A 55,564-nucleotide genomic window follows, 5' to 3' on the forward strand; every position below is an offset into this window, starting at 1 on the left:
TATTACCGCATGTTCGTATCCTATCTGCGGACTTTCTCGCGTGTCGGCCTTCAGGCTATTCCGATGCGCGCCGATACCGGCCCGATCGGCGGCGATCTCAGTCACGAATTCATCATTCTGGCGGAAACGGGCGAAAGCCAGGTCTATTGTGACCGCGCCTATCTCGATCTGGCTGTTCCTGGAGCGGATACGGATTTCCGCAATGATGCGCAGCTTACCGATATCGTCAATAAGTGGACAACGCCTTACGCCGCAACCGACGAGATGCACGACGAAACCGCATGGGCGGATGTGAAACTCGACAGCCAGCTTTCAGCGCGTGGTATCGAGGTTGGCCATATTTTCCATTTTGGCACCAAATATTCCGAGCCCATGGGCGCTAAAGTGCAGGGGCCGGACGGCAAGGAACATTTCGTTTCGATGGGTTCTTACGGGATTGGCCCGTCGCGCCTTGTGGCTGCAGCGATTGAAGCTTTCCATGACGATGCGGGCATTATCTGGCCGAAGGCGATTGCGCCATTCGGCGCGGGCATCGTCAATATGAAGACCGGCGACCAAGCCTGCGATGGCGTGAGCGAAAAACTTTATGGGGCGCTGACGAATGCGGGCGTCGATCCCTTGCTCGATGATAAGGATGACCGTCCGGGCGCGAAATTCGCGACCATGGACCTGATTGGCCTGCCATATCAGGTGATCGTCGGTCCGCGTGGCGTGGCTGCTGGCGAAGTGGAAGTTAAGGATCGTAAAACGGGCGAGCGTCAGAACCTCACGGTCGAAGCGGCCATCAATATGCTGACGGCCTGAGCATGAGCAACGCGGCGGCAGCAAAACCTAACGGAAAGGACATGGCGTCTGGCAAGGCGCCTTCATCCGGTCCGTTCTCGGCTTTTGAGCGTATGATCGCCTGGCGGTACTTACGCGCGCGCCGTCGTGAGACATTTATCTCCGTCATTGCCGGTTTTTCCTTCACCGGCATCATGCTGGGCGTAGCCACCCTCATCATCGTCATGGCGGTGATGAATGGCTTCCGAGCTGAATTGCTGACCCGCATTCTGGGCATTAACGGGCATCTGATCATGCAGCCGATGGACCGGCCTCTGGATGATTACGCTGATCTTATCAAGCGGATCGATGGTATTCAGGGCGTTCAGTTCGCTATTCCGGTCGTTGAGGGGCAGGCTCTGGTGCAGGGCAATATCGGGGCGGGAACCGGTGCATTGGTGCGTGGGCTTCGCGAAGAAGACCTCGATAAACTCAAGCTCGTTTCCGGCAATATCAGACAGGGCACCTTGCAAGGCTTTGATGAAAGCGGCGGCGTAGCCATCGGCACCCGTATGGCGGAAAATCTCGGTCTTTCCATCGGGGATTCGCTGCGAGTCATTTCGCCCGACGGCGATGTGACGCCCTTTGGCGTCAACCCGCGCGTGAAAGCCTATCCGATCGTCGCGATCTTCGAGATTGGCATGTCGGAGTATGATGCCTCCATCGTTATGATGCCGCTCTCCGAGGCGCAGCTTTTCTTCAATCAGGAAGGAAAGGTACAGTCGCTGGAAATCTTCGTCGATAATCCCGATAAGGTCGATGCGATGCGCGCACCGGTCGAAGAGGTAGCCGCGCGCCAGATTTCCATGGTGGACTGGCGTCAGCGCAACCAGACATTCTTTTCGGCCTTGGAAGTCGAGCGGAACGTCATGTTCATGATCCTGACATTGATCGTGCTGGTGGCAGCCCTGAACATTATTTCCGGCCTGATCATGCTTGTGAAGGACAAAGGGCACGACATTGCGATCCTGCGTACCATGGGGGCAACGCGCGGCGCGGTCATGCGTATATTCCTGATGACGGGGGCTGCAATCGGCGTAACCGGCACATTTGCGGGCGTTATTCTGGGTGTCGTTGTGTGCCTCAATGTTGAGCGGCTGCGCGAGTTTTTCTCGTGGCTCTCGGGCACAACGCTGTTTAACCCGGAACTCTATTTCCTGAGCCAGCTTCCCGCGCGGATGGATCCCGGAGAAACCATTTCGGTCATTCTTATGGCGTTGGTTCTCTCCTTTATTGCGACAATTTTTCCAGCCTGGCGCGCTGCCAAACTCGACCCGGTCGAAGCATTGAGGTACGAATAATGGCGGCAGAAATTATCCTGCGGCTACAGCAGGTCAGTCGCGCCTATAATGAGGTCGACCGCGAACTGGTTATTCTCAAAGATGCCGATTTCACGCTGCGTCGCGGCGAGATGGTCGCACTGGTCGCGCCCTCCGGCGCGGGTAAATCGACGCTGCTGCATACTGCGGGCCTGCTGGAACGGCCCGACCACGGGGACGTCATTCTGGATGACCGCTCCTGTAGCGCACTTTCGGACGATGAGCGCACCGCAGTTCGCCGCAATGATATTGGTTTCGTTTATCAGTTCCATCATCTTCTGCCGGAATTCTCCGCTCTAGAAAATGTCATGATGCCGCAGATGATCCGCGGCCTGACCCGGAAGGAAGCTGCCGAGCGGGCGCAGCAACTGCTCGAGTATATGAAGATCGGTAAGCGCGCTTCCCATCGTCCGGCAGAACTGTCGGGCGGCGAACAGCAACGCGTAGCGATTGCCCGTGCTGTCGCCAATGCCCCTCTGGTGCTTCTCGCCGATGAGCCAACTGGCAATCTCGATCCGACTACGTCCTCTTATGTCTTCGGCGCGCTTGAAGCGCTTGTGCGCCAGTCCGGCCTGGCTGCCCTTATTGCCACACACAATCACGAACTTGCCCGCCGCATGGATAGGCGTGTAACGTTACATGAAGGCAAAGTCGTAGATTTCTGACGGCACGCAACTGTTCTTTCTTTGTTCATTATCAAATACTTCGCCGCGGCTAATCGCACTCTCGGTGGAAGCGTCTTCATATTTCATAAACCTTAAATATAAGGATGAGAACAAAAGGGGGTTGACGAAAGAACATACTTAGAACAAATTACAAACACAAGTGAACAAAGAGGAGTTTTCCACATGGCCGATCTCGTCCACGATGTGTTGTCTTTCATTTCCGTCAGCCTGTTTATCGCGACTTTCGCTATCTGGGTGAGTGTAATCTGAATAGGCGCCGGGTTCTCTTGTGAACCCAATCTCCAGTAACGGCTGTGCCTATGGACATTGTTGCTATCTTCCCCGAAACTGACGAAACGGGTGACAAGAGTCGCCTTGGCGGGACAGGTTACGCAATCGCGGATTGTGTTGCCCGAATGCCGCTGGAAGACCGTTGATGACAGGTCTGCGGCTCGTCAAGATCGGGGTATGGTATGAGCAGTATAACAAGTAGCGTGACGGGCGAGGGTTCTTTGTCGCCGCGTTTTGTTCATCTGCGGGTGCATTCCGCCTATTCCTTGTTGGAGGGTGCGCTTCCTGTCAGCAAGATCATCAAGCAGGCGGTTGCCGATGAATCTCCGGCCATCGCGATTACCGACAGCAATAATCTCTTTGGCGCTCTGGAATTTGCGCAAAAGGCCTCGAAAGACGGTGTGCAGCCGATTATCGGTTGCCAACTGGACGTGGCGTTTGGCGATCATGATGATAATAGCCGCAGCGCCAATCGTAAGGCAGTTCTTGATCTTGCCCCCCTCGTTCTGCTTGCAGCGACGGAGGAGGGCTATGCCAATATCGTGCGGCTGGTCAGCCGCGCCTTTCTCGATACGCCTGCCGGAGACCCGGTGCATATCGAAGCGGACTGGCTTTCTGAGTGCTCTGCGGATGTGATCGCCCTTTCGGGGGGGGCACTTGGGCCAATAGGCCGTGCTTTTGCTGCCGACCGGCCAGACCGTGCTGAAGCGCGTCTTGGCTTTTTGCGACAGGCTTTCGGAGATCGACTTTATGTCGAATTACAGCGCCATGCCGATTATGATCGCGCTCTGGAAGCGCGCACGGTCGAACTAGCCTATGCGATGGACCTGCCGCTGGTTGCGACTAATGAGGTATTTTTCCTCAATGCTGAGGATTTCGAGGCCCATGATGCGCTTCTGGCAATTGCTGAGGGGCAGATTCTATCAAATGACGATCGTCGTCGCTTGACGCCAGATCATTACCTCAAGAGCCGCTCCGAAATGGCCGCGCTTTTTGAAGACTTGCCGGAAGCGCTCGAAAATACGATAGAAATTGCCGAGCGTTGCAGCTGGTTCACGCAAACGCGCAAACCCATTCTGCCGCGTTTCACTGGCGATTCCAATGACCCTGAAGCTGCTGTTCAGGCCGAGGCCGGTGAACTGGCGCGCCAGGCTCGTGAAGGCCTCAGAATGCGGCTGGAAACAGCGGGACTGGCCGAGGGCTATACCGAAGAACAATATGCCGAGCGGCTCGAATATGAGATCGGGATCATCACGCGTATGAAGTTTCCCGGCTATTTTCTTATCGTCGCCGACTTCATCCAGTGGGCCAAGGCGCATGGCATTCCTGTGGGGCCGGGACGTGGTTCCGGTGCTGGTTCGCTGGTCGCTTATGCGCTGACCATCACTGATGTCGACCCGCTGCGCTTTTCGCTGCTGTTTGAACGTTTCCTCAACCCCGACCGCGTGTCGATGCCTGATTTTGATATCGACTTCTGCCAGGACCGCCGTGAAGAGGTGATCCGCTACGTGCAGGAAAAATACGGGCGCGATCAGGTCGCGCAGATTATAACCTTCGGTACGCTTCAGGCGCGCGCCGTGCTGCGCGATGTGGGGCGTGTACTGGAAATGCCCTATGGGCAGGTTGATCGCCTTTGCAAGCTTGTGCCGCAAAACCCGGCCAACCCGGTTTCACTGGCGCAGGCCATCGAAACGGAACCCAAAATCAATGAGGAGCGCGAGAAGGAGCCGGTCGTCGGTCGTCTTCTCGATGTTGCGATGAAGCTTGAAGGGCTTTATCGCCATGCATCCACCCACGCTGCTGGCATCGTAATCGGCGACAGGCCGCTTTCGGAACTGGTGCCGATGTATCGCGACCCGCGATCCGATATGCCCGTCACCCAATTCAATATGAAATGGGTGGAGCAGGCGGGACTCGTCAAGTTTGACTTCCTTGGCCTCAAGACGCTGACCGTGCTTGAAACCGCGGTGAAGCTCGTGGCGCGTAAAGGGATCGAGGTCGATCTTTCGCATCTGCCATTCGATGACGAACCGACCTATGAAATGCTCTCGCGCGGTGAGACGGTTGGCGTGTTTCAGGTGGAAAGCGCGGGCATGCGCAAGGCGCTTCTTGGTATGCGCCCCGATCGTATCGAGGACATTATCGCGCTGGTCGCGCTTTATCGCCCTGGCCCGATGGAGAATATCCCGACCTATAATGCACGCAAGAACGGTGAGGAGGAAATTGCCTCTATTCACCCCAAGATCGATCACCTGATCAAGGAAACGCAGGGCGTTATCGTCTATCAGGAACAGGTGATGCAGATCGCGCAGGTGCTTTCGGGCTATTCGCTCGGTGAGGCCGATCTTCTACGCCGCGCCATGGGCAAGAAAATTCGCGAAGAAATGGACAAGCAGCGGGTCCGCTTCGTTGAGGGGGCCATTGAAGGCGGGGTCGACAAGGCGCAGGCGAACATGATTTTCGACCTGCTGGCAAAGTTTGCCGACTACGGCTTCAACAAGTCGCATGCGGCGGCCTATGCTATCGTTTCCTATCAGACCGCCTATATGAAGGCGCATCATCCAGTCGAGTTTCTTGCCGCCTCGATGACTTACGACATGTCGAACACCGATAAGCTCAACGATTTCCGTCGTGAAGCAAATCGCCTCGGTATCGACGTGGTTCAACCGTCCGTCATGACCTCATTCCGGCCATTCGAGGTCGGAGATAGAAAAATTTTCTATTCTCTGGCGGCCATCAAGGGTGTCGGAGAAGCTGCCGTCGATCACATTGTCGAGGTACGGGCGCAAAAGCCCTTCGAAAGTCTTGAGAATTTCTGTGAGCGGGTTGATCCCAGAATCGTCAATCGCCGTGTGCTGGAAGGCCTCATTAATGCGGGTGCGATGGACTGCTTCGGTCGCGACCGCGCGGCGATGAGCGTCGGCATGGATCGGATTATGGGGTTTGCGCAGCGCACGCAGGAGAATGCCGCCAGCGGACAGGCGGATATTTTCGGCCTGTCCGGTGCACCGAAGGAAACCTTGATCCTGCCGCAGGCGGCACCCTGGCTTCCTTCGGAAAAACTGCACCGCGAGTTTCAGGCTGTTGGCTTTTATCTTTCTGCACATCCTCTCGATGAATATCGCACGGTGCTGGATCGTATGCGGGTTCAGAGCTGGGCGGATTTTTCCGCGGCGGTTAAGCGCGGTGCTAATGCCGGGCGCCTAGCGGGGACGGTGACGGCGCGTCAGGAGCGCAAGACCCGTACAGGAAACAAGATGGGCATCGTGCAACTGTCCGATGCCAGCGGCCAGTATGAAGCGGTACTTTTTTCGGAAGGGCTGGCGCAGTATCGCGATCTTCTGGAAAGTGGCAAATCCGTTGTCATTACAGTGTCCGCCGAAAGCCGCCCGGAGGGAATCGGCTTGCGTATCCAGACGGTTCAATCGCTGGAAGATGAAGCCTGCCGCATGCAAAAGGCACTGCGCCTTTATTTGCGTTCGGCGGAAGCGGTCAAATATATTGTGCCGCATTTCAGCACGCGCGGCGATGGGCAGGTTAGCTTGATCGTCATCAAGGAGGAAGGACAAAGGGAGGTCGAGATCGAGCTTCCGCATCGCTATCGCGTTAGCCCGCAGATCGCTAGCGCCATCAAGGCTATTCCCGGCGTGGTCGACGTCGAACTGATCTGATTTATCAGGAACCTGGGGCTGGCCGGTTCGTTATGCTCTAGTAACAGGGAGTATGAACCATGCCAGCAAAATCACAGGCTCAGCAAAAGGCGGCGGGTGCCGCCCTTGCCGCAAAACGCGGTGAAATCAAGAAAAGCGAATTATTCGGTGCGTCGAAAGAAATGTATGAATCGATGACCGAAAAGGAACTAAAAGAATTCGCGGAAACCAGCCATAAAGACCTGCCGGGACATGTTTCGGAAAAGAAGAACTCCTGATTTGAGATCAGGGGCCAGTAGTGTGTCCGCGTGAATGCAGGCCTAGCTCGCACTCTTGCCCGATGCCAGTTCAATGGCTTTCAGCTTGCCGCCAGCAATACCGCAGCGCAGCGTGATGCTATCCCATTGTGTGCTGTTGGCTCTGGGCCGTGCCTCGCCGGAAATCGCGATTATCATCGTTACCTTACGCGGGTCGCGAGCGCTGAATTTTACAGTCTTGTTGCTTGTGGTGGCGGCGTCAATATTATCCTGCGTGAAGCCGAGCCGATCATATTTTTTGCTTTTTTTGACGTAGTCGTAAGCGCTCGCGACGCATTCAGCGATCTGCGGCGCAGCTTTCTGATCCTGTGTGAGTGTCTGATAATTTCCTTTGAAATCCTTGCCGCGCTTTGGAACCGCATCTGCATGCGCTGCTACGCTAAAACCCAGTGTGAAAATGGTGGACAATATGATTTTGGTCAATTTCATGAAGTTGTTCCTTCTGAAAAGCGGCCGCTTCTGGCGGCCAAGCAATCGATAATAACGATCAGATCGTAAAAGCATTCATCATGTCTATTTCCAAATCAGAATATCCTATTGGCAGATTCGGGCAAGGCAGGATTTTCCATGACAGCCCTGATCGAGGTGCATATTGGTGCGATGGGCCTCATCGCCATCGGGACCGATGACAGTCATAAAAAGTTCGCAGCTTGACTTATGCACCGCGTGCCAGAACTTTTTCTCCCTCTCCGAACCATTCCAGCCGCTTTCCAGATGTGTTCCAGAGCCATCCGAGAATTTAAAGGACATGATGTCGAGCGCATTGGCGAAGGCATGTTCGGATACGCGCCCTTCTGTTGCGCCATTCACCTTGCGGCACTGATAGCCCGGACCAGTGCCGATCTCGGTGATTCTTATATTCTCGCCATAAGTCTCTTTCGCAGCCTGTTTGACGTTGTCACTCCATTGCGCAAGCGTGACTGCCATTGCGCAATTTGTTGTGACGGCGTTGGCGAATTTCAATGGCTCCGTTTTGCCGATGGCGGTCAACGAAAGAGGGGAGTGTGCACCGCATTGCGGCCCATCCCCTAGGGGAGGCTGGAGTTTTCCTTCCACATCACCGTTCATCAGGGCGGGACACGCGACTTGATAGACGCGCTCGTCCTTTTGCGGTGCGGGCTTTTGAATGGGTGCATTATTGCCAAGCGGTTCTCTCGTTCCATTTCGCGATGGGGCAGGGGCGGGAATGGGAACCGCCTTAGGCAGTTCTCGCGCTTTTGCGAAGGAAGGGCTAACCAGGTACGGATCGGATACGGGTAGCAGAAAGAACATGATGGGCAAGGCAAGTGCGGCTCTTTGAAGAGAAGTGATAGAAACGGCCATATTGGCTCCTTTTGATACTGTTTCCCTTGTTTAATGTGAAGATGCGCCTTACCGTTCCTTCACGCTTGATGGCAATTGGTTGCAAACGCGCCGTATAAGGTCCGGAAACAGCGGAAAACGGTGCCCAAGCCTTGACAACTTGCCTCCTTCATGACTAAAAGCCGCCACCGCTGGAACTGTGTCTCCGGCGTTTCATTTGACGTGTCCCGTGGATGAAGATCGCTCTTGCGCGCTTCATCCTGTCAGTCCTTGAAAAACCAAGGGCAGAGGAGGGCGCGTTTCCTGTCTGCGCCTTCGGGCGTCCAACTTATTAAAGGAAATGCGATGAGCAAGCGCGAATCCGCTAAGTATAAAATTGATCGCCGTCTTGGTGAAAATATCTGGGGCCGTCCGAAGTCCCCCGTAAATCGCCGCGAATACGGCCCCGGCCAGCACGGTCAGCGCCGCAAGGGCAAGCTGTCGGATTTTGGTGTCCAGCTTCGTGCCAAGCAGAAGCTCAAGGGCTTCTATGGCGACATCTCCGAAAAGCAGTTCCGCAAGACCTATGACGAAGCTGCTCGCCGCAAGGGCGATACGGGTGAAAACCTGATCGGCCTGCTCGAGTCGCGTCTGGATGCGGTTGTATACCGCGCCAAGTTTGTTCCGACGATTTTCGCCGCCCGCCAGTTCATCAATCATGGCCATGTGAATGTGAATGGGCGCCGCGTCAACATCCAGTCCTACCGCCTCAAGGCTGGTGACGTTGTGGAAGTTCGCGAAAAGTCGAAGCAGCTCGCAATCGTTCTCGAAGCTGCCCAGCTTGCCGAGCGCGATGTGCCTGACTACGTAGAAGTTGACCACAACAAGATGGTTGCGACCTATGCTCGCGTTCCGGTTCTCTCCGACGTGCCTTACGCCGTCCAGATGGAGCCGAGCCTCGTCGTCGAATTCTACTCGCGTTAATTTCGGCCCCGGCTCAATTAGCACAAGAAATGGCCGCCCCTGGTTTCCCCAAGGGCGGCTTTTCTGTATGTAGGCATCAGTTGCACTTATTCGCAGGAAGCACCATGAACGCTTTCGATCCAACTGTTGCGGAGAACGATGGCGGCGATGGCTGTCATCTGCTTTTTCGCGATGTGCCGACTTCGGTCGAATTCAACAAATTGCGCAAGCGGCTCCTGCGCCTGACGCGACAGGCCGTCGATGATTTCGCGATGGTGAAACCCGGCGAGCGCTGGTTGGTCTGCCTCTCGGGAGGTAAGGATTCCTATGGCCTTCTGGCCTTGCTGCTTGACTTAAAATGGCGCGGATTGCTGCCTGTCGAGCTTCTCGCCTGCAATCTGGACCAGGGGCAGCCGAATTTCCCCAAGCATATTCTGCCCGATTTTCTCAACCATTACGGGATTGAGCATCGTATTGAATATCAGGACACCTATTCGATCGTGACGGATAAGGTGCCTGAAACACAGACCTACTGCTCGCTCTGCTCGCGCCTGCGTCGTGGAAATCTCTACCGTATCGCACGCGAGGAAGGCTGTTCTGCTATTGTGCTGGGCCATCATCGCGAGGATATTCTCGAAACCTTCTTCATGAACCTGTTTCATGGCGGGCGACTTGCGGCCATGCCGCCAAAGCTTCTCAATGACGAGGGCGATCTCATGGTGTTTCGTCCGCTTTCCTATGTGGCCGAGGGCGATCTTGAAAAATTCTCGACCGCGATGCGATTCCCGATTATTCCCTGTGACCTGTGCGGCAGTCAGGAAGGGCTTCAGCGCAACGCGATGAAAGCCATGCTGGCTGATATCGAAAAGCGTATGCCGGGCCGCAAGGACACAATGATTCGAGCTATGACCAATGTGCGGCCAAGCCATCTGCTTGACCGCAAGCTGTTTGACTTCACTGGTCTGATGACCGGCAACAGGATGGAGAATGACTGTGCGCTTTGATGAAAAGCAGATCGATTGGCTGGCGGGTCTTCTGGCCGAAGCGGCGGAGCAGGAAATCATGCCGCGCTTCCGTAAGCTTGGGCATGGTGACATCCGCCAGAAGACCTCAGCCGCCGATCTGGTAACAGAAGCCGATGTGAATGCCGAGCATTTCATTACCGCACAGCTCAGCAAGCAGTTTCCCGATGCCCTGATTGTCGGCGAAGAAGCCTGTTCAGATAATCCAGCGCTGATTGAAGGGCTGGGCGAGGCGGAACTTGCCTTCACTATCGATCCTGTTGACGGCACTTTCAATTTCGCTTCCGGCGTTCCCCTCTTCGGCGTCATGTTGGCTGTTGTCGCCAAGGGAGAAACGGTGGCTGGTCTTATTTACGATCCGGTGGGCAAAGATTGGCTTGTGGCTTCCAAAGGAAGCGGTAGCCATATCCGTCGGGCCAATGGCGATATGAGCAAGGTCAATGTCGCGCCGCCTGCGGATATTTCGCAAATGACCGGCTCGGTCTCCTGGCAATATACGGACGAGCCGCTGCGCTCGCAGCTGGCGCGCAATCACACGAAATTTCTCTCGCAGATAGGCTATCGCTGTGCTGCGCATGAATATCGGATTATCGCGACGGGCGGCGCGCATTTTGCTGTCTATAACAAGCTGATGCCCTGGGACCACCTGCCAGGTGCGCTGATTCATCAGGAAGCAGGCGGTTATCTCGCGCGCTGGGACGGTAGCGACTATCTGCCATCACACGCTGCCGGCGGGCTTGTTGTGGCTCCGAATAGGGAAAGCTGGCAGGCTATTCACGCGGCCCTGTGGGCAGAATGAGAACAGTTTGGCCCGCCGTTTCGGCGGGCCTTTTATAAAGAATATTTTATAGTGGCTTGTTTTGTGTTTGAAAGAATCTGCCGCGTTCGGCGATCAATACGCAGATGAGAGCAACAAAGCCAAGCACGCAATAACCTATGGCGACGGGGGTGGTCGTCCCGTCAAAGGCCTGACCGATGATGGCACCGAGCGACGCTCCTATCACGGTCTGCGCAAAGCCCAGAACCGAGGATGCAGTTCCGGCGACGTTGCCAAGCGGCTCCATGGCCAGGGCATTGAAGTTGGCTGTCACCAGGCTGAACGAAAACATGATGGTCATATAGATGACCATCAACAACCAGAATGGTAAATGCCCCTCGGTCGATATTGAAAGCACCATCCAGATCAGGCTGAAACCTGTGAACACCAGCAGCATGGTCTGCGAAATGCGGCGCATTCCGAAACGCCCGACGAGACGGGAATTGAGGAAGGATGCCAGCGCCAGCGTCAATGCCACGGCGGCGAAGGCGAGCGGAAACATCGCGCCCAGTTTATAAATACCGACGAAAATCTGCTGAGCCGAATTGATATAGCCGAACAGCGCGCCGAGAATGAATGACGTGCCGAGCATATAGAACAAGGCCACGCGGTTGGAGAGAACAATACGGAACCCGCCGATTACGCTCTTCATAGTCAGCGGGCGGCGTTGTTCATTCGGCAGTGTTTCCGGCAGGCGGATATAGGCCCAGATGGCGACAGCAGCAGCCAATACGGCCATGGAGAGGAAAATCAGATGCCATTCGCCAAACAGCATGATGATCTGCCCTGTGGCAGGTGCCACGACGGGCAGGATCATGAACACCATCATGACCAGTGACATGACTTCCGCCATTTGGCGTCCGGCAAAACGGTCGCGCACCACGGAAACCGCGATGACCCGCGTCGCTGCCGCTCCGAGGCCCTGTAATACGCGCAGCACGATGAGGGCTGCGAAATTGGTAACGAAGGCCGCGCCGAGAGCAGCGAGAATGAAGATCGCCAGCCCGCCGAAAAGCGGGACTCTTCTGCCAAAACGATCACTCAAGGGGCCATAGAAAAGCTGAGAGACGCCAAATCCCAGCAGATAGGCAGTGATGACGAATTGTGCATGGTTTTCTGACTGAACGCCAAGGCTCGCACCAATCTGTGGCAGGCCTGGCAGCATGATATCGACGGCAAGCGCGTTGATAGCCATGATCGCAGCGATGAGCGCAATAAACTCAGTGCGTGCGCGCATGGATGTTTTCTGGTCCGGCGCACCGTCCTTGATGTCGAGTGGCATGACTGGCGTTCCTTGGTATGAATGTGCGTCTGAATGAGCGGCACGGATCTGGATATTTAAAACAAGCGTGGCGAGTGGCAGTCTGAAACCTGAAAATCAGGCAAATATAAAAGGCGCCGTTAACCGGCGCCTTTGGGAAAACGAGGAGGCAAAAGCCGTATAATGGGCAATTAACCCTCAAGCAGCCTTGGTGGCAATACCTTTATCGCTAAAAAGGGATTGCAACTCGTTGGACTGGAACATTTCGCGGATAATGTCGCAGCCGCCGACGAATTCGCCCTTCACATAAAGTTGCGGAATGGTCGGCCAGTTGGAATAATCCTTGATACCCTGACGGATCTCATCGGAAGCCAGTACGTTGACTCCCTTATAGTCAACTCCGAGATAGTCGAGAATTTGAGCGACCTGACCTGAAAAACCGCATTGAGGGAAACCCGGCGTACCTTTCATGAATAGCACGACATCATTGGTCTTCACTTCGTTGTCGATAAAATCTTTGATCCCGGTCATTTGATTTCCTTTCAGGATGCCAGTTCAAGTTCCGGCTCGCGTAGGGGAGGCTCTGCCTCAATATAGTGCGTTGAATTCTGGTAATCACCCTCTAAAGGCGAAAGCAAGTCAAATTCACGAAAAAGTCCCTACGGTCGAGGGTAGCATGTTGCCGCAGGAGAAAAATCACCGCCCTTGCGGGCGGTGCGTTTTCATTTATTCGGGGACGCTGGTCTGCAAGGCGAGGGCGTGCAGGATGCCCCCCATATTGCCTTTGAGTGCGTCGTAAACCATCTGGTGCTGCTGCACGCGCGACTTGCCGCGGAAACTCTCCGCAATCACTTCGGCGGCATAGTGATCTCCGTCTCCGGCAAGGTCGCGGATCGTCACCTTTGCGTCAGGTATCCCTTCGCGTATCAGCTTTTCGATCTCGTGAGCGTCCATAGCCATGCAAAATCTCCCGCCGTTTCCGGCTACTTCTTATTGTCCGACGAATCGTAACGTATCGTCGTGATACGTCAACATTGATCTGTCTAACGCTTATATCGCAGACAGGCAAACCAGCCGGCGCGGGGACTTTCCGACCGGATGGCAATTGGTAACAGGAAAGTCGAAAGTTCAATTATCGGCTGATGGTTCGCCCTGCATGAATGAAGGGAACCAGCCTTCATAGGCTCTAGTCAGTTCCGCAACCGATACGTCGCAGACACCGCCAAAGCTGAGTCGGTCTCCACCCGCCAAACCAAGCATACGGAACGGGATGCCCGCACCTTCGGCATTCAGTGCGATGAGCTTTGCCATTTCGGGCGTCGCCGCCACGATATAACGCGCCTGATCTTCGCCGAAAAGCAACGCATGCGGCAAGCCCTCGCCAATATCGAGTGTTGCGCCCTTGCCGGATTTGATAGCCATTTCGGCAACAGTGATGGCAAGGCCACCATCAGACAGATCGTGGCAAGCCGTCACCTGACTGTTGCGGATTGCCGAGCGTACAAAATCACCGTGACGCTTTTCCAGAAGGAGATCGACGGTCGGAGCCGGGCCGTCGGCACGGTCGAACAAGTCACGCAAATAGATGGATTGCCCAAGATGTGTGCCGTCGCCACCAAGCAGAAGCAGCGTGTCGCCATCCTGCATGCCGCCGATCCGCGCCATTTGCGTCCAGTCGGGAATGAGGCCAACACCGGCAATGGTCGGTGTCGGCAGGATGGCCTGGCCGTTGGTTTCGTTATAAAGTGAGACGTTGCCGGAAACGATCGGGAAATCCAGCGCGCGGCAAGCCTCGCCGATTCCTTCGATAGCCTTGACAAGCTGCCCCATGATTTCGGGGCGTTCAGGATTACCGAAATTGAGGTTATCGGTGGAGGCGAGCGGCTCCGCACCCGTTGCGGTGATGTTGCGCCAGCATTCGGCCACAGCCTGCTTGCCGCCTTCGAAAGGATCGGCTTCGCAATAGCGTGGCGTCACATCGGACGAAAAGGCGAGCGCCTTGGATTCATGGCCCTCGACGCGGATCACGCCTGCATCGCCGCCCGGAAGCTGCAATGAATTGCCCTGAATGAGGGTATCATACTGCTCGTAAACCCAGCGGCGTGACGAAAGATCGGGCGAGCCGATCAGCTTGAGAAGGGCTGCGGAATAGTCTTCCACTTCCGGCACATTACTGGCTGGCAACGGGCCGTGCTTGCCCGGTTCCATCCATGGACGGTCATATTCCGGCGCTTCGTCGCCCAGTTCCTTGATCGGAAGGTCGGCGACTTCCACACCCTGATGGATGACGCGGAAGCGCAGATCGTCGGTGGTCTTGCCGACAATGGCGAAGTCGAGGCCCCATTTGCGGAAGATCGCCTGCGCCTGTGCTTCCATTTCCGGCTTGAGAACCATGAGCATCCGCTCCTGGCTTTCCGAAAGCATCATTTCGTAAGCCGTCATGTTCTCTTCGCGCACCGGCACATGGTCGAGGACCAGTTCGATGCCGAGGTCGCCCTTGGCGCCCATTTCTACAGCCGAGCAGGTCAGACCGGCGGCGCCCATATCCTGAATTGCGATGACCGCGCCCGAAGCCATAAGTTCGAGACAGGCTTCCAGAAGGCATTTTTCGGTGAATGGATCACCCACCTGGACAGTGGGACGCTTTTCTTCAATCGATTCGTCGAATTCAGCCGAAGCCATAGTCGCGCCACCAACGCCGTCGCGACCCGTTTTTGCGCCAAGATAGACGACCGGAAGGCTAATGCCTTCGGCCTTGGAATAGAAGATGCCATCGGTCTTGGCGAGACCGGCCGCGAATGCATTGACCAGAATATTACCGTTATAGCGTTTGTCGAAATTGACTTCGCCGCCAACGGTCGGCACACCGAAGGAATTGCCATAGCCGCCAACACCGGACACGACCCCGGAAACCAGATGCCGCGTCTTTGGATGATCTGGCTCACCAAAGCGCAGCGCATTCATTGCTGCGACCGGGCGCGCGCCCATGGTGAACACGTCGCGCAGAATGCCGCCAACACCCGTCGCTGCACCCTGATAGGGTTCGATATAAGAGGGGTGGTTATGGCTTTCCATCTTGAAGACGATGCAATCGCCATCGCCAATATCGACCACGCCCGCATTCTCGCCGGGGCCCTGAATGACGCGTGCTCCGGTGGTCGGAAGCGTGCGCAGCCATTTCTTGGATGATTTATAGGAACAATGCTCGTTCCACATGGCCGAGAAAATGCCCAGCTCCGTAAAGCTGGGTTCGCGTCCGATAAGATCGAGAATGCGCTGATATTCGTCCGGCTTGAGGCCGTGCGCTTCGATCAGATCCGGCGTGATGTCGCGCTGATTGGAAATAGTCATGGAGATGAGAGACCCCGTCGCAGGCTGCGGCACCCGAACGCCTTCTGCTGAAGCGCGGACGCCTAAGGATTCAAGGGGTCTCTTTAGCCCAACTCGGCCGGAAGCGCGACAGGAAAATGCCGATTTTATGGCTCAAATGCCGCCTTTGATGGTCTGCCTGCCTATTATCAGCCTCAACAGCCCTTTTCGCCTGATGTCCAACGGCCGACATCGCCGGCAATACGTCCGCCATGGCTTTGCTGCATCATCGGGCCAAAGGCTTCGACGCGGGCCGGATTGCCTTCTGCTTGCACCACCAAAACCGGACGACTTGCCAGATTGCGGGCGGGAAGAACCAGAATACGCGGACGCCCGCTGAACGAATTGAGTTCTGGCGCCAGCGTATAGCCGCGAAAATCCTTGTCTTTCGATTTGAACCAGCAGCTATTGGCCGAAAGTGCGATGTGCTCCATGGTCGGCAATGCGGCCTTTGTGGAATCGAGCGAAATAGGGCCAGGTGCGGGGCGCTGCGTGCAGGCCATAAAAAGCGTGAGGACGGGCAACGCCAAAAGAGCGAATGTCTTTTTAGTCAAGGATGGCTCCGATGGACGCGGATGGAAGGAATTTTATGCAAGCTGCGGCATGAACGCTTTCAGCCCGTCGCTCATTTCATTCCAGATGAGATCGAACGCTGGATGCTGTTTGGCTTTTGCTGCATATGCATCGAATTTTGGGTAGGCGTTCAGCAAATCTTCCTTGCCGGAGAGCTTCTTGAGCGGCTCCATGAGGAAACGCAGAGGCACCAGCCATGCATCGGCGAGCGTTGGAGTATCGCTGATGGCATAATTGCGATCGGAGAAACGGTCCTCGACCACGCCAAGGCCCCGATGCAGCTTGGTAAACAGCCGCTCAATGGATGCCATGTCCTGTTCGGGCTTGCTCAGAAGGATGAACAGTTTCATGGCAGGCCCCAGTATTTCCAGTTCGGCGATACGGGCCATGAGACGGATCAGGGCGCGCTCACGCGGGTTGCCGGGCAAAACCGGCACTTCCGGAAAATGGTCTTCCAGATATTCTGCGATGACCGCCGCTTCGAACAGAGTTTCGCCAGAACCGGTAATTAGCACCGGAACGCGCTTTAATGGCGTTATATTGCTGAAATCAGCCGGAAACGGGTAGGGTGGAATGATCGGCTTGAACGGCAGATCCTTGAGATACAGCACGCCGCGCACAAATGCGCTATAGGGGGAAAGAGGCCGTGAATATAATTGCATCGATATCGTTCCCCGATTCGGTTGCCGTAGGAAGTCATGCAACGACAAGCTGCCACGAAATCAAATTCTACGCCAGCCCCTGAAGCGGATCGAGTAGCGGATCAGGCGGCGATCCCCAGCGCACCTGCGAAAAGGGCGCGGCCATCATCGCCGCCATGCGCGCTTTCAATCAGGTTTTCCGGATGCGGCATCATGCCCAGAACATTGCCGCGTGCATTGACGATACCGGCAATATCATTGACCGATCCGTTCGGATTGGTGCCTTCCGCATAACGGAATACGACTTGACCTTCGCCTTCGATACGCTGGAGTGTTTCGGCATCGGCGAAATAATTGCCGTCATGATGGGCTACGGGGCAGCGGATGATCTGGCCCGGCTTGTAACCGCGAGTGAAGGACGTATTGGCGTTGCTAACTTCAAGCTTGACTTCGCGACACACAAATTTCAGTGAAGAATTTCGCATCAGTGCGCCTGGCAGAAGACCGGCCTCCACGAGTATCTGGAAGCCGTTGCAGACGCCCATGACCATTACACCTTTTTCAGCCTTCTCGCGAATAGCATCCATCACCGGCATACGCGCAGCGATGGCACCGCAACGCAGATAATCTCCATAGGAAAACCCGCCGGGGATGAGAATCAGATCGATATCATCGGGGATGCTCGTATCCGTCTGCCAGACGGTGACGGGTGCCTGACCGCTGATCTTGGTGAGCGCTGCGATCATATCGCGGTCACGATTGAGGCCGGGAAGGAGAATAACTGCGGATTTCATGGCTTCTGCTCTCTCAAATAACTCAGCCGATAGCGATTGAATAATCTTCAATCACCGTATTTGCGAGCAGCTTCTCGCACATGGCCTTCAGATCGGCTTCGGCTTTAGCTTTGTCCGGGCTTTCGAGTTCGAGATCGAAAACCTTGCCCTGACGCGCGGAGTTAACTCCTTCGAAACCCAGGCTTCCGAGCGCGCCGACAATAGCTTTGCCCTGCGGGTCGAGAACGCCGTTTTTCAGTGTTACGGTGACGCGTGCCTTGATCACTCTGTAGTTCCTGCTGCTTGATTTGATCGAATGAAGCAGCCCGGAGAGGATCGTCCGGGCTGTGTGGAAAGCTTACTTCACCAGAACCGGGCCGGCGGGGCGTGGCGTGTCGTTCTCGTTCATGATGCCGAGACGGCGCGCCACTTCCTGATAAGCTTCGACGAGGCCGCCCATATCGCGGCGGAAACGGTCCTTATCCAGCTTGTCATTGGTTGCAATATCCCAAAGACGCGCTGAATCGGGCGAAATTTCGTCGGCGACGACGATACGCATCATATCGCCTTCCCACAGGCGGCCACATTCGATCTTGAAGTCTACAAGCTGGATGCCGATGCCGAGGAAAAGACCGGTTAGGAAGTCGTTGACGCGAATGGCGAGCGCCATGATGTCGTCGATCTCCGGCGGGCTGGCCCAGCCAAAGGCGGTGATATGTTCTTCAGTGACCATCGGGTCATCGAGCGCATCAGCCTTGTAGTAGAATTCGATGATGGAGCGCGGCAGCAAAGTGCCTTCTTCCAGGCCGAGTCGCTTGGCGAGAGAACCGGCTGCAACATTGCGCACGACAATTTCAAGCGGAATGATTTCCACTTCCTTGATTAGCTGCTCACGCATGTTGAGACGGCGGATAAAGTGGGTGGGAATGCCGATGCGATTGAGTTGCGTGAAGATATGCTCGGAAATGCGGTTGTTGAGAACGCCCTTTCCATCAACGACTTCATGCTTTTTTTTATTGAAAGCTGTTGCATCGTCCTTGAAGAACTGGACAAGCGTGCCGGGCTCGGGGCCTTCATAAAGAATCTTGGCCTTGCCCTCGTAAATACGGCGGCGACGGTTCATGGCTTTTCTCGGAGTTCCAAATCTGTGATGATCGGCTTTAGCCGCTATTCTCGCGGGCTACCTATAGCAATTATGTACTTTTAACAATCCTGCTTTGCATCCGTTTCCCTGATTTCCGCCTTTCCAAGCCAGATAAAGCAAGAAAGTCCCTCTTTGGCACTTGTATAATCTTGCGCCCCTTGCCAGCTTTAGGCAAGAGAGTGCCTGGTAATCTCTTCGTTAACCTGGAGCTTTGGGAGCTTTATGAATGACCACTGGCATGGATGATCGCCGCGACGCTTTTGAAAAGAAATTCGCGCTCGATGCGGAATTGCGCTTCAAGGCCGAAGCACGCCGCAATAAGCTTCTCGGCCTCTGGGCCGCCGAACAGTTAGGCAAGAAAGAGGCCGATGCTGACGCCTATGCGCGTGAAGTCGTGGCTTCCGATTTCGAGGAAGCGGGAGATGAAGATGTTTTCCGCAAGGTTCGCGCGGACTTCGACGCAGCCGGCGTTACACAGACGGATGAGGCCATCCGCGAGAAGATGTTCGCCCTGCTTGAGGAAGCCGTTCGGCAGGTGAAGCAGGACTGATCGTTCAAGGGGCGGAAATGCAAAAGCATTTCCGCCCCGGTTTTTTGCATGAAGGAAATATCGATGTCCCTGTCTTCACGTCTGCGCGCCGGAGAAACTGTTCTCTCTGCCTGGTCCTCCTTGCCTGAACCTCTGACGGTGGAAGTTCTCGCCCATAGCGCTTTCGAGGCTGTCCTGCTTGACATGCAACATGGCGGTCATGACGAGCAAAGCGTATTGCGTAGTCTCAGCCTGGTGCTGAACGCTGGAAAGCCGCCAGTCGTGCGTATTCCGGTCGGTCGTTTTGATATGGCGAGCCGGGCGCTGGATTTTGGTGCCGAGGCCGTCGTCGCCCCAATGATCAATTCGGTGGAGGACGCGCGCAGATTTGCGGCTTCCATGAAATATCCGCCGGTGGGTGAACGTTCCTGGGGCGTGTTCCGCGCCAATGCGGATTATGGTGCGCCCGGTTCCAACGATTATCTGACCACTGCCAACCGTGAGACGTTGGCTTTTGCGATGATCGAAACCCGCGAGGCTTTTGATGCATTGGACGCCATTCTCGATGTACGCGGTATAGACGGGGTTTTCGTAGGCCCTGCCGATTTCTCGATTGCATGGAGCAATGGGCGCGAAGCCAATCCGGATTCCGAGGCGATTATTGAACCGGTCACAACGATTGCCCGCAAGGCTGCTGCTGCAGGTAAATTCGCCGGCATCTATTCGCCGACGGCTGAATTCGCGCGCCGCTATATACCGCTGGGCTTTCAGTTCCTGACCCTGAGCACCGATGGCGGCTATATCCGGCTCGGCGCGCAGACGATCATTGACGATATCCGTGCGTGAGTGACACAATAATAGCTGAAAAAGAGCGCCTTCTGATTCACTTTAATCAGAAGGCGCTCTAATATACTGAATTAATGATGCTTTATTGGCTCAAGCTGCGCCATGAATTGGGCAAATACCATTGAGCCTTCCGGCCATGGGCCATGCCCCGACTCGGCATTAATATGCCCTGATTCGCCCGCATCGATCAACAATGCGCCCCAATCCTTGACCACGCCTTCCGCAGCTTCAAAGCTTGAAAACGGGTCGTTGCGGCTGACCACTGTAATTGCAGGAAACGGCAGGGGGTCGCGTGGATAGGGGCCGAATGTCATGAGATGTTTAGGGCGAATTTTTTCATTTGAAACATCAGGCGGGGTCACGAAAAACGCACCGGCCACCTTGTGCTGTATTTGCGGAATTGCGTGGATCGCCGTCGCGACACCAAGGGAATGGGCGACCAGAACGATCGGTTTGGTGGCCTCGATGGCAGCCCTTACAAGCTGTTCGACCCAATCTTCCTTGACAGGCTTCGTCCATTCGGCCTGCTGCACACGTCGCGCGGTCGAGAGCCTGCTCTCCCAACGGGATTGCCAGTGATCGGGACCGGAATTGGTATAGCCGGGGATGATTAGAATATCTGCGTCTTTGACTTTCATGGCCCCCATTTAGAGCGCATTTACGACTTCTTCAAGCATCCGGCTCCCATAACCTTGCATATGGAGCTTACGAATAATGAACAGCCTGTTCGCAGATCACTATCTTGTGAAATGCACCTCAAATGTTGATCTTTGGGGAAAGCGAACACTCATACGCGCAGATATCCCGTAAAGGAGATTAACATGACCGTGCAATCGAAAATGGTGGATGCCGAGACTTCCCGACTATCCGCACCGCTTCCCTTCGCAATGACGACACCGGTGCGCGTCGCTCGCGTCGGTCTCAAAGCCCGTGATGCTGAAACACTCGCTGAATATTATCGCGACGTAGTCGGCCTGCGCGAAATGACCCGCCGCGGCGCATCCATTGTACTGGGTGCGGGCGACCGCGAACTCATGGAAATCGAGCAATTTTCAGCGGCAAAACCAGATGATCCGCGTAGCGCTGGTCTTTATCATACGGCTTTCTTGCTGCCGACGCGTGGCGATCTGGCGCGCTGGTCGCGCCGCGCCATCGACAGGCAGTTGCCGGTCAGCGGTGCATCGGACCATAAGGTCAGCGAAGCGATTTATCTGACCGATCCCGAAGGCAACGGCATCGAAATCTACACCGACCGCCCGCATGACGAATGGCAATGGAACGGCGACCAGGTGGCCATGACCACCGATCCCCTTGATGTGGGCGATCTACTCGACGTCATCAAGCGCGAAGGCGGCGAATGGGACCACGCCCCGCAGAACACCGTAGTAGGCCATGTCCATCTGCGCGTCGGCAACGCGCGGGAAGCCGAGGCTTTCTGGCACGAACAGCTCGGCCTTGAGACGGTAGCGGCCTATGGCGACAAGGCGGTGTTCATGTCCACTGGCCGCTATCATCACCATATCGCGGCCAATGCCTGGCAAAGCGCGGGTGCTGGCAAGCGCGACATGGATCGCACCGGTCTCGCATGGGTTGAACTGGAAGATACACGTGGCGGCAATAACAGCACGTTCGTGGACCCTTGGGGCAACGTGGTCAACACGATCAAGACCAAGGCGTAAGCCAACTGATTTTTGAAATACAAAAAGCCCCATGCTTTCAAAAACATGGGGCTTTTTACTGATTCAAATTATGAGCCAACCAAAGAGTGTTGGCGAGATTTGCAGGCCGCCAGAGGCGAAGTCTCCCTAGCCGAAGACGCGCTTGAAAATCGTGTCCACATGTTTGGTGTGATAGCCAAGATCGAACTTCTCACGGATCTGCTCTTCGGAAAGTGCGGCGCGCACTTCCGTGTCGGCCAGCAGTTCCTCGAGGAAATCCGCACCCTGTTCCCAGACCTTCATGGCATTGCGCTGCACGAGACGGTAGGCGTCTTCGCGGGACACACCAGCCTGGGTCAGCGCCAGCAGAACGCGCTGCGAGTGAACGAGACCGCGGAATTTGTTCATGTTTTTCAACATGTTTTCCGGGTAGATCACCAGCTTTTCAATCACCCCAGCCAGACGGTTGAGCGCGAAATCGAGCGTGACGGTGGTGTCCGGACCGATGGCGCGCTCGACGCTCGAATGCGAAATATCGCGTTCGTGCCAGAGAGCGACGTTTTCCATGGCGGGCGTGACCGACATGCGCACCAGACGAGCGAGGCCGGTCAGGTTTTCGGTCAGCACCGGATTGCGCTTGTGCGGCATGGCAGAGGAACCCTTCTGGCCGGGCGAGAAGAATTCTTCCGCTTCCAGAACTTCCGTGCGCTGCATATGACGGATTTCGATGGCGATGTTTTCAATCGACGATGCGATGACGCCGAGCGTCGCGAAGAACATCGCGTGACGGTCGCGCGGGATAACCTGTGTGGAAACCGGTTCGGCTTCAAGGCCAAGTTTGGCGCAGACATATTCCTCGACGCGCGGGTCGATATTGGCGAAAGTGCCGACGGCGCCGGAAATTGCGCCGGTGGCGATTTCTGCCCGCGCTGCAACGAGGCGGGTACGCCCGCGCGCCATTTCGGCATAAAAGCGCGCAAAGGTGAGGCCCATCGTCGTCGGTTCGGCATGAATGCCATGGCTGCGACCGATACGCACCGTGTCCTTGTGCTCGAAAGCACGCTTTTTCAGAGCTTCCAGCACCCGATCCATATCGGCGAGCAGCAGATCGGCAGCGCGCACCAGCTGGACGTTGAGCGTGGTATCGAGCACGTCGGAGGAAGTCATGCCCTGATGCACGAAACGGCTGTCCGGGCCGATGAATTCGGCCAGATGCGTGAGGAATGCGATCACGTCATGCTTGGTGACTGCCTCGATCTCATCGATACGCGCGACGTCGAACTTCGCCGCGCTACCCTTTTCCCAGATAGTCTTTGCAGCTTCCTTCGGAATGACGCCAAGCTGCGCAAGAGCTTCGCAGGCATAGGCTTCAATCTCGAACCAGATGCGAAACTTCGTTTCGGGAGACCAGATGGCGACCATTTCTGGCCGGGAATAGCGCGGGATCATTGGCTTATCCTATGAAATTGAACAAATGTAACTTAGCAATTGCGGGCAGCTTCGGCAGCAGCGCGAATAGCTTCGATATTGGTGCGGTAGGCTTCCACGGACCCGCCCCTGTAGACGGCCGATCCTGCCACAAGGATATTCGCGCCTGCTGCTACGACCGACCCAGCTGTTTCCGGCGTGATGCCGCCATCCACTTCGATGTCGATGGGCCGGTCGCCGACCATGTCGCGTACGCGTTTGATCTTGTCGAGCATAGACATGATGAACTTCTGTCCGCCAAAGCCCGGATTGACTGTCATGACGAGGATCAGATCGACGTCTTCGATCACATTTGTCAGTGCTTCGACAGGCGTTGCGGGATTGAGCGATAGGCCAGCCTTTTTGCCGAGTGCGCGAATGCTCTGCAACGAACGGTGTGTGTGCGGGCCTGCCTCGGCGTGAACCGTGATGAGGTCGCATCCCGCATCCGCGAAGGGTTCCAGATAGGGATCGCATGGGGCGATCATCAGGTGTGTGTCGAAAAAAGCCTTGGTGCGCGGGCGGATCGCCTTCACTACCTGCGGGCCGAATGTGATGTTCGGCACGAAATGCCCGTCCATGACATCGATATGAATCCAGTCCGCGCCTGCTTCCAGCACGGCATCGACTTCTTCACCAAGACGGGCGAAGTCGGCGGAAAGAATGGATGGGGCAATGGCAATGGGGCGCATGATGGTCTCCTGGAGCATTTCCAGCAAAAGTGCGAAGCGGTTTTGCGTTGGATAATGCGTAGAAACAAAAAGATAGAGCGGCGTGGCTTGCCCGTATCATATGAACGGTGAGAATCCTATCCCCAGCGCTTATGGAACCACATCCATTGGCCAGGATATTCTCGAACCCAGTCTTCCACGGTATCGTTGAGAAGTTGCGCCGTCGCGGCAACGTCGATCTCGCCTTTTCCATCCCGCGGCAGTTCCATGCGTTCATGGAGCTCCAGCCGATAGCGCCCGCCGGGCAGGCGGATGCAGCGCGCCGGATAGACATCGCAATCATATTGCCGCGCCAGCTTGGCAAGCAGCGGATTGGTTTTTACCGGGCGGTTGAAAAAGGTGGATGGCACACCGCGATGGAACTTCTGGTCCACCAGCATGCCCACATTGCCGCCATCGCCGAGAATGCCCGCCAGCGCCCAGGCCGCACCCGCTTTCGACGGCACCAGATGCCCCATATTGGTGCGGCGCGCTTTCAGAACCTTGTTGGCGATATAGGGATTGTTCGGGGGGCGGAAAAGAGCGGTGACGTTCAGGCCGAAGGTGGCGGCGCAGATCGGCAGAAGCTCGAAATTGCCGGTATGAGCCGTAAAGAAGATGTGCGGCTTCTTTTCGTCGCGCAGGCGTTCGAAGATCGGAATTCCCTCAACTTCGATGAGGCCCGGCTTGGCAGCATAGGGATCGAAATCGAAAATCGCGTCGAGGAAGATGTACTCCGCCAGCAGGCGGGCCATCGAATCCCACATGTCACGGGCGATTTCCTCGATTTCCGCTTCGCTTTTCTCCGGATAGGCGGCGCGCAGATTATCGGTCGCGACCTTGTGGCGGGGGGTCAGCGGGCCGATCAGCCGCGCCACCTTGGCTGAAAAGCTGATCGCCCCCTTCGCCGGGAAAAGACGCAAGAAACCAAGCAGCACAAAAACCGCCTGCGCCCACAGCCAATAGTTGAGTTGCTTCAGCTTGCGCGTATAGCGAAACAGGAAAAGCTTCAGTTTGAACATCATTGCGGCAGTGTTCAGTCGATCTCGAGAATGATCTTGCCGAATACGTCCCGGCCTTCCATGCGCTTCAGCGCCGTGTCGATGTCGTTGAAACCGACAACGGTGTCGATCACCGGATGCACGATGCCGCGCGCCATCTTCTGCATGGCGTCGGCCATGTTTTCCATGCGGCAGCCGAACGAACCGAAAATCTTGAGCTGCTGCTGGAAGAGCTGCATCAGGTTCATGCTCGTGGAAACACCCGAGGTGGAGCCGCAGGTGACGAGGCGCGCGCCGCGCTTCATGCAGAGCATCGAACCGGCCCAGGTGTCCGCGCCCACATGCTCGAACACCACATCCACGCCCTTCTTCTTGGTGAGTTTGCGCACTACGCCTTCGAAACGATCCTCGCGGTAGTTGATGACGTGATCGGCGCCCAGCGCCTTGGCTTTCTCGATCTTGTCGTCGGAGCCGACCGTCGTGATGACCGTGCAGCCCATCTTCTTGGCAAGCTGGATGGCCGCTGAGCCGATGCCCGAACCACCTGCCTGAACGAGAACGGTTTCGCCCGGTTCAAGCTTGGCGTTGTCGAACAGCATGTGCTCGACCGTGCCGAAAGTGACGGGCGCGACCGCAGCACCGATGGCGTCCACGCCGGGAGGGGCAGGAACAAGCAGGCGGGCTGGAAGATTCACGGCCTCGCAGGCAAAACCGTCGAGATGGAAACCGTGCACGCCGCCGACATGCTCGCACAGATTGTCACGGCCTTCACGGCAGGCGCGGCAAAGACCGCAGGTGCGCGCACCGTAAATCGAGACGAGCTGCCCCGGCAGAAGGCTTGAAACGCCCGGGCCGACAGCATCGACGACACCGGAAGCTTCCGCGCCGATCACCAGCGGCATCTTGCGCTTGGCAAAAGCCATGCCGCGCCAGCCCCATACGTCGATATGATTGAGCGCGACAGCCTTGATCCTCACGGTAACTTCGCCAATGCCGGGGGCGGGCGGCGGAGTAATGTCGGTGATTTCAAGGCGACGATCGTCGAGTAGCTGCAAGGCGCGCATGGTGGTTCCTTTCATGGCATGATCCCGGATACGGCAAACCGTCCGGGATCATCAGGAATTTATCTTTGTCGGACCGATTAATTCGGATTTGCCGTCAAAACAAGGCTGGTATTCTGTCCGCCGAAGCCGAACGAATTGGAAAGCACGGCGGAAACTTCAGCCTGACGTTTCACATTCGGAACAACGTCGAGAGGAATGGCCGGGTCCGGGTTGTCGTAGTTGATGGTCGGGGGCAGGGTACCTGTCTGGATTGTCAGCAGCGAGAATACCGCTTCGATTGCGCCAGCCGCAGTGAGGGTATGGCCGATCATCGACTTGTTGGAGGAAACGGGAATCGAGCCGAGACGTTCCCCGAATACGCTCGAAAGCGCCAGATATTCCATCTTGTCGTTTTCGGGTGTCGAGGTGCCATGCGCGTTGATATAGGAAATTTGGGTCTCGGTCAGACCGGCATCGGCGAGGGCCGCGCGCACGGTGCCAATTGCAGGCGATGCATCCGGCTTGGAGCGCGTGCGATGGAAGTCATCGGCTTTTTCGCCGCAACCAGCCAGAATGCCCAGCACTTTGGCGCCGCGTGCAACAGCACTTTCTAGCGATTCCATGACGAGTGCGCCTGAACCTTCCGACATGGCGAAGCCGTCGCGGTCCTTGGAGAACGGCTTTGAAGCCTTTTCCGGCTTTTCGTTCTGGGTGGAAAGCGCGGACAACAGCGAGAAGCGGATCAGGGCTTCCGCTGAAACGGAACCGTCGGTTCCAATGGAAAGCACACGGTCGCTTTCACCGCGACGGATGGCTTCCACGCCAAGCTGGATGGCGGTTGCGCCGGAAGCGCACGCGGTCGAAAGCGTGATCGGCAGGCCGCGCGTGCCGAATATTTCCGACAGGCGTTCGGCGATGTAGCCGAACTGCGTCGTGTTGAAGAGCGCATCCTGACGGGCGCGACGGCAGGCTTCGAGCAGAAGCTGGTAGCTTGCCGGTCCTTCGTCTTTCACGCTGGCATCAAGTGCGAAGCGGCTCTTCCAGTCGAGTTCGACCGGGGGGGCGGCCAGAAACAGCGGGCCGCCGAAATCCGTCGTGGAAAGACCGGACTGAGCCACAGCTTCCTCACCGGCAAGGCGGGCCAGCGCCTCTGAAAGCGCTGAAGCGCCGACTTCGCTTTCCGGAAGAAAATCAACCGTACCGGAAAAACGCGTGTTCAGATTGTCGATGGGAAAACGGGTGATGGTGTGGATGCCCGACTGTCCGCCGGTCAGCGCGGCCCAGTTGTCTTCCTTGCCCTGGCCGAGGGAGGAAACAACGCCTGCACCTGTGATGGCGACGATGGGACGGCCCAGATGGTCTGTATATTTGCTCATCTTATGCTCTCACCAGCTTTGCAGCGCCTTCGGCGCGCGTTGCCCCAATGGTGGTGACGATGGCCTCGTCGACCGTGCCGTCGACAGCCTTTTCGGAGGCGTCGAGCGGTGCGAAGGCTTCGCCCTTCCAGACGGAAATCGCCGCCAGCGCCAGCGCCAGCGGGAACTGCGCCTCGCGCAGGTGACCGGTCAGGCCGGATATACCGCGATAGGTCGCGGCAAGCCCGTCCAGTACCGACTTTTCAGCCCTGGTTGCTTCATGCGCGCCCGATGCACCGGAAATAACATAGGACGGCTCCTTGCCGCCATTGGCCGCGAGGACCAGATCGCGCATCGTTTTGGCGAGATCCTGGCTGCTGCGGCGAACCTGCGCGCTTTCGATACCGGCGATCTCCGCATAGGCGCGTGCGCCGCGCTTTTGCGCATGTTCGGCATTTTCCAGAACAAGAAATACCCCGCCGGAACCTGAAATCATGCCGCCCCCGGCCGAACCGTCGCGCTGCCAGAGCGGAGCCCAGCCGTCGTGCTTGAGCAGGCCGCCCAGTTCATGGCCGAGAATCATGTCGAAATGTTCGGAATTGTAGGAGCCGCCGACGAGCGCATGCGTGCTCTGGCCGGTGCGGATGCGCGCCGCAGCTGTTTCGATTGCAGAAATGCCGGAGCCTTCCTCGCCCATAAAAGTACGGGAAGAGCCCGTCACCTTATGCACGATGGAAATATTGCCTGCGAGCAGGTTGGAAAGCTGCGCAAGAAACAGGGTAGGGCGAAGCTCCGTCGAGAGTTTCTCGTTGAGCATGACGCCGCGATCATTGCTGGTGCGGCCTTCTTCCAGAATCTGCATGTCGACGGTGATGTCGCGTTCGCCGCCGCCTGCGCCGACGACCATATCCATGGTCGCGCAAAGCGCTTCGTCGTCCTTCATGCCGGCGTCCTGCAACGCCAGTCCTGCTGCATAGGTGCCGAGACGCTGCCATGTTTCCATCTGGCGCTGGTCGCCACGCTTTGGAATTTGCAGGCTCCAGTCTACTTCGCCGAGCGGGTGGACAGTGTAGGGAGCAAAGGCTTCGCTTTCGAGGCGTGGTTCTGCACCAGCCTTGGAATAGCTGTTCCAATGTGCTTCCACGCCTTCGCCTAGCGAAGAGATGATGCCGATGCCGGTGATGACGACTTTATTGCTTTGCATGGTTCGGTTCTGTCCGTGGATTCTGCGAGTGATCCAGAAACGGAATCAGGGCGAACACGGATGTTCACCCTTCAATACCGTCAGCTTGCGTGCCGGTTCAGCCTTTCTTGGCCGCAACCAATTCGTCGATTTTGGCGCAGAGGTTCTTCAGAACGAAATATTCTTCTGTCGGAGCCTTGCCTTCGTTCACTTCCTGCGTCCATTGTTCCAGCGGAATTTTGATGCCGAAAGCTTTATCGATAGCGAACACGATGTCGAGGAAATCGAGGCTGTCTATGCCCAGATCATCGATTGTGTGGCTATCCGGCGTGATTGTATCACGGTCGATTTCGCTCGTTTCGGCGATGATGTCGGCGACTTTGTCAAAAGTAGAGGACAAATTTCGATTCCTTTATTCTGGCGATGCCGCAAAAGGCATGCGTCTGAGTATCTGCGCGTGTCTAGCGCTTTTCCCGTGATAGGGAAAGTCATATTGCTTTCACGTTCACCGGGATTTCTAGCGCATATAAGGCGCGTGACATGTGAAGCGCAACATAAAGCGGATTACAAAATTTTGAAATGTCCTTCGCTGAGGGCCAAAAAAACAAGCATATAGGCCTCCATACAGTGCGAAACGCCGTTCGCTACCATTGATTTGAACGACACTCCCTTGCTTCGCGCGCCAGGATGCGTCTTGATAGGGACCCCAATTCATCGGGTTCATTACAGGCGGCTATCGTGACATCGGGAATTTTTGGATATGCACCGGACGGACAAGCGGTTCACCGCCTGACAATCGCCAACGGCCCGCTTGAGGCAAAGATTATCACATGGGGCGCGGCCATTCAGGATTTACGCATGAAGGGCCATGACGCCCCGCTGGTAATTGGCTATCGTGATTTTGCCGATTACCCGGCGCATTCGCCGCATCTTGGTGCGATTGCCGGGCGCTTCTCAAATCGTATCCGCAATGCGTGCTTTGAACTGGATGGCCATATTTACGAGGTCGAAGCTAACCTGAAGGGGCGGCATAATATCCATGGCGGCTCCAAAGGGCTGGGAAAGCGCGTCTGGAAAGTGGCCAGCACCGGCCCCGATTTTGTAACGCTTGCAACCATGGCCGCCGATGGCGAAATGGGCTTTCCGGGCAATCTGAACGTGCATTGCACCTATATGCTCAATGCCGATAGCACCTTGATCGTGCGCCTTGAGGCTGTGACCGACAGGCCGACGATCTGCAATCTTCTCCATCACAGCTATTTCAATCTCGATGATGGCGGCGAAAGCGATATTCTCGATCACGAAGTGAAAATCGAGGCCGACGCCTATATGCCGGTCGACGAAGATCTCATTCCCGATGGCCGCGTTTTGCCAGTCCGGGGAACGCCCTATGATTTTCGTAATTTCCGGTCAGTTCGTTACGAGGAGAACGGCGAGCACATCAAGTATGATAATAATTTCTGCCTTGCCGCCTCGCGCGGGCCGCTACGCCCCTGCGCTTCCGTGAAAGCGGCCCGTTCCAGCATAAGGCTCGACATCGCCACCACGGAACCCGGTGTACAGTTTTATGCGGGCAACACCATGGGCAAGGATTGTATCGGCCTGACCGGCAGGCCCTATGGCGACCACGCCGGGCTCTGCCTTGAGCCGCAGGTCTGGCCGGGATCGCTCGAATATCCTTATTTTCCGCAGGCTATATTGCGTCCGGGCGAGGTCTACGCCCAGACGAGCCACTATACGTTTAGTCGGGGTTAGGGGCTCAGCCAGCAAACGCAGCCCGTGCGGTTTCCATGGGTGCAAGCGCACCGCGAATCTCGACGACGCGCGCGGCGACCGCGTGTGCCTTTTGCGCTGCTTCCACGGGTGACAAGCCTTTCAGGCGCGCCGCGAGATAACCGCCGTTGAAACTGTCGCCCGCGCCAGTCGTGTCGACCGCATCGGCCTTGGCGGACGGGACCAGCACGCGCTCCCCATTGGCAAGGATAAGGGCTGGCTCGGTGCCGTCCTTAACGACGATTTCCTTCACGCCCAGACCTTGCAGTCTTTGCGCGCAAGCGTCGGCGTCTTTATCGCCAAAAAGCGCCTGTTCATCGGGGAAGGTCGGCAATGCGATATCGGCAAGCCGCATGGCTTCGTTGATCGTCTTTTGCGCCGCCTCACGGTCGGGCCAGAGTTGATGGCGGTAGTTTGGATCGAAAGCGATTTTTGAACCTTCGGAGCGGCATTCACGCAGGACTTCAAAGAAAGTTTTGCGATGTTCAGGGAAAATCACTGCCACCGAAATCCCTGAAAAATAGATGATGTCACGCCCTGAAAGGCTGCTTTTTAACACATCGCGGTTGCTTGCAAGCCGCCGGGCTGCGGCGTCACTGCGCCAATAGGTGAAGGAGCGCTCCGCGCCATTGAGCGTGATGGCGTAAAGGCCGGGATGGACGCCCTTGATTGTTGGGCTATGAGCAGTACCGATTCCATGGGACTGGAAAAAGGCGCGCTGTTTTTGCGAAAAATCATCCTCGCCGAAAGCACTCACATATTCCACTGGATAGGATTGATTCGTCAGGGCGCGCATATACCAGGCGGTGTTCAATGTGTCGCCGGCAAATCCCATGCGCCATTGATCGCCGCTATTGCCCGAAAGCTCGATCATGCATTCTCCGATGGATGCAAAACCGCCTTTACCGTCGCCCATATCCGTGTGCCTCCTGTTAATTACGCGTGTACGCCTATACGAAATTGCTGCGATGTAAAATCATCTCGTGAAAAATTCTGCTGTCACGCGGCCTTTATCGACTTGCCACATTCCGCGTGTAACGATCCCGCGAGAAAAGGAATCACCATGCGTTATGCGATTTATTTCACGCCGCCTTCCAGCGACGCGCTTTTGAAAGTGGCTGCCAACTGGCTGGGCCGGGATGCATTCAGCGGCGAGCCGGTCAAGCGACCGGCGATTCGCGCGCTTTCAGCCGAGGAAATCGCGTGCCTTACCGAAGAGCCGCGCCGTTATGGTTTTCACGCTACCCTCAAGGCACCGTTCCGGCTCGATGACGCCTTTGAAGAAAGCGATCTTCTGTCGGCGTTGATGCATTTTGCTTCGCTGACTGCGCCAGTCGTGATTCCACGCTTGAAGCTTCGGGCGCTCGGCCCCTTTTTTGCGCTGGTCCCCCAGGAGCCGGTGGCGGCTCTCAACCAGTTGGCTAATGATGTCGTGGTGTCGTTGGACCGTTTTCGCGCCTCACTAAGGGACATGGAAGTTGCCCGTCGACGCCCGGAGCGACTCAGCGAGCAGCAGCGGCACAATCTTGAGCGCTGGGGCTATCCCTATGTGTTTGAGGAGTTTCGTTTTCATATGACGCTGACAGGGCCTGTCGAGGAAAAGAATCGGCCCCACGTTGAACGTATCTTGCACGATTTTTTTGCACCCGTTCTGGATGAGACGGTCGAGATTGCAAATCTTGCCCTGTTCATGGAGCCTGAACCGGGTGCTCCGTTCGAGATTCATTCGCTGCATCCCATGACCGGTGGTACAAGGATGGCGAAGCCGCCTTCACGGGCTGTTGGGAGACTTTGACGGATGGTAACTGAAACAGTTCTTAAAAATGCACGTATCGTTCTGCCCGACGAAGTGGTTGAGGGGGCTATAAAGATTGTCGATGGCAATATCGTTGATATAGCATCCGGTCCCACCGAAACCGGCAAGGACATGGAAGGCGATTACCTGACGCCGGGGTTGGTCGAACTGCACACCGACCATCTCGAAGGCCATTATGCACCACGCCCGAAAGTGCGCTGGAATCCGATTGCCGCCGTACAGGCGCACGACGCCCAAATCGCGGCTTCCGGCATTACGACTGTCTTCGACGCGCTGCGCATCGGTTTTGACGAGGAAGCGCAGACCGGTATTGAGGATATGCGCAAGCTTTCATCAGCAATCGCCGAAGGCCGGGAAGCTGGACGCCTGCGCGCCGATCACTTTCTGCATCTGCGTTGTGAGGTTTCTGCCCCCGATTGTCAGAGCGCTTTTGAACGCTTCGGCAATCATCCGCTCGTCAGGCTCGTTTCCCTGATGGACCACGCGCCGGGGCAACGCCAGTTTACGGATATCGAGACTTACAAGCTTTATTATATGCGCAAGCTCAAAGTGTCAGAGGAAGAGTTCCGGCTCTATTGCGAAAAGCGCATGCAGCAGTCGCAGCAATATTCAACGCCGACCCGTAAGGCGATAGCCGCGGCCTGCCGTGAACGCGGTGTCATTCTTGCCAGCCACGACGACGCGACGGCGGAGCATGTCGCGGAGGCGAGTGCGCAAGGTATCCGCGTAGCCGAGTTCCCGACCACGCATCTGGCCGCGAAAGCCTCTAAAGAATCGGGCCTGTCGGTTTTGATGGGTGCGCCCAATATCGTGCGCGGCGGTTCACATTCGGGCAATGTTTCGGCCCGCGAACTGGCGGAAGCCGGTTATCTCGACATTATCTCGTCCGATTATATTCCGGCGAGCATGATGCAATCGGCCTTTTTTCTCTCTGATGTGGCTGAGGAAATCTCGCTGCCGCAGGCAATCCGTTTCGTATCTGCCAATCCCGCAAAAGCTGTTGGCTTTGAGGACCGGGGCGAGATCGTGACAGGTAAGCGCGCCGATCTGGTGCGAGTACAGGTGGCTGATCATGTACCAATCATCCGCACGGTTTGGCGGGAAGGGCGGCGCGTGATCTAATCAGCTTGCCGGATAGATAGCTTGCCCGTGCTGCCCACGCTCAGTTGAAGTTCGTGATAGCTGTCAATGCTTTTGTGAGAGGTTTGCGGTGCATGCGGATGCGTGGCGGTCACGACTATAACGCTGGCGCCAGCCGTTTCCCCGGCCACAATGCCCGCCGCAGCGTCCTCGAAAACAAGGCAGTTGCGGGGATCGAAACCAAGCCTCTTGGCCCCAAGCTGAAAACATTCGGGGCTAGGCTTGCCCCGCTCCACGTCTTCGGCGGAGACGATGTTCTGCGGCATTGCCAGTCCAGCGGCCCCAAGGCGGCGGCGCGCCAGTTCCAGCGGCGCGGAGGTAACGATTGCCCAGCGGTCTTTCGGCAGGGAGGCGAGGAATTCCGGTGCGCCGTCAATAGGCACGATACCGTCGAGATCGGCCATTTCCGCTTCGAGCAGAATTTTCGCTTCACGCGCGGGGTCGAGATGGGGTAATCCGAGCCTGCACACGGTCTCGACGGCGCGAACACCATGAACGGTCGGCACGAATGTGACCGGATCGATGCCGTGGCGCTCGGCCCATGCACCCCAGACACGCTCCGTCGCCTCAATCGAACTCAGGATGGTTCCATCCATATCGAACAGAAACGCGTCGAAAGGCTTGTCGAAGGGGGAGAGTGAGCTCACGCTGAAAATCCTTGCATTTCCATGACGGGAATCGGGTGAATTAATCATACCGTGTAAAATGGTCGAAAGTCACATATATCGGCCTATACGCCCAAAGCCTAATGCAGCGATCGTCATAAGCTTGAACATTTCCCCGCTTTGTGGCTTTTTGCACCCACTTGATGGCGTGCCCGTAAACGGAGGCCTGAATCGCATTGTCAGGATTGTTGTTTAAATGACTGAAATAAAAGATGAAAAACACAATTATCCAGACCACAGGTTCTCGGTGGCGCCGATGATGGACTGGTCAGACCGCCATTGCCGCTATCTTCACAGGCTGTTTTCGAAGCGCGCGCTGCTCTATACGGAGATGGTCGTTGCCGATGCCGCCATCCATGGTCCGCGTGAGCGGCTGCTGGGTTTCGGTGCGACCGAGCATCCTGTCGCCTTGCAGCTTGGCGGTTCGGATCCTGCCAAGCTGCGGGAAGCTGCTCGCATTGGTGCGGATTTCGGTTACGATGAAATCAATCTCAATGTCGGCTGCCCCTCCGACCGTGTGCAATCGGGTACATTCGGCGCGTGCCTTATGCAGACGCCCGATATCGTCGCCCGTTGCGTGGAGGCGATGAAAGAAGTTGTATCCGTGCCTGTCACGGTCAAATGCCGGATTGGCGTTGATGATCAGGACCCGGAAACCGCGCTCGATGCGGTCGCCGATCGGGTTCTTGAAGCGGGTGCCGATGCGTTGTGGGTGCATGCCCGAAAAGCTTGGCTGAAAGGGCTCTCGCCAAAAGAAAACCGCGATATTCCGCCTCTCGATTATGAGCGCGTCTATCGTCTCAAAACGCGTCTGGGCGAGGTCTTCGTCGGTATCAATGGCGGTATTGCCAACCTGGATGAATCGAGCGCGCATCTTACCCATATCGATGGCGTCATGCTCGGCCGCGCCGCCTATCATAATCCGGCTTTGCTTGTCGAGGTCGATCACCTCATCTATGACGAGCAATACAAGTCGGTCGATATGACTGAGATTATCGAAGCCATGTGTGATTATACCGACCGGCATATTGCTGCCGGTGGCAGGCTTTCGCATGTCAGCCGCCATATGGTCGGGCTGTTTACAGGCCAGCCGGGCGCAAGGCGCTGGCGACAGATATTGTCCACAGACGCCACAAGACCCGGCGCAACCAGCGATGTGCTGCGTCAAGCTTATTCATCCGTGACGGAAGCTTGCAACGAAGCGGCTTAGTCCACCATGATGAGCTGATCACCGCGGACGCTGAAACCGCCCAATGTTTGCAGAAAATTCATGCCGAGCAGGCTGCCGGTCATCAAACCTTCTTTCGTCACCATGGCGCGCACATTATTGCGCTCGATATCACCGATTTTCAGCGACGATATCTGAATACTGGCGGCGGTCGCCCTGCCATTCGCGGTCATGATCGGCACGGAATAGGCAAGTGAGGCGGTATCGATCCCGGCGCGTTGCGCATCCTCTTGCGAAAGCACCACCGAAGATGCTCCCGTATCGATGAGAAAATGTACGCGCGCGCTATTAACGCGCCCGCTCACTTCAAAATGTCCATTGGCTGATTTGGCCAGCGTAACAGTGAGGGAGCCATCCACGGCGCGATCGGAAATGGGACTGCCAGGAACAAGGCCGGCAGTGATACGGCTGCCCACATCCTGAAGCTCGTAGCGATACTGATAGGCGGCGACGAGGCCCAGTATGATGACGGCCCAGACCGCCATGTTGCGGGCGAAATCGCTCAGTTTTATGCCGGAGCCGAGCAAACCTGCCGCCAGCACAACGCCCCATATTCCAAGATATGCGGCCTGGCCGAAAGCATCATTGGCAAGGCCCAGGGTGGTGCCGCCATCATGATTGCTCATCAGCAGTAAGGCAACGATTGCAATTGCAGCAATCACAATCCAGAAAAAACGCCCCATTAGCCTTCTTTCTTTTCCATTCGTTCATGCCGGGTTGGCAATAAAGCAAGTATAGCTTGCCGTTCTTGATTACCCATGCTTGTCCACCGCGCTATCTCATTCAATGTGCGCGCACAACCCAGACAAAAGCCAGTCCGACTGTCCATGGCGCATACCAATATGCAAGGCGATTCGATGGCTGTTATATTCATGAGAGCAATGTGGTTACGTCACAACGCCGTGACAAGCCCGAGCAGGATTGCAAGCACACCAAGCTGCTGGGCCGCGCCGAGGGTGTCACCCGTTTGGCCTCCGATCCTGGCCATGCATAGTTTTGCAAAACCATAGAGCAGGACGGTTGTAAAGATCAGTGCCGCGAGCAGGGCTGTAAATCCGCCCGCCGGAACGATTGCGATGGCAAGAATACCAAGCCCGATCCCCAGCGCGCAGACAAGCGTTTCCCATTTGGGCGACCCCAGATTGTCGGCAAGTCCGCCGGGACGTGCCGAGGGCAGGCCGTGCCAGAGCGCGAGCATTGCGGCGCGGCTTGCTGCTTCGGCTCCAGTTAGGGCCAATATGGCATAGCCCGTGCCTGCGCGTTGCATGATCGCCGCCAGCAGCGTTGCTTTCAGGCCGGTTGCAATAATCAGCGTAAGGGCCGCAAATGTGCCAATGCGCGAATCCTTCATGATTTCGAGACGCCGTTCGGGTGTGGCAGCGCCAAAAAAACCATCGGCAGTATCGCCAAGGCCATCCTCATGCAATGCGCCGGTCATCGCGATCAATGTGCCCACGGTCATGAAGCTGCATGCGAGAGCGGGAAGACGCAGATAATCGGCGAGCAGAAGGACGATGCCTGCTAGCAGGCCGAGAACGGCCCCCGCCAAAGGAAAGGCGCGTATACTTGTCTTGAGCGAATCGCCTGCACCGTCGAGCCAGTCACGCGGAAGCGGTAAGCGGCTTAAAAAGCCCAGAGACTGGATCGTGTCCCTTATGATGCTGGAAGGTTGCATCTGTTTGCTCCGCTTTATTAACATTCTTTGCCGACGGAATGGCCTGGCGCAAAGAGGTGATTTGAAAATTTGTTCAAGTGCTTATAGGACGAGCGCAACAGTTTTGTACCCTTCCTTGATTGATTGGACCAGATGATATGAGCGCCAGTGGCCTTCCCTTTGACGATTTCCGTGAACTTATTCGCAATCTTCCCGGCCCCGATCTCGGTGCGCAAGCGGTGGTTCTGGCGCGGGAAGCGACTTTGACCAAGCCTGCCGGTTCGCTCGGACAGCTGGAGGAGATCGTCGTCTGGCTGGCTGGTTGGACCGGAAAGCCGGTGCCGCATGTCAATCGTCCACTGGTTGCTGTCTTTGCAGGCAATCACGGTGTGACCGTAAAAAATATCACGCCGTTTCCTTCAAGCGTGACCGCTCAGATGGTTGAAAATTTCGCCGCTGGTGGCGCTGCCATCAATCAGATCTGTATTGCGCACGATCTTGGGCTGAAAGTTTTCGATCTGGCGCTGGAGCACCCTACCGCTGACATTACCGAGGAAGCAGCCATGGATGAGCGCACCTGCGCCGCAACCATGGCGTTCGGCATGGAGGGCATAGCCGGCGGCACCGATCTTCTGTGCATCGGTGAAATGGGAATAGGTAATACGACAATTGCAGCGGCGATTGCGCTGGCGCTTTTCGGAGGTACGGCTGAGGACTGGGTGGGACCGGGTACCGGCTCGACCGGAGAGTTGTTGCAGCGCAAGATTATTGCCGTTCGCGATGCGGTCGCACTACATCAGGCCCATCTGAAAGACCCGCTGGAAGTTCTGCGCCGTCTTGGCGGCAGGGAGATTGCAGCCATGACCGGGGCGATTCTCGCCGCTCGCATGGAAAAAATACCGGTCATCGTTGACGGTTTCGTCGCAAGTTCTGCGGCGGCCATTCTTTATGCAGCCAATCCCGCAGCGCTCGACCATTGCCTTTTCGGCCATGTCTCCGGCGAGCCGGGCCATCGTCTTCTGTTGGAAAAGCTCGGTAAGAAGCCGCTTCTCGATCTTGGTATGCGGCTGGGTGAAGGCACCGGGGCAGCTCTGGCTGCCGGTATCGTCAAGGCCGCGGCTCTTTGCCATAGCGGCATGGCGACCTTCGAGCAGGTAGGCATCACCACCGCCGCGAAATAAGAAAACAGCAAAGCCCGGAATTCGCTCTGGGCTTTTAATTTAGTTGTTTTCCTTATCTAGCACCATGTAGTCGAGCGGCAATTCGGTCGTATACTTGATCTGCTCCATAGCGAAGGAAGAGGACACGTCGCGGATTTCGATCTTGCTTATCAGGCGCTTGTAAAAAGCGTCATAGGCGGCGATATCCGGCACAGCAACACGCAGAAGATAATCGACGTCGCCGCTCATGCGGTAGAATTCGATTACTTCCGGAAATTCCTGAACGACTTCGGAAAAGCGCTTGAGCCATTCATTGCTGTGCGAACTGGTGCGCACCGACACAAAGACGGTGACGCGCGTATTGACACGTACGGGATCAAGAATGGCGACGCGGCGCTTGATGACGCCATCTTCTTCCAGTTTCTGAATACGACGCCAGCAGGGTGTCGTGGAAAGTCCGACCTTCTTGGCGACGTCAGCCACCGCCAATGTTGCATCTTCCTGCAATAAACGCAGTATTTTCCTGTCGAGTCTGTCCATCGATATCGTTCCCAGTTTTAGAAATCATTTCCGCAGAGAGCGGTCGTATTGAAACATCATACCTTATGAATTGCATTCGCGCGAATTTACAGGGAAATTATTCTATTGAGAATAACAGCTCTGAAAATTATTTTCCGTTATCGATCAACTGGCGGACTTTTTGTCGGAGAATGGGAACAAGCTTTGCGTCGAACCAGGGATTCCGCTTCAGCCAGCCGCTATTGCGCCAAGAAGGATGGGGCAGGGGAAGCACGATCCGTCCGGCTTCATTCGGGGTCGCCACGAAGCCTCGCCAGTTCTGAACCGTTTCTGTCAGATTTTTCTTGCGCCAGTCTGGCAGATGATAGGCGAGGGCATACTGGCCGACGACGAGGACGAATTCGAGTTGCGGCATCGCGGCGAAAATATGGTCATGCCAGTTTTGTCGGCATTCGCGGCGTGGCGGCAGGTCACCCCCATGCTGATCATAGCCGGGAAAGCAGAAGCCCATGGGGACGATTGCAAACAGGGCCGGGTCGTAAAACTCCTCGCGGCTGGTGCCCAGCCATTGCCGAAGGCGATCGCCGGAAGGATCGTTGAACGGCAGCGACGTGTTATGCACGCGAATGCCCGGCGCCTGTCCGCAGATCGCAATGCGGGCAGTATTGGAAATAATACAGACCGGGTTGGGTTCATGGGGCAAAGGCGGTGGAAACAGCGGCGCGTCGCGGCAAATACGACATGCCTGGATCGAGCGCCTCAACTCGTCCAAATTTTCCATGAAACAGGTCGACTCCAATGGTCAGGAATAAATAAGAGCGATGATGCGCTTTCTGATATAATGTATCAATTCGCTTATTGCACCAGATGGCGATGCACCGTGGCCGGTTTCCATCTCCTCATCAGACTTTTGGTGTTCCTTGCGCCATTGAGATGGTGTTTCAAACTGCCCCGCCCATAAGCCGCGTTGCTCACGGCGGGCAAGAGCTTCTTCGCTACGGTAATCGCCATAAGAAACCGCCCAGCCTTGTTCGACCATCCATAGGTTGAGATCGGTTTCGGCAAGATAACACCGGGCAAGGTCGCGGCGATATTTATCCAATCCCTCTTTCTTACAGCGAATCGCCCTTCTGCCAATCTTGTTTCGCAGCATGGCGCGCGCTTCCCTGCCGCACGCATATTCCCGCCCCGCCTTTTGGCAAAATTGTCCCATTTCCGGTGCATCGATACCAAGAAGGCGGATATGGATTCGACCCAGAACAACTGTGTCGCCATCGATGACATAGGCCGCTCCAGTGAGAGTTTCTGTCGGCTTGCGATTAGCGGGCAGGGACAGGATAATTGCGCCAAGGCCGAAAAAAAGAAACAATGTCAGAAGGATATTGAAAATACCTCTGATTCCTCTTCCGTTTCGCCTACGATGAAGTCGCCGGTAAACACGCCGCTTGTCGTTCATTTTCCGCCCTCTGGATCATCCATCTAATAGCCTATCTCGTTGACTGGAAAAATCACGGCATCTCCAATTGTCCCATCTCCATCATGTGAGGGAGCTGTGACCCAGAGTTTGTGTTTAATCGGCAACAGTCTTTACCATTGCTTCAGGCTATAAGGGCGTCGAACGGCTTTTGCCCATTTCCCGCCACAAAGGCGCGCCACCCGATAGGAAAGTAAAAGCTGTTGAACGGCGGTGGGGCTTTCGGCTCCCGGCAGGATAGGAAGAGATGAAGAAAGGCGTATTGTTGAGTAACGATCCGTTTTTGAGCAGTAACGGCACTGCTCTGCTTCCTGTTCGTATCGTACGAAATGGTCAGGCTTTTTTCCGTCAAAATCGGGACGCACTGTTGACCAAAAGGCAATCTATTCTGCCTTTCAAGTCCATTTTGTTCACCCAATGTGAAAGACCGGCGTTGTGATGCGTATTCGCAGTTTTTCATATCCCCTCGTTGCCTTGGCGCTTGGCTTTGCAGTTGTCTGCAACAGCGCATCGGCCTTCGATCTGAACGACAGTTCCGAAAAGTCCCGAAGCCCGTTTGAATTGTTCAAGTTTGGATTTTCCGCTTACAAGAACGGCCATAAGGATGAGGCAGTCAAGGCTTTGCGTTATGCCGCTGAACGTGGCCATCAGGGGGCCAAATGGAAGCTGGCCCGCATGTATGCCGATGGTGATGGCGTTGCGGAAAACGACTATGAAGCCTACCAGATTTTCGAGAAGATCGTTCGCGATGGAGCAGAGCCCGGTTCCGAAAATGAATCTTACGTTGCGGATGCGCTGGTCGCCCTTGCCGGCTATGTGAAGCAGGGGATTCCCGGCACACCGGTCAATTCCGATCCCCGTTTTGCCCGTAATCTTTATGTGCAGGCTGCATCGAATTTCGGCGACGCGGCGGCCCAGTTCGAGCTTGGAAAGATGCTTCTTTCCGGCGAGGGCGGGGAGCGCAATGCCGTTCAGGCCGCGCGCTGGTTCCAGCTTGCGGCCAAAAAAGGCAATGCGAGTGCGCAGGCAATGCTTGGCAATATGCTGTTTCAGGCAGGCAAGACGGTACGCGGTCTTGCTATGCTGACAGCGGCCTTCGAGCGCTGCCCGACGGAGGATTGCATCTGGATACGCGATATGCAGGAACAGGCGTTCTCTATTGCCCCGGAAGCTGATCGCCGCAACGCAGTGGCTCTTGCCAGCGATTATATCACTAAAGGCGAATATTGAAGTGAAAGCCGGTTCGGCTTTCTTGCTACTTCAGCCGGATTAGAAGGAAAATGTCGCCGTTACAGGCACATGATCCGACGGCTTTTCCCATGCCCTAGTGTGCTTTTCAATATCTGCAGAGACAAAATGATTGGCCGCTTCCGGCGAAAGCATCAAATGGTCGATGCGGATACCGTTATTTTTCTGCCATGCTCCGGCCTGATAATCCCAGAACGAATAAATGCCTTCTTCGTCCGTCGCCGCGCGTATTGCATCGGTGAAGCCGAGATTTTCGAGCCTGCGGAACGCCTGACGTGATTGCGGCAAAAACAGCGCGTCCCCCAGCCATTGCTGCGGGTTTTTGGCATCATATGGTTCAGGGATGACATTGTAATCGCCAGCAAGAACCAGTGGTTCTTCAAGTTTGAGCCTGCATTTGGCCCATGCTTCCAGACGCTGCATCCATGACAGCTTGTAAGGGAATTTCTCAGTATCGACCGGATTACCGTTGGGCAGATAGAGCGACACGACGCGCACCACGCCTTTTTCCGTCGAAAAAACACCTTCGATAAACCGCGCCTGCTCGTCGCCATCATCGCCGGGAAGGCCGCGAATGACTTCATCAGGCGATTTTTTCGACAGGATTGCGACGCCGTTAAAGCCTTTCTGGCCGTGCGTTTCGACATGATAGCCGAGCGCTTCGATCTCCAGCCGGGGAAATAAATCATCAACCGACTTGATTTCCTGCAAGCAGGCAATGTCGGGCGATGATTCCTTCAGCCAGTGCTGAAGATTGTCGATCCGCGCCTTGACGCCATTAATGTTCCATGTCGCGATTTTCATGATGAAATGATTAGGCACTCTGCCGGGCGAGGGCAAGCGCCGCTCAGGCTCCACCACAGAAATTACCCTGCAAATTCGCGAATGGCCATATTTCTTTCCTTTGATAGCCTTGTTCGTTTGTATTGCCGCTTTTGCGTTCCTATCTCCTTTTCATCTTAATCCATCAGGAGATTTGCATGTTCGACGCCAAAAAGCTTCTCGACCAGTTTCTGGGATCGCAGATACCCGGCATGTCCGGGAGCGTCCGCGACAAAGCGGGACAGGCTGCGGGTCTGGCCCAGCGTAACCCTTTGGCAACCGGCGCGATAGCAGCCGCTATTCTGGGTACCAAAACCGGCCGCAAGCTGGCTGGCAATGTCGCGGCGGTGGGTGGCGTGGCCGCTATCGCCGGCCTGGGGTATCTCGCTTACAAGAATTACAAATCGGGTCAGTCGCCGCAAATGGCCCAGCAGCCAGTGGCGCAGGGGCCTGAACTGCTTCCGCCACCTGCCGATTCTCCTTTTCATCCCCAGTCGTCGGCAATGAGCAACAGTTTTGTGCTGACGCTTGTTCAGGCGATGATTGCGGCGGCAAAGGCTGATGGCCATATCGATGATGCCGAACGCGCGCGCATCATGGAAAAAGTGCAGATTTCGGGACTGGATGACGAGGCAGAAGCGTTTCTTCAGAATGAACTGGCCGATCCGGTCGATCTCGATACATTAGTTGCCGCAGCGCACACCGAGGAGCAGAAGGTCGAACTCTATACGGCCTCGCGCCTGACCATTGATCCCGACAGCCGTGCGGAACGCGGCTATCTCGACATGCTGGCCGGACGGCTCGGCCTGCCGGATGCTCTTGTCGATCATATTGACGCGACGGTTTCATCGGTGAAGCAATAACAAAAGAAAACCGGCTGCAAAATGCAGCCGGTTTTAATTTCTCAAATACGATCTTAAAGCGCAAAGCTTGTGCCGCAGCCGCATGACGCCGTAGCGTTCGGGTTGCGGATCTGGAACGATTGCCCCATCAGGTCATCGACGAAATCGATTTCCGAACCATCCAGATAGGGAACGGAAATCGAGTCGATCAGTACCTTTGCTCCGAGCTTCTCGATAACAAGATCGTCGTCGGCCTGCTCATCCACCAGATCATATTTATAGGAGAATCCAGAGCAGCCTCCACCTTCGACAGAAACGCGAAGCGCGCTCTTGTCCGGTTCTGAACTGATAATCTTGGCAATCCGCTTAGCTGCGGATTCGGAAACGGTGATATCTGTCATCTGTCTTGTCCGCTTGCAGTTGCGAGGGGCGAATTGGATTTTACTCGAAGTTTCAACGAACGCATACTTGCTTTCATATCTGACTGATAGCTAAGAACGCGGGGTCAGGAAGTCAATCTCCGCGCAAGGCGGATGTAATCATATTACATTGAAGGATGCACCGCAATGTCACTGGAAGGAATAGGTTTCGGTTATCGCGAACGTGCGCCCTATGCTTGCGATCCGGCAATAAGCCGGGGGAGGCTGGTGCCCGAACCCGAGAGCGCGACGCGTACGCCTTTTCAGCGTGACCGTGATCGGATCATTCACTCCACGGCATTTCGGCGTCTCAAGCATAAGACACAGGTCTTTATTGCTCACGAGGGCGATCATTATCGAACCCGGCTCACCCATACGATAGAAGTGGCGCAGATCGCGCGGGCCTTGGCGCGGGCGCTGCGGCTCGATGAGGATCTCGCGGAAGCGGTTGCACTGGTTCATGATTTTGGCCATACGCCCTTTGGTCATACTGGCGAAGAAGCACTGAATGAGCGTATGAAATCTTATGGCGGCTTCGATCATAATGCCCAGTCCTTGCGTCTCGTCACCAAGCTTGAGCATCGTTATGCCGAATTCGACGGCCTCAATCTTTCATGGGAAACGCTGGAAGGGCTGGTCAAACACAACGGCCCCCTGATCGGCCCCGCCACTACGCACCCGCAAACGCCGGTGCCCCAACCCGTTCTCGACTTTAACGAGCGCTACGATCTTGAACTTGCCCGTTTTGCCAGCCTTGAGGCGCAATGCGCCGCAATCGCCGACGACATAGCCTATAATGCGCATGATATTGACGATGGCCTGCGCTCGGGCCTGCTGACGCTGGAATCACTCGATGAAGTGCCGTTGACCGAGCGGCTGCTCGACGTTGTGCGGGAGCGTTATCCCGGACTTGACCCGGTGCGCACGAGCCATGAACTGGTCCGGCGTCAGATTACGATCATGGTCGAGGATGTGATTAAAGAGGCGCAACGCCGTATCGCTGCGGCAAATCTGCAAAGTGTCGAGGATGTGCGTGACCAGCCGGGGGCGCTAGTCGGCTTTTCCTTGACGATGCAGAATGAAGAAAAAGCCTTGAAACGCTTTTTGTTCAAGAACCTTTATTTCCATGAAAGCGTCGTCGTCCGCAGACAGGCGGCGGACAGGATCGTTCTGGACCTGTTCGATATCTGCTTCAGCGATCCTTCCATCATGCCGTCCGAGTGGCAATCCGGTTGCGATGCACTGGACGAAGCGGGTCGTGCGCGCCGCGTCGCCGACTATCTTGCCGGAATGACCGACAATTATGCAGTGCGCGAACACCGACGACTGTTTGACCACACACCCGATTTAGCTTAATCGGGGCGGATAGAGCGGGTTTCAAAGCACGGATAGAGTGAAAGCCCGCTATTTTTATCACAAGCCGACGCCGGAAACATCGCCGGAACCTGACGAAAGCCTGACAGGACGTACCATGAATATCTTCGCAGATTTCGACGCGCGCATCAAAAAGACATTACAAAATATTGATTTGAAATCGAAAGATGGTGGAGAGCTCGATCTGTCGCGTGTCAGCGTCGAGCCGCCGCGCGATGCCTCGCATGGCGATATCGCCACCAACGCCGCTATGGTGCTTTCTAAGGCCGTCGGACAGAATCCGCGCGAACTGGCCGCTTCCATCGCTGAAGCGCTCAGTTCCGATACGGATGTCGAATCGGTTGATGTGGCTGGCCCCGGCTTTATCAATCTGCGGCTCAAGGCCGGCTATTGGCAGCGCCAGCTCGCGTCCATGCTCAATGAGAGCACCGATTTTGGTCGCTCGAAGCTTGGGCACGGTTTGAAGGTCAATGTCGAATATGTTTCAGCCAACCCGACCGGCCCGATGCATGTCGGGCATTGCCGCGGCGCCGTTGTTGGTGATGTGCTGGCAAACCTGCTGAAATTTGCGGGCTATGAGGTCGTCAAGGAATATTACATCAACGATGCAGGCGCGCAGATCGATGTTCTGGCGCGCTCGGTGATGCTGCGCTACCGCGAGGCGCTGGGAGATGATATCGGAGAAATCCCGGCTGGGCTTTATCCTGGCGATTATCTGGTTCCGGTCGGCCAGAAACTGGCGGAAGAGTACGGGCGGAATCTTCTGCAAATGTCCGACGAGGAGGCGCTGGCTATCGTCAAGGGCCGCACGATCGATGCCATGATGGTCATGATCCGCGCCGATCTCGATGCGCTCAATGTTCATCATGACGTGTTCTATTCCGAACGCACATTGCATGCCGATCGCGCTCGCGCCATCCGTGCGGCGATCAATGATCTGACGTTGAAAGGGCACGTCTATAAGGGCAAGCTGCCCCCACCCAAGGGCCAGATTCCGGAAGAATGGGAAGATCGCGAGCAGACCCTGTTTCGTTCGACCGAAGTGGGCGACGATATTGACCGCCCGTTGATGAAGTCCGACGGAGAATTTACCTATTTTGCCGCTGATGTTGCTTATTTTAAAGATAAGTATGATCGCGGTTTCAATGAGATGATCTATGTGCTGGGCGCTGACCATGGCGGTTATGTCAAGCGGCTGGAAGCTGTCGCGCGTGCGGTTTCGGACGGCAAGGCGAAACTGACCGTATTGCTCTGCCAGCTTGTGAAGCTTTTCCGTAATGGCGAGCCAGTGCGCATGTCAAAGCGTTCGGGCGAATTCATCACCTTGCGCGATGTCGTTGACGAGGTGGGGCGTGATCCAGTGCGCTTCATGATGCTTTATCGGAAGAGCGACGCGCCGCTTGATTTCGACTTTGCCAAGGTGACGGAGCAATCCAAGGATAATCCCGTATTTTATGTGCAATATGCCTCGGCGCGTTGCCATTCGGTTTTCCGTCAGGCTGGCGATCAGCTTGGTTTTGCAGATCTGGACCGGATTTCCATGGCCGACCACTTTGAGAAGCTGACTGATGAGAGCGAAATCGCGCTCATCCGCAAGCTTGCCGAATATCCGCGTCTGATCGAATCTGCTGCCACGCATCAGGAGCCGCATCGTTTGGCTTTCTACCTCTATGACCTTGCCAGTTCGTTCCATTCTCAGTGGAACAAGGGTACAGAAAACCCGGACTTACGTTTTATTAAGGTTAACGATCCAAACTTGTCGCTAGCAAGGCTAGGGCTGGTGCAGGTTGTTTCCGATGTGCTGACTTCCGGTTTGACCATAATTGGTGCGGATGCTCCCATGGAAATGCGCTAGGACAGTTCCGCTCCCATAAGCTCAACGAAGGTGCTGAGCTGGGGCCGGTAAGTCAAAAGATGGAAGATCGACGAGGCTGCAAGTCGTCGGTCTTCCTTCAGGCGCAGGAAATTGCCGTCAACTTTTGCCCACATTGCCTCGCTACAACATAATGTATCGAGACGTCTTGCGGCGTCCAGGGTTGAGTTAGGAACACGTCATGACGGACAGCAGTGCTACCCCCCGTAACTACGGCGAACGCCCGCTGCACGAAGACGATCCGCTGATGGAACTTTCGCGGATTATGGATTTCGGCGCGTCCGCTGAAAACACTACTGAAAGAAGCGAGTATCACCCGAAACCGGATTTTGAGCCGAGCCTCAATTCTGCGCCGGATGATCTTGCCCTTGAGCTTGAGCGTGAACTCCTCGGCGATTTTGAGCCGCCACTTCAGGACCAATCCTTCACGCCTTTTCAAACCACTGAAATCGCTGCGAGTGATCATGCTGCCCCGCAGGTTCAGAATAATGAACCTGTATTTACTCCCGAAGAGGAGCCGGATATTCATCTGGAAGCGCATGATGAGACAATACCCGAAGCGCAGTCTTTCGAGTTTATCGAGGCGGATGGCTCCGAGCCGGTGCCGCAATTCGACTATAATGACTATTCGCAGGCACGGGACGCTTTCGGCGATAGCCTTCCCGCAGTCTCGACTGAGAACGAGCAGAATTATGCGAACGAACAGGTTGCTTCTAGCGACCTCGATTCCGCCCTTTTTCCCACTATGGACGAGTTGCAGAGCGACGGCTATCTGAACGAAGATTCGTCTGGCTCTGATTGGGATATTCCGGTGATTGAGCCGAATAATGAGACTTATCGGTCTGTGCCAGCCCATTCGTCGCCTTCGCTTGAAGACGAGTTGGAAAATCTTCTGTTCGGGGATGAACCGCAGGCGGCGTCTCAGCCATCGACCTATGCCGAAATGCCGGAACAGCCGCAGGATATTACATCCCATGGGACAGGTGATTTCCACAATGAACCGGCATTTCAGGGCGATGTGGAGCAGGGCTATGGCAAGACGGCGCAATCCGCCGAATCTTCCTATCAGCCAGATCAGGCTTCCTATTCGGAAGCGCAGGTTTATCCGCATTATCCGCGCAGCAATTTCACGGCTGGCGCTGGCGTAAGCGGCGTGCTCTCAGCCGAACCGCATCTGGCTGAACCTCCTGCTCATGAAGCGGTGGAGAATGCGCTGGACGATTTCACTTTTGAAGACGATTTTACCTTTGAGAATGAACAGTCTCCATCCGACAGTCTTGCAGGAGAGGCAACTGACGACGATTTGCCGGACTTCGATGAAATCTCGTTTGGCGAGGATGATTTCGGCTTTGAAGCATCGGGCGACCTTTCTGCCGTCCCATCCGCACCAACCAGCGAGGAAGCGAACCTCTTTAATGAAGAGGACTTTTTTAGCATCGATGATCTTGATCTGGCGGAAGAGGTTGGCGACGATCCGGTTCAGGTGTCTGGCTACGCGCATGCAACTTATTCGGATGAAGGTCGGCAGGCCGTTGATGCGTCCTTTCCAGGCTATGCGAATGCGCCCCCGGCATTCGATGCTCTCGCTCCAGAAGTAGAAACCGTCAATGTTGCGGAAAGCAAGGTTGAACAGACCCACGCCCTTGATCTGCCGGAAATCGAATATGGCGAAGAGGAGGCGAATGCCGGTTTGTCCGAGCTGGAAACCGAATTTGCAGAGGTTTTCAATACGATAGAAGTGGACGAAAGCGCTACAAAAACCGATGCGCAGAGCGAGGCGGACAAGGCATTTGAAGATATTTTCCGCGAAAGCGCCTCGTCCTATCTCCCCGAGAGCAAGGTTGTGGCTGGCGCAGCCCTTGGTCTGGCGGCTGCGACAACGTCATACGGACGCCCTCCGGCCTATGGTCAATCCGCTGCTTCCGACAAGGCTGCCGATTTAAACGCTTCCAGCGACGATTTTTACAATCATTGGGCCGCGCAGGGCGCGCAGACAATGGAAGGTGCCGATTTTGGCGAACGCGCCGCCATGCAACCCGAAGATGATCTGGGGAGCGCTGCCGAAGCTTACCGCAACCGTCCCGTTCGCGGGCGTCGTGGTCTTATTCTTGCAAGTGTTGCGGGGATTGCAGTGTTGATTGGCGGTATTGGCTATCATTTTCTTGGCAATGGCGGTTCGGGCGAACCCGTCGTCATCCGGGCCGATAATAACCCGGTCAAGATCCAGCCGGAGAACCCGGGCGGCGTCACGGTACCCAATCAAGATAAAGCCGTTTATGACCGCGTTGCGGGTACATTGCCCGGCAGCCCTGAACAGAAGTCCCTGATTTCGTCCGGTGAGGAGCCGGTCGATCTTTCTTCAGCGCAAAACACCGAACCTGCAATGAACGAATTTCCTGATGCCGATCCGCAGCCGAATGCTCCACTGATCCAGCCGCGTGAAGTGGAAACCATGATCGTTCGTCCCGATGGCTCGATCGTGCCATCGTCGGCTCCTGCGCCTGCACAGTCGGCGCTGGATGATTCTGCGCCAATCGCACCGCCTGCGGAGACTGATGAAATTGCAGCTCTTGCTTCGGGCAATGATGTTCCGCAGGAATTGGCAACCCAGCCTGCAAGCTCCACCGTTCCAGATTCTGCGCTGGAAACGGCTGCACCCCAAACGCCGCCGCAATTGCCGGTGCGCGCGCCAATCGTGCCTTCGCGTCCCGCCGATCAGCCAATCAATGTCGTTGGCAATGTTCCCCAGCGCACGCAGGCTGCTCCGGCACCACAGGTGGCTTCCGCTGCCGCTGCGGGCGGCTATTTCATCCAGATCGCGTCACAGCCATCGGCTGAGCTGGCGCAGAGATCTTATGCCAATATGGCGCAGCGCTATGGCAGCGTGATTGGCGGACGCAGCGTGGATATCAAGCGGGCGGATATTCCGAACAAGGGTACTTATTACCGCGTGCGGGTTCAGGCCGGCTCGAAAGACGATGCTACGGCTCTTTGTGGACGTCTCAAGACTGCGGGCGGAAGCTGCTTTGTGACGCAATAAGCCCATTCATATAAGTTGATGACGAAAAGGGCGGCGCTGGCCGCCCTTTTTCTTGACTCTCCGGTTGATAATTTTTCAGCTAAACTCGGAATGGCGCAACGATGAGATCGAAGGGAAATTGCATGAAAGAGTGCAAGGCATGGATTGCCGGTGTATCCGGGACAAAATTGACGCCCGACGAAGTAGCATTCTTCCGTGATGAAAAGCCGTGGGGCTTCATCCTTTTTGCGCGCAATGTGGAAAGTTTCGAACAGCTTGCCGACCTGACGGCGCAAATGCGCGACCTGACCGGTCGTGCCCAGGCGCCGATCTTCATTGATCAGGAAGGCGGGCGCGTGCAGCGCCTGCGCTCGCCGCTGGTACCCAACTATCCGTCTGCCGCTGAAATCGGCGCGATCTATGACAGTGACCCGGAAGCCGGTCTGAGGGCTGCGTGGTTACAGGCGCGCCTGCATGCCTTTGATCTTTTGAAAGCAGGCGTGAATGTTGATTGCCTGCCCGTTCTGGATGTACCGATTGAAGGGGCGCATGATGTGATCGGCTCGCGCGCCTATTCCAGGAACCCGCATCATGTTGCTGAAATGGGCCGATCTGCGGCGGAAGGGTTGCTCGCAGGTGGCGTGCTGCCGGTCATGAAACATATGCCGGGTCATGGCCGGGCTTTCAGCGATACGCATAAGGAGCTTGCCCGCGTGGACGTACCGCTCAGCGAATTGGTCACCCATGATTTCATACCTTTCAGGGCATTGAATGACCTGCCAATGGCCATGACTGCGCATGTCGTCTTCGATTGTATCGACCCGGAGCGGCCTGCGACATTATCGCCAACAGTGATCGATACGGTCATCCGTGACATTATCCAGTTCGATGGGCTGATTATGAGTGACGATATTTCCATGAAAGCCTTGCAGGGCGAACTGGGCGATTTGGCAGAGGGCATAGTCAGTGCGGGTTGCGATATTGTTCTTTACTGCGCGGGCATTATGGAAGAGCTGATCACGGTTGCGGCGCGCGTGCCTGTCCTTGAAGGCAAGGCGAGGAAGCGTGCGGAGCTTGCGGAAGTCTATGCGGGCATCCCCGACCTTTCCGACGAGAAGGAATTGCGCGAAGAATTCGGCCAGATGTTTGAACTGATGGCGTAGCCGTCAAAACTTGATAAACTGGCAATGCAGATAGTACTTTATGGCAGGATAGCTTGACTGGATCAGGAACAGACACAGGGAGCAAAGCTGGTATCGTCGTGCCGATGGATTCCATGTGGCAAGGCGATAGCGGGCCTGCGGAAAGCGAGCCTTCGCTTCTCATTGATGTGCAGGGCTTTGAAGGCCCTCTCGATCTTCTCTTGCATCTCGCCCGCAGTCAGCGTGTCGATCTGTCACGCATTTCCGTTCTGGCGCTCACCGAGCAATATCTGGTGTTTGTTGAGCGTGCGCAGGCACTGCGCCTTGAGCTGGCCGCCGACTATCTGGTTATGGCTGCCTGGCTTGCCTATCTCAAGTCCCGGCTGCTGATCCCAAAGCAGCAAAACGATGAGGGCGTCACGAGCGAAGAATTAGTGGCATCGCTGCAATTTCGCCTCAAACGTCTTGAGGCTATGCGCGATGCTGCGGCAAAGCTGGTCAATCGCAATCGGCTGGGACGCGATTTTTTTGCGCGCGGCATGCCGGAAATGGTTGTCGTTGATCGTTCAAGCCAGTTTTCCGCTTCGTTGTACGAGCTTCTGACGGCCTACGCCTCGCAGCGACAGCGGCAAGCCGTAACGCATGTACAGATAGAAAAACGCGCCGTCTGGTCGCTCAAAGAGGCGCGTGCGGCGCTGATTCGCCTGATGGGAGCCAGCGGAGACTGGATTGCGCTCGATGGCTTTCTGATCAATTACGCGCTTTCGCCGCAGGAAAGAGCTTCCGCATTGGCAAGTTCTTTTGCTGCAAGCCTAGAATTGGTGCGGGAAGGCAAGCTGGAGGTTCGGCAGACCGCACCGTTTGAGCCGGTTTATATGCGGGTAGCGGGCAGTTTTAGCGAATTGAATGAGGACGACGATGTCTGAAGCAGAGCTTGCAATGGATGAATATGAAGAAGATATGCAGCCTTCCGCCTCGTCTATGCCTTTGGCAGACGCCGCACGGATGGTCGAAGCCATTATTTTTGCCTCCTCGGAACCCGTCTCCGAGCGGGCTTTAATTGAGCGTTTACCTGTAAATTTTGATCTGGGGGCCGTACTGCATCATTTGCAGAAAGTTTATGAAGGACGCGGCGTCCATCTGGTTCGGGTAGGGGCGGCTTGGGCCTTTCGCACTGCGCCGGATCTCGCTTTTCTTTTGAATCGGGAAACGGTGCAGCAGCGCAAGCTTTCCCGCGCGGCCATGGAAGTGCTTGCAATTATTGCTTATCACCAGCCTGTCACCCGTGCCGAACTTGAAGACATTCGTGGGGTGGAAACATCCAAGGGCACTCTTGATGTGCTGATGGAAACGGGGTGGGTCAAATTGCGAGGCCGCCGCCGGACGCCAGGGCGCCCTGTTACATATGGGACGACCGACGCATTTCTCGACCATTTCGGCTTGCCGGAGATACGGGACCTGCCGGGATTGGAGGAATTGCGCGGGGCAGGGCTGCTTTCTGCGCGTATACCGTCTGGTTTCGCAGTGCCGATTCCCAGTGTCGATCCCGACGAATTGACCGATGAGGAAGAGCCGCTGGAGGACATCAACCTTGAAGATTTGGGGTTGCTGGCGCCGCGCGGAGATTGATGCAATGCTTGAGTTGCAACAAATAAATTCGTTGTAACTTCGTTCACAGTCATACTTCCGTTTGAAAGATATGTTGAAAGCGCTTAAATCATATTCAGCAATACAGGAATGGGCCGCATATCAGCGGCGATGAGAGGAATGAAATGGGTAGCTTTTCTATCTGGCACTGGTTGATCGTTCTCGCGGTTGTGCTTCTTTTGTTTGGCCGTGGCAAGATCCCCGAACTGATGGGTGATGTCGCCAAGGGTATCAAGAATTTCAAGCACGGCATGTCTGAAGAAGACAAGGAAGACGCGCGCACGATTGACGCGAAAGCTGACGAAACCGTCAACGACGTCAAGAAGACGACGAAGTCCTGATCTGTTATGAAAACATGCTGCCTGCCATATGGGTGCGCAGCATGTTTTGCCATTGAATGTGCGGTTTTCCGCCGAAAGACGGGACGAGCGCGCCAGAAGCGCGGAGTATCAGATTATGCTCGATATCGGTTGGTCTGAACTGCTGGTAGTCGCAATCGTGTTGGTTGTGGTGGTTGGCCCCAAGGATTTGCCAAAGATGCTTAGGGCGTTTGGCAAGGCGACGGCGCGGATGCGCACCACGGCTAACGAATTCCGGCAGCAGTTCAATGAAGCCTTGAAGGAAGCTGAACTCGAAGACGTGAAGAATATCGTCGACGAGGCTCGCAAGCTCGACCCTCGGTCGAAGCTCACACAGGTATTCGATCCGATTCGCAGCGCCGGTGAGGATTTGCGCTCAAGCCTGAAATCGGCATCATCCACGTCACCCACAGAACCTGCAAAAGCGGCTGAGGTGACGACATCGGTCGATGCGAGTGACACTCCCGTTTCTACCGAGCTGCCCGCTGGAAAGCCTGCTGCGACTGCGAAAACGCCGCGCAAGAAGGCGGCTTCCAAAGCCGCAGGCGAAAAACCGGCAGCTATGAAGCGGCAAGCGTCGAAGGCAGCGGCGATTGCAAAGTCTGCTGCCGTAAAGCCTGCCGCGCCGGCTAGGAAGACAGCGAAAAAGACGACTGAAAAGACAGGAAGCAAAGCGTGAACCGGGACGAGGACGAAATTGAACAGAGCTCAGCTCCTCTGCTCGAACACCTGATCGAGCTGCGCCGCCGCCTGATCTGGGCGATCGTGGCGTTTTTCGTGGCTTTCATTTTCTGCTTTGCCTTGGCGAAACACCTCTTCAATCTGCTCGTCGTGCCTTATCAATGGGCGATCGACTGGGCAGGCATGGATCGCTCCAAGGCGGAATTGATCTATACCGCACCGCAGGAATTTTTCTTCACTCAGATCAAGGTGGCCATGTTTGGCGGTCTCGTTCTGGCCTTTCCGATCATCGCGGCGCAGATCTATAAATTTGTGGCGCCGGGTCTCTATAAGCATGAGCGGATGGCTTTTCTGCCATTTCTTATCGCTTCGCCAATCCTGTTCCTTATCGGCGGTGCGCTTGTTTATTTCTTCTTCACGCCCATGGTAATGTGGTTCTTTCTGGCCATGCAGCAAAGCGGCGGCGGCGGCGAAGTTCAAATTTCGCTCCTGCCCAAGGTCTCTGAATATCTCAGCCTCATTATGACGCTCATTTTTGCGTTCGGTCTGGTTTTTCAGTTGCCTGTGGTGACGAGCCTGATGGCACGGGTTGGACTGGTGACATCCGCGGGCCTGAAAGATAAGCGCAAATATGCCATCGTCATTGCTTTTGTGGTCGCCGCGGTGCTTACGCCGCCCGATCCTGCAAGCCAGATCGGCCTTGCCTTGCCGGCGATCCTTCTCTACGAGATTTCCATCATACTGGCTCGAATGATTGAGAAGCAGCGCGACCAAGCCAAGGCTGCGGCTGAAGCCGAAGACAGCGCCTCTACTTCCTGATCTACCTCTGTGAAACCTCGGGCCGCAAGCCTGTGCGGCCTTCATTCTATTAAACATGACGAAACGGTTTTTCCATGCTCGACATCAAATGGATTCGCGAAAATCCCGAAGCTCTTGACAAGGCGCTTGCCAAGCGCGGAGCAAATCCGCTTTCGTCCGAACTGATCGCGCTGGACGAAAAGCGCCGCGAACATGTGGGCAAGGTTCAGGCTGCACAGGAACGCCGCAATGCAGCGTCCAAGGAAATCGGCAAGGCCATGGCGCAGAAGAATGCCGCTACCGCCGAGAAGCTCAAGACGGAAGTGGGTGAACTCAAGTCTTTTCTATCCGAGGCCGAGGAAGAAGAGCGCCGCCTGATCAGGGAATTGAACGATGCGCTGTCGTGCATTCCCAATATTCCGCTTGATGATGTGCCACTTGGCCAGGATGAGGCGGATAATGTCGAAATCCGGCGTATCGGCGACCAGCATAATTTTGCGTTCCAGCCCAAGGAGCATTTTGAGCTGGGCGAAGCGCTTGGACTTATGGATTTTGAACGCGCGGCAAAGATCGCAGGTGCACGTTTCACGATCCTCAAAGGCGCATTGGCACGTCTTGAGCGCGCGCTCGGCCAGTTCATGCTCGATCTGCACACCACGCAGCATGGCTATATGGAGACCATGCCGCCGCTGATGGTACGCGATGAAGCTGTTTACGGTACGGGCCAACTGCCGAAATTTTCAGAAGACCTCTTTCGCACTACCGATGGCCGCTGGTTGATCCCGACAGCGGAAGTTCCGCTTACCAATCTGGTTGCGGATGAAATTGTCGATGTGAAGACGCTGCCACAACGCTATACAGCCTTGACGCCCTGCTTCCGTTCGGAAGCCGGATCAGCTGGCCGCGATACGCGCGGCATGCTGCGCCAGCACCAGTTCCTCAAGGTCGAGATGGTTTCGATCACCGACGCGGAAAGCGCAATTGACGAACATGAGCGCATGACCGCCTGCGCCGAAGAAGTGTTGAAGCGTCTTGGCTTGCCGTTCCGTACCGTTGTCCTTTGCACGGGCGATATGGGCTTTGGCGCGCAGAAAACCTACGATATTGAAGTATGGCTGCCGGGCCAGAACGCTTATCGCGAAATTTCGAGCTGCTCGGTCTGCGGTGATTTTCAGGGGCGCCGCATGAATGCGCGCTATCGTCCTGAAGGC

58 protein-coding genes (2 of these 58 running past the window's edge) are annotated in these 55,564 nt (G+C 55.9%); 28 read left to right on the forward strand and 30 right to left on the reverse strand.

The genetic code is table 11. From position 1 onward, the window contains the following. The 5 genes from proS to KUG47_RS04915 all read left to right on the forward strand — a co-directional run. Nucleotides 1-804 carry the 3' portion of a proline--tRNA ligase gene (gene proS, locus KUG47_RS04895; protein ID WP_217676785.1) on the forward strand. The gene continues 519 nt to the left of window position 1, outside the view, so 804 of the gene's 1,323 nt are visible here — the last part of the coding sequence; its start codon lies off the left edge, out of view; it ends in the stop codon at nucleotides 802-804. Between the two features lie 2 nt (nucleotides 805-806). Next, nucleotides 807-2,123 (forward strand): lipoprotein-releasing ABC transporter permease subunit, encoded by a 1,317-nt coding sequence (locus KUG47_RS04900; RefSeq protein ID WP_217676786.1) that lies wholly within the window; start codon nucleotides 807-809, stop codon nucleotides 2,121-2,123. Beyond that, nucleotides 2,123-2,806, forward strand: coding sequence for an ABC transporter ATP-binding protein (locus KUG47_RS04905; protein WP_217676787.1), 684 nt, complete (start codon nucleotides 2,123-2,125; stop codon nucleotides 2,804-2,806). Before KUG47_RS04900 ends, KUG47_RS04905 begins: the two co-directional genes overlap by 1 nt. 473 nt (nucleotides 2,807-3,279) lie before the next feature. After that, on the forward strand, nucleotides 3,280-6,768 hold the full coding sequence (gene dnaE, locus KUG47_RS04910; protein ID WP_217676788.1) for a DNA polymerase III subunit alpha: 3,489 nt from the start codon (nucleotides 3,280-3,282) through the stop codon (nucleotides 6,766-6,768). Between the two features lie 59 nt (nucleotides 6,769-6,827). After that, nucleotides 6,828-7,025, forward strand: coding sequence for a DUF3008 family protein (locus KUG47_RS04915; RefSeq protein ID WP_217676789.1), 198 nt, complete (start codon nucleotides 6,828-6,830; stop codon nucleotides 7,023-7,025). Between the two features lie 42 nt (nucleotides 7,026-7,067). On the opposite strand, the gene bspC is transcribed toward KUG47_RS04915, so the two are convergent. Next, on the reverse strand, nucleotides 7,068-7,493 hold the full coding sequence (gene bspC, locus KUG47_RS04920) for a type IV secretion system effector BspC (RefSeq protein ID WP_217676790.1): 426 nt from the start codon (nucleotides 7,491-7,493) through the stop codon (nucleotides 7,068-7,070). 105 nt (nucleotides 7,494-7,598) lie between these two features. Then, a complete protein-coding gene (locus tag KUG47_RS04925) occupies nucleotides 7,599-8,387 on the reverse strand; it encodes an extensin-like domain-containing protein (protein WP_340162779.1) in 789 nt (262 codons plus the stop codon). A gap of 324 nt (nucleotides 8,388-8,711) precedes the next feature. Between KUG47_RS04925 and rpsD the strand changes: the two genes are divergently transcribed. The 3 genes from rpsD to KUG47_RS04940 all read left to right on the forward strand — a co-directional run bounded on the left by rpsD (nucleotide 8,712) and on the right by KUG47_RS04940 (nucleotide 11,129). After that, on the forward strand, nucleotides 8,712-9,329 hold the full coding sequence (gene rpsD, locus KUG47_RS04930; RefSeq protein WP_217676791.1) for a 30S ribosomal protein S4: 618 nt from the start codon (nucleotides 8,712-8,714) through the stop codon (nucleotides 9,327-9,329). A 104-nt stretch (nucleotides 9,330-9,433) separates the two neighbouring features. After that, nucleotides 9,434-10,312, forward strand: a complete 879-nt coding sequence (gene ttcA / locus KUG47_RS04935) for a tRNA 2-thiocytidine(32) synthetase TtcA (protein WP_217676792.1) — start codon at nucleotides 9,434-9,436, stop codon at nucleotides 10,310-10,312. Beyond that, the gene (locus KUG47_RS04940; RefSeq protein WP_217676987.1) at nucleotides 10,302-11,129 is read left to right on the forward strand and encodes an inositol monophosphatase family protein; all 828 of its coding nucleotides are present in this window, start codon (nucleotides 10,302-10,304) and stop codon (nucleotides 11,127-11,129) included. The genes ttcA and KUG47_RS04940 overlap by 11 nt, the downstream gene beginning before the upstream one ends. Nucleotides 11,130-11,175: 46 nt before the next feature. On the opposite strand, the gene KUG47_RS04945 is transcribed toward KUG47_RS04940, so the two are convergent. The 9 genes from KUG47_RS04945 to purC form a co-directional block, all read right to left on the reverse strand. Next, nucleotides 11,176-12,429: a multidrug effflux MFS transporter gene (locus KUG47_RS04945; RefSeq protein WP_217676793.1), complete on the reverse strand. Its 1,254-nt coding sequence runs from the start codon at nucleotides 12,427-12,429 to the stop codon at nucleotides 11,176-11,178. A 177-nt stretch (nucleotides 12,430-12,606) separates the two neighbouring features. Next, entirely contained in the window at nucleotides 12,607-12,939 is a 333-nt protein-coding gene (gene grxD, locus KUG47_RS04950) for a Grx4 family monothiol glutaredoxin (protein WP_217676794.1), read from the reverse strand. Between the two features lie 195 nt (nucleotides 12,940-13,134). Beyond that, nucleotides 13,135-13,368: a BolA/IbaG family iron-sulfur metabolism protein gene (locus KUG47_RS04955; protein ID WP_217676795.1), complete on the reverse strand. Its 234-nt coding sequence runs from the start codon at nucleotides 13,366-13,368 to the stop codon at nucleotides 13,135-13,137. 168 nt (nucleotides 13,369-13,536) lie between these two features. Next, nucleotides 13,537-15,759, reverse strand: coding sequence for a phosphoribosylformylglycinamidine synthase subunit PurL (purL, locus tag KUG47_RS04960; protein ID WP_217676796.1), 2,223 nt, complete (start codon nucleotides 15,757-15,759; stop codon nucleotides 13,537-13,539). Nucleotides 15,760-15,932: 173 nt separating this feature from the next. Then, nucleotides 15,933-16,331 (reverse strand): hypothetical protein, encoded by a 399-nt coding sequence (locus KUG47_RS04965; protein ID WP_217676797.1) that lies wholly within the window; start codon nucleotides 16,329-16,331, stop codon nucleotides 15,933-15,935. 33 nt (nucleotides 16,332-16,364) lie between these two features. Further along, nucleotides 16,365-17,012, reverse strand: coding sequence for a glutathione S-transferase family protein (locus KUG47_RS04970; RefSeq protein ID WP_217676798.1), 648 nt, complete (start codon nucleotides 17,010-17,012; stop codon nucleotides 16,365-16,367). A gap of 101 nt (nucleotides 17,013-17,113) precedes the next feature. Next, complete coding sequence (purQ, locus tag KUG47_RS04975; protein ID WP_217676799.1) at nucleotides 17,114-17,785, reverse strand: phosphoribosylformylglycinamidine synthase subunit PurQ; 672 nt, start codon at nucleotides 17,783-17,785, stop codon at nucleotides 17,114-17,116. Between the two features lie 22 nt (nucleotides 17,786-17,807). Beyond that, entirely contained in the window at nucleotides 17,808-18,050 is a 243-nt protein-coding gene (gene purS / locus KUG47_RS04980) for a phosphoribosylformylglycinamidine synthase subunit PurS (protein WP_217676800.1), read from the reverse strand. Nucleotides 18,051-18,122: 72 nt separating this feature from the next. Continuing rightward, complete coding sequence (gene purC, locus KUG47_RS04985; protein WP_217676801.1) at nucleotides 18,123-18,887, reverse strand: phosphoribosylaminoimidazolesuccinocarboxamide synthase; 765 nt, start codon at nucleotides 18,885-18,887, stop codon at nucleotides 18,123-18,125. A 247-nt stretch (nucleotides 18,888-19,134) separates the two neighbouring features. Between purC and KUG47_RS04990 the strand changes: the two genes are divergently transcribed. Both KUG47_RS04990 and KUG47_RS04995 read left to right on the forward strand, forming a co-directional pair. Beyond that, the gene (locus KUG47_RS04990) at nucleotides 19,135-19,458 is read left to right on the forward strand and encodes a DUF1476 domain-containing protein (RefSeq protein WP_217676802.1); all 324 of its coding nucleotides are present in this window, start codon (nucleotides 19,135-19,137) and stop codon (nucleotides 19,456-19,458) included. 57 nt (nucleotides 19,459-19,515) lie between these two features. Further along, nucleotides 19,516-20,283, forward strand: coding sequence for an HpcH/HpaI aldolase family protein (locus KUG47_RS04995; RefSeq protein ID WP_217676988.1), 768 nt, complete (start codon nucleotides 19,516-19,518; stop codon nucleotides 20,281-20,283). A 71-nt stretch (nucleotides 20,284-20,354) separates the two neighbouring features. On the opposite strand, the gene KUG47_RS05000 is transcribed toward KUG47_RS04995, so the two are convergent. Further along, nucleotides 20,355-20,921, reverse strand: coding sequence for an alpha/beta hydrolase (locus KUG47_RS05000; protein WP_217676803.1), 567 nt, complete (start codon nucleotides 20,919-20,921; stop codon nucleotides 20,355-20,357). 183 nt (nucleotides 20,922-21,104) lie between these two features. Between KUG47_RS05000 and KUG47_RS05005 the strand changes: the two genes are divergently transcribed. After that, complete coding sequence (locus KUG47_RS05005; RefSeq protein WP_340162780.1) at nucleotides 21,105-21,962, forward strand: VOC family protein; 858 nt, start codon at nucleotides 21,105-21,107, stop codon at nucleotides 21,960-21,962. 126 nt (nucleotides 21,963-22,088) lie between these two features. On the opposite strand, the gene purB is transcribed toward KUG47_RS05005, so the two are convergent. From purB to KUG47_RS05040, 7 genes are all read right to left on the reverse strand, one after another. Further along, entirely contained in the window at nucleotides 22,089-23,390 is a 1,302-nt protein-coding gene (gene purB / locus KUG47_RS05010; RefSeq protein ID WP_185917963.1) for an adenylosuccinate lyase, read from the reverse strand. Nucleotides 23,391-23,422: 32 nt separating this feature from the next. Continuing rightward, nucleotides 23,423-24,100 carry a ribulose-phosphate 3-epimerase gene (gene rpe / locus KUG47_RS05015; RefSeq protein WP_217676804.1) on the reverse strand — a complete coding sequence of 226 codons (678 nt, stop codon included), beginning with the start codon at nucleotides 24,098-24,100 and terminating at the stop codon, nucleotides 23,423-23,425. 116 nt (nucleotides 24,101-24,216) lie between these two features. Next, nucleotides 24,217-25,143: a lipid A biosynthesis lauroyl acyltransferase gene (locus KUG47_RS05020; RefSeq protein WP_217676805.1), complete on the reverse strand. Its 927-nt coding sequence runs from the start codon at nucleotides 25,141-25,143 to the stop codon at nucleotides 24,217-24,219. A gap of 11 nt (nucleotides 25,144-25,154) precedes the next feature. Then, entirely contained in the window at nucleotides 25,155-26,183 is a 1,029-nt protein-coding gene (locus tag KUG47_RS05025) for a zinc-binding dehydrogenase (protein ID WP_185918185.1), read from the reverse strand. Nucleotides 26,184-26,260: 77 nt separating this feature from the next. Beyond that, complete coding sequence (locus KUG47_RS05030; protein WP_217676806.1) at nucleotides 26,261-27,538, reverse strand: beta-ketoacyl-ACP synthase; 1,278 nt, start codon at nucleotides 27,536-27,538, stop codon at nucleotides 26,261-26,263. Between the two features lies 1 nt (nucleotide 27,539). Next, nucleotides 27,540-28,721, reverse strand: a complete 1,182-nt coding sequence (locus KUG47_RS05035; protein WP_217676807.1) for a beta-ketoacyl-ACP synthase — start codon at nucleotides 28,719-28,721, stop codon at nucleotides 27,540-27,542. Nucleotides 28,722-28,818: 97 nt separating this feature from the next. After that, a complete protein-coding gene (locus KUG47_RS05040; protein WP_007874646.1) occupies nucleotides 28,819-29,100 on the reverse strand; it encodes an acyl carrier protein in 282 nt (93 codons plus the stop codon). Between the two features lie 338 nt (nucleotides 29,101-29,438). Between KUG47_RS05040 and KUG47_RS05045 the strand changes: the two genes are divergently transcribed. Further along, nucleotides 29,439-30,455 carry an aldose epimerase family protein gene (locus tag KUG47_RS05045; protein WP_217676808.1) on the forward strand — a complete coding sequence of 339 codons (1,017 nt, stop codon included), beginning with the start codon at nucleotides 29,439-29,441 and terminating at the stop codon, nucleotides 30,453-30,455. A gap of 4 nt (nucleotides 30,456-30,459) precedes the next feature. Here the strand turns inward: KUG47_RS05045 and KUG47_RS05050 are convergent, their stop codons facing one another. Beyond that, the gene (locus KUG47_RS05050) at nucleotides 30,460-31,389 is read right to left on the reverse strand and encodes a sugar kinase (protein WP_217676809.1); all 930 of its coding nucleotides are present in this window, start codon (nucleotides 31,387-31,389) and stop codon (nucleotides 30,460-30,462) included. Between the two features lie 147 nt (nucleotides 31,390-31,536). Between KUG47_RS05050 and KUG47_RS05055 the strand changes: the two genes are divergently transcribed. Further along, the gene (locus KUG47_RS05055) at nucleotides 31,537-32,268 is read left to right on the forward strand and encodes a DUF1045 domain-containing protein (RefSeq protein ID WP_217676810.1); all 732 of its coding nucleotides are present in this window, start codon (nucleotides 31,537-31,539) and stop codon (nucleotides 32,266-32,268) included. A 3-nt stretch (nucleotides 32,269-32,271) separates the two neighbouring features. Further along, the gene (locus tag KUG47_RS05060) at nucleotides 32,272-33,411 is read left to right on the forward strand and encodes an alpha-D-ribose 1-methylphosphonate 5-triphosphate diphosphatase (protein WP_217676811.1); all 1,140 of its coding nucleotides are present in this window, start codon (nucleotides 32,272-32,274) and stop codon (nucleotides 33,409-33,411) included. Here the strand turns inward: KUG47_RS05060 and KUG47_RS05065 are convergent. Continuing rightward, nucleotides 33,408-34,076 carry an HAD family hydrolase gene (locus tag KUG47_RS05065; protein WP_217676812.1) on the reverse strand — a complete coding sequence of 223 codons (669 nt, stop codon included), beginning with the start codon at nucleotides 34,074-34,076 and terminating at the stop codon, nucleotides 33,408-33,410. The two genes, KUG47_RS05060 and KUG47_RS05065, sit on opposite strands and share 4 nt — an antisense overlap. 214 nt (nucleotides 34,077-34,290) lie before the next feature. Between KUG47_RS05065 and dusA the strand changes: the two genes are divergently transcribed. After that, nucleotides 34,291-35,304, forward strand: coding sequence for a tRNA dihydrouridine(20/20a) synthase DusA (dusA, locus tag KUG47_RS05070; RefSeq protein WP_217676813.1), 1,014 nt, complete (start codon nucleotides 34,291-34,293; stop codon nucleotides 35,302-35,304). Here the strand turns inward: dusA and KUG47_RS05075 are convergent. From KUG47_RS05075 to KUG47_RS05085, 3 genes are read right to left on the reverse strand one after another with little or no spacing between them, the layout of a single operon-like run. Beyond that, entirely contained in the window at nucleotides 35,301-36,005 is a 705-nt protein-coding gene (locus KUG47_RS05075; RefSeq protein ID WP_217676814.1) for a TIGR02281 family clan AA aspartic protease, read from the reverse strand. The genes dusA and KUG47_RS05075 overlap by 4 nt on opposite strands. Beyond that, entirely contained in the window at nucleotides 36,005-36,196 is a 192-nt protein-coding gene (locus KUG47_RS05080; RefSeq protein WP_217676815.1) for a DUF1289 domain-containing protein, read from the reverse strand. Before KUG47_RS05080 ends, KUG47_RS05075 begins: the two co-directional genes overlap by 1 nt. 18 nt (nucleotides 36,197-36,214) lie before the next feature. Beyond that, a complete protein-coding gene (locus KUG47_RS05085) occupies nucleotides 36,215-36,997 on the reverse strand; it encodes an adenosylcobinamide-GDP ribazoletransferase (protein ID WP_217676816.1) in 783 nt (260 codons plus the stop codon). 137 nt (nucleotides 36,998-37,134) lie between these two features. Here KUG47_RS05085 and cobT point away from each other — a divergent pair, with 137 nt between their 5' ends. Further along, on the forward strand, nucleotides 37,135-38,157 hold the full coding sequence (gene cobT, locus KUG47_RS05090) for a nicotinate-nucleotide--dimethylbenzimidazole phosphoribosyltransferase (protein ID WP_217676817.1): 1,023 nt from the start codon (nucleotides 37,135-37,137) through the stop codon (nucleotides 38,155-38,157). Between the two features lie 39 nt (nucleotides 38,158-38,196). Here the strand turns inward: cobT and KUG47_RS05095 are convergent, their stop codons facing one another. The 3 genes from KUG47_RS05095 to KUG47_RS05105 form a co-directional block, all read right to left on the reverse strand. After that, entirely contained in the window at nucleotides 38,197-38,676 is a 480-nt protein-coding gene (locus tag KUG47_RS05095; protein WP_024896587.1) for an Lrp/AsnC family transcriptional regulator, read from the reverse strand. A 127-nt stretch (nucleotides 38,677-38,803) separates the two neighbouring features. After that, nucleotides 38,804-39,436 (reverse strand): uracil-DNA glycosylase family protein, encoded by a 633-nt coding sequence (locus KUG47_RS05100; protein ID WP_217676818.1) that lies wholly within the window; start codon nucleotides 39,434-39,436, stop codon nucleotides 38,804-38,806. Nucleotides 39,437-39,457: 21 nt separating this feature from the next. Next, on the reverse strand, nucleotides 39,458-40,111 hold the full coding sequence (locus tag KUG47_RS05105) for a thermonuclease family protein (protein WP_217676819.1): 654 nt from the start codon (nucleotides 40,109-40,111) through the stop codon (nucleotides 39,458-39,460). A gap of 456 nt (nucleotides 40,112-40,567) precedes the next feature. Between KUG47_RS05105 and KUG47_RS05110 the strand changes: the two genes are divergently transcribed. Next, nucleotides 40,568-41,359: a tetratricopeptide repeat protein gene (locus tag KUG47_RS05110; RefSeq protein ID WP_217676820.1), complete on the forward strand. Its 792-nt coding sequence runs from the start codon at nucleotides 40,568-40,570 to the stop codon at nucleotides 41,357-41,359. Nucleotides 41,360-41,398: 39 nt separating this feature from the next. Here the strand turns inward: KUG47_RS05110 and xth are convergent, their stop codons facing one another. After that, nucleotides 41,399-42,181 carry an exodeoxyribonuclease III gene (gene xth / locus KUG47_RS05115; protein WP_217676821.1) on the reverse strand — a complete coding sequence of 261 codons (783 nt, stop codon included), beginning with the start codon at nucleotides 42,179-42,181 and terminating at the stop codon, nucleotides 41,399-41,401. Between the two features lie 176 nt (nucleotides 42,182-42,357). Between xth and KUG47_RS05120 the strand changes: the two genes are divergently transcribed. Continuing rightward, on the forward strand, nucleotides 42,358-43,062 hold the full coding sequence (locus KUG47_RS05120; protein ID WP_217676822.1) for a tellurite resistance TerB family protein: 705 nt from the start codon (nucleotides 42,358-42,360) through the stop codon (nucleotides 43,060-43,062). Nucleotides 43,063-43,115: 53 nt separating this feature from the next. Here the strand turns inward: KUG47_RS05120 and erpA are convergent, their stop codons facing one another. Then, on the reverse strand, nucleotides 43,116-43,442 hold the full coding sequence (gene erpA / locus KUG47_RS05125; RefSeq protein ID WP_217676823.1) for an iron-sulfur cluster insertion protein ErpA: 327 nt from the start codon (nucleotides 43,440-43,442) through the stop codon (nucleotides 43,116-43,118). A gap of 165 nt (nucleotides 43,443-43,607) precedes the next feature. On the opposite strand from erpA, the gene KUG47_RS05130 reads away from it, so the two are divergent. Together KUG47_RS05130 and argS are read left to right on the forward strand one after the other, a co-directional pair. Then, nucleotides 43,608-44,816, forward strand: coding sequence for a deoxyguanosinetriphosphate triphosphohydrolase (locus KUG47_RS05130; protein ID WP_217676824.1), 1,209 nt, complete (start codon nucleotides 43,608-43,610; stop codon nucleotides 44,814-44,816). Between the two features lie 115 nt (nucleotides 44,817-44,931). Further along, on the forward strand, nucleotides 44,932-46,689 hold the full coding sequence (gene argS / locus KUG47_RS05135; RefSeq protein ID WP_217676825.1) for an arginine--tRNA ligase: 1,758 nt from the start codon (nucleotides 44,932-44,934) through the stop codon (nucleotides 46,687-46,689). On the opposite strand, the gene KUG47_RS05140 is transcribed toward argS, so the two are convergent. After that, nucleotides 46,686-46,823 (reverse strand): hypothetical protein, encoded by a 138-nt coding sequence (locus KUG47_RS05140; protein ID WP_217676826.1) that lies wholly within the window; start codon nucleotides 46,821-46,823, stop codon nucleotides 46,686-46,688. The genes argS and KUG47_RS05140 overlap by 4 nt on opposite strands. 65 nt (nucleotides 46,824-46,888) lie before the next feature. Here KUG47_RS05140 and KUG47_RS05145 point away from each other — a divergent pair, with 65 nt between their 5' ends. The 8 genes from KUG47_RS05145 to serS form a co-directional block, all read left to right on the forward strand. Beyond that, nucleotides 46,889-49,747, forward strand: a complete 2,859-nt coding sequence (locus KUG47_RS05145; RefSeq protein WP_217676827.1) for an SPOR domain-containing protein — start codon at nucleotides 46,889-46,891, stop codon at nucleotides 49,745-49,747. A 122-nt stretch (nucleotides 49,748-49,869) separates the two neighbouring features. Then, nucleotides 49,870-50,889, forward strand: coding sequence for a beta-N-acetylhexosaminidase (gene nagZ / locus KUG47_RS05150; RefSeq protein WP_217676828.1), 1,020 nt, complete (start codon nucleotides 49,870-49,872; stop codon nucleotides 50,887-50,889). Between the two features lie 104 nt (nucleotides 50,890-50,993). After that, the gene (locus tag KUG47_RS05155) at nucleotides 50,994-51,794 is read left to right on the forward strand and encodes a segregation and condensation protein A (protein ID WP_217676990.1); all 801 of its coding nucleotides are present in this window, start codon (nucleotides 50,994-50,996) and stop codon (nucleotides 51,792-51,794) included. A 13-nt stretch (nucleotides 51,795-51,807) separates the two neighbouring features. After that, complete coding sequence (scpB, locus tag KUG47_RS05160) at nucleotides 51,808-52,497, forward strand: SMC-Scp complex subunit ScpB (protein ID WP_422718059.1); 690 nt, start codon at nucleotides 51,808-51,810, stop codon at nucleotides 52,495-52,497. Between the two features lie 143 nt (nucleotides 52,498-52,640). Beyond that, nucleotides 52,641-52,856, forward strand: coding sequence for a twin-arginine translocase TatA/TatE family subunit (locus KUG47_RS05165; protein ID WP_217676830.1), 216 nt, complete (start codon nucleotides 52,641-52,643; stop codon nucleotides 52,854-52,856). A 115-nt stretch (nucleotides 52,857-52,971) separates the two neighbouring features. Further along, nucleotides 52,972-53,553, forward strand: coding sequence for a Sec-independent protein translocase protein TatB (gene tatB / locus KUG47_RS05170; protein ID WP_217676831.1), 582 nt, complete (start codon nucleotides 52,972-52,974; stop codon nucleotides 53,551-53,553). Beyond that, nucleotides 53,550-54,374, forward strand: a complete 825-nt coding sequence (gene tatC / locus KUG47_RS05175) for a twin-arginine translocase subunit TatC (protein ID WP_217676832.1) — start codon at nucleotides 53,550-53,552, stop codon at nucleotides 54,372-54,374. Before tatB ends, tatC begins: the two co-directional genes overlap by 4 nt. 74 nt (nucleotides 54,375-54,448) lie before the next feature. After that, nucleotides 54,449-55,564, forward strand: partial view of a serine--tRNA ligase gene (serS, locus tag KUG47_RS05180; protein WP_217676833.1) — the 5' portion only. Its footprint extends 168 nt past the window's final position; only the first 1,116 of its 1,284 coding nucleotides appear in the window; it begins with the start codon at nucleotides 54,449-54,451; its stop codon lies beyond the right edge, outside the window.

The organism is Falsochrobactrum tianjinense, assembly GCF_019100495.1.
Classification (GTDB): Bacteria; Pseudomonadota; Alphaproteobacteria; order Rhizobiales; family Rhizobiaceae; genus Brucella; species Brucella tianjinense.

Excerpts from the sequence above, each read along its gene's own strand:
- KUG47_RS04900 (WP_217676786.1), top strand. The coding sequence starts at position 807 with ATGAGCAACGCGGCGGCAGCAAAACCTAACGGAAAGGACATGGCGTCT.
- KUG47_RS04905 (WP_217676787.1), top strand. The coding sequence starts at position 2,123 with ATGGCGGCAGAAATTATCCTGCGGCTACAGCAGGTCAGTCGCGCCTAT.
- dnaE (WP_217676788.1), top strand. The coding sequence starts at position 3,280 with ATGAGCAGTATAACAAGTAGCGTGACGGGCGAGGGTTCTTTGTCGCCG.
- KUG47_RS04915 (WP_217676789.1), top strand. The coding sequence starts at position 6,828 with ATGCCAGCAAAATCACAGGCTCAGCAAAAGGCGGCGGGTGCCGCCCTT.
- bspC (WP_217676790.1), bottom strand. The coding sequence starts at position 7,493 with ATGAAATTGACCAAAATCATATTGTCCACCATTTTCACACTGGGTTTT.
- KUG47_RS04925 (WP_340162779.1), bottom strand. The coding sequence starts at position 8,387 with ATGGCCGTTTCTATCACTTCTCTTCAAAGAGCCGCACTTGCCTTGCCC.
- rpsD (WP_217676791.1), top strand. The coding sequence starts at position 8,712 with ATGAGCAAGCGCGAATCCGCTAAGTATAAAATTGATCGCCGTCTTGGT.
- ttcA (WP_217676792.1), top strand. The coding sequence starts at position 9,434 with ATGAACGCTTTCGATCCAACTGTTGCGGAGAACGATGGCGGCGATGGC.
- KUG47_RS04945 (WP_217676793.1), bottom strand. The coding sequence starts at position 12,429 with ATGCCACTCGACATCAAGGACGGTGCGCCGGACCAGAAAACATCCATG.
- grxD (WP_217676794.1), bottom strand. The coding sequence starts at position 12,939 with ATGACCGGGATCAAAGATTTTATCGACAACGAAGTGAAGACCAATGAT.
- KUG47_RS04955 (WP_217676795.1), bottom strand. The coding sequence starts at position 13,368 with ATGGCTATGGACGCTCACGAGATCGAAAAGCTGATACGCGAAGGGATA.
- purL (WP_217676796.1), bottom strand. The coding sequence starts at position 15,759 with ATGACTATTTCCAATCAGCGCGACATCACGCCGGATCTGATCGAAGCG.
- KUG47_RS04970 (WP_217676798.1), bottom strand. The coding sequence starts at position 17,012 with ATGCAATTATATTCACGGCCTCTTTCCCCCTATAGCGCATTTGTGCGC.
- purQ (WP_217676799.1), bottom strand. The coding sequence starts at position 17,785 with ATGAAATCCGCAGTTATTCTCCTTCCCGGCCTCAATCGTGACCGCGAT.
- purC (WP_217676801.1), bottom strand. The coding sequence starts at position 18,887 with ATGAACCGTCGCCGCCGTATTTACGAGGGCAAGGCCAAGATTCTTTAT.
- KUG47_RS04990 (WP_217676802.1), top strand. The coding sequence starts at position 19,135 with ATGACCACTGGCATGGATGATCGCCGCGACGCTTTTGAAAAGAAATTC.
- KUG47_RS05000 (WP_217676803.1), bottom strand. The coding sequence starts at position 20,921 with ATGAAAGTCAAAGACGCAGATATTCTAATCATCCCCGGCTATACCAAT.
- KUG47_RS05005 (WP_340162780.1), top strand. The coding sequence starts at position 21,105 with ATGACCGTGCAATCGAAAATGGTGGATGCCGAGACTTCCCGACTATCC.
- purB (WP_185917963.1), bottom strand. The coding sequence starts at position 23,390 with ATGATCCCGCGCTATTCCCGGCCAGAAATGGTCGCCATCTGGTCTCCC.
- rpe (WP_217676804.1), bottom strand. The coding sequence starts at position 24,100 with ATGCGCCCCATTGCCATTGCCCCATCCATTCTTTCCGCCGACTTCGCC.
- KUG47_RS05020 (WP_217676805.1), bottom strand. The coding sequence starts at position 25,143 with ATGATGTTCAAACTGAAGCTTTTCCTGTTTCGCTATACGCGCAAGCTG.
- KUG47_RS05025 (WP_185918185.1), bottom strand. The coding sequence starts at position 26,183 with ATGCGCGCCTTGCAGCTACTCGACGATCGTCGCCTTGAAATCACCGAC.
- KUG47_RS05030 (WP_217676806.1), bottom strand. The coding sequence starts at position 27,538 with ATGAGCAAATATACAGACCATCTGGGCCGTCCCATCGTCGCCATCACA.
- KUG47_RS05035 (WP_217676807.1), bottom strand. The coding sequence starts at position 28,721 with ATGCAAAGCAATAAAGTCGTCATCACCGGCATCGGCATCATCTCTTCG.
- KUG47_RS05050 (WP_217676809.1), bottom strand. The coding sequence starts at position 31,389 with ATGGGCGACGGTAAAGGCGGTTTTGCATCCATCGGAGAATGCATGATC.
- KUG47_RS05055 (WP_217676810.1), top strand. The coding sequence starts at position 31,537 with ATGCGTTATGCGATTTATTTCACGCCGCCTTCCAGCGACGCGCTTTTG.
- KUG47_RS05060 (WP_217676811.1), top strand. The coding sequence starts at position 32,272 with ATGGTAACTGAAACAGTTCTTAAAAATGCACGTATCGTTCTGCCCGAC.
- dusA (WP_217676813.1), top strand. The coding sequence starts at position 34,291 with ATGACTGAAATAAAAGATGAAAAACACAATTATCCAGACCACAGGTTC.
- KUG47_RS05075 (WP_217676814.1), bottom strand. The coding sequence starts at position 36,005 with ATGGGGCGTTTTTTCTGGATTGTGATTGCTGCAATTGCAATCGTTGCC.
- KUG47_RS05080 (WP_217676815.1), bottom strand. The coding sequence starts at position 36,196 with ATGAATATAACAGCCATCGAATCGCCTTGCATATTGGTATGCGCCATG.
- KUG47_RS05085 (WP_217676816.1), bottom strand. The coding sequence starts at position 36,997 with ATGCAACCTTCCAGCATCATAAGGGACACGATCCAGTCTCTGGGCTTT.
- cobT (WP_217676817.1), top strand. The coding sequence starts at position 37,135 with ATGAGCGCCAGTGGCCTTCCCTTTGACGATTTCCGTGAACTTATTCGC.
- KUG47_RS05095 (WP_024896587.1), bottom strand. The coding sequence starts at position 38,676 with ATGGACAGACTCGACAGGAAAATACTGCGTTTATTGCAGGAAGATGCA.
- KUG47_RS05100 (WP_217676818.1), bottom strand. The coding sequence starts at position 39,436 with ATGGAAAATTTGGACGAGTTGAGGCGCTCGATCCAGGCATGTCGTATT.
- KUG47_RS05105 (WP_217676819.1), bottom strand. The coding sequence starts at position 40,111 with ATGAACGACAAGCGGCGTGTTTACCGGCGACTTCATCGTAGGCGAAAC.
- KUG47_RS05110 (WP_217676820.1), top strand. The coding sequence starts at position 40,568 with ATGCGTATTCGCAGTTTTTCATATCCCCTCGTTGCCTTGGCGCTTGGC.
- xth (WP_217676821.1), bottom strand. The coding sequence starts at position 42,181 with ATGAAAATCGCGACATGGAACATTAATGGCGTCAAGGCGCGGATCGAC.
- KUG47_RS05120 (WP_217676822.1), top strand. The coding sequence starts at position 42,358 with ATGTTCGACGCCAAAAAGCTTCTCGACCAGTTTCTGGGATCGCAGATA.
- erpA (WP_217676823.1), bottom strand. The coding sequence starts at position 43,442 with ATGACAGATATCACCGTTTCCGAATCCGCAGCTAAGCGGATTGCCAAG.
- KUG47_RS05130 (WP_217676824.1), top strand. The coding sequence starts at position 43,608 with ATGTCACTGGAAGGAATAGGTTTCGGTTATCGCGAACGTGCGCCCTAT.
- argS (WP_217676825.1), top strand. The coding sequence starts at position 44,932 with ATGAATATCTTCGCAGATTTCGACGCGCGCATCAAAAAGACATTACAA.
- KUG47_RS05140 (WP_217676826.1), bottom strand. The coding sequence starts at position 46,823 with ATGTGGGCAAAAGTTGACGGCAATTTCCTGCGCCTGAAGGAAGACCGA.
- KUG47_RS05145 (WP_217676827.1), top strand. The coding sequence starts at position 46,889 with ATGACGGACAGCAGTGCTACCCCCCGTAACTACGGCGAACGCCCGCTG.
- nagZ (WP_217676828.1), top strand. The coding sequence starts at position 49,870 with ATGAAAGAGTGCAAGGCATGGATTGCCGGTGTATCCGGGACAAAATTG.
- KUG47_RS05155 (WP_217676990.1), top strand. The coding sequence starts at position 50,994 with ATGGATTCCATGTGGCAAGGCGATAGCGGGCCTGCGGAAAGCGAGCCT.
- scpB (WP_422718059.1), top strand. The coding sequence starts at position 51,808 with ATGGATGAATATGAAGAAGATATGCAGCCTTCCGCCTCGTCTATGCCT.
- KUG47_RS05165 (WP_217676830.1), top strand. The coding sequence starts at position 52,641 with ATGGGTAGCTTTTCTATCTGGCACTGGTTGATCGTTCTCGCGGTTGTG.
- tatB (WP_217676831.1), top strand. The coding sequence starts at position 52,972 with ATGCTCGATATCGGTTGGTCTGAACTGCTGGTAGTCGCAATCGTGTTG.